Below are 55,274 nucleotides of genomic sequence, written 5' to 3'. Positions count from 1 at the left end.
GACTGCCTCGTGGATCGCCTTGCGCCGGTCGCCGATCTCGATGGCGCCCGGTGCAGCGGCAAGGATCGCGGCACGGATCGTTTCGGGCACTTCCGAGCGCGGATTGTCGTCGGTGACGATGACGACATCGGCCAGCCGAGTGGCGATCTCGCCCATGATCGGACGCTTGCCGCGGTCGCGGTCGCCGCCGCAGCCGAACACGACGATGACGCGGCCGGTGGTGAACGGCCGCACCGAGGCCAACACGTTTTCCAGCGCGTCCGGCTTGTGCGCGTAATCGACATAGACCGGCGCACCGTTGGCAGTGGTGCCAACAAGGTCCAGCCGACCCGGGGCGCCCTTCAATTTCTCCAACGCCATCAGGGCTTTGGCGGCAGGTGTTCCAGTGGAGATGGCGAGGCCCGCCGAAACCAGGGCATTGGCGATCTGGAAATCGCCGGCCAGCGGCAGGTCGACCTCGTGGAGAACGCCATCGACTTCCACCTCCGCACGCTGGCGGTGGCGCTCGTGCTCGACCCGCTTCAGTGTCAGGAACTCGCCGTGGCGGCCGACCGTCAGCACATCCAGTCCCGCGGCCCTTGCCGCCTGGATCGTCGGCTCCGACCAGGGATCGTCGGCAAAGATGACGGCCGGCGCGCCCTTCGGCAGCAGCGCGTCGAACAGGCGGAGCTTGGCGCGATGATAGTGCTCGACCGTCGGATGATAGTCCATGTGATCGCGGCCGAGATTGGTGAACCCGCCGGCTGAGAGCTTCACGCCGTCGAGCCGGCGCTGATCGAGACCATGGCTGGAGGCCTCCATCGATGCGTGGGTGACGCCGGCATCCGCCAGTTCGCGCAGCAGCCTGTGCAGGTCGACCGGGTCGGGGGTGGTCAGCGAGCCGTACTCGTTGCGGCTCGGCGCCACCACGCCGGTTGTGCCGATCGAAGCAGCGGCAAAACCTGACTGCTCCCAGATCTGCCTGGTGAAAGCCGCAACCGATGTCTTGCCGCTGGTGCCGGTCACCGCGACCATAGTTTGCGGCTGCCTGCCGAAGTAGCGGGCCGCACTCAGCGCCAGCGCCAAGCGTGGATCTTCGACAGCGAAAACGGGCAGCGGCAGTCCGGCGACGGCGCTGCCCTTGCCGGCCACGATCGCTGCGGCGCCGCGCTTGGCGGCATCGGCGGCATAGGCCGCGCCATCGGTCTTGGTGCCAGCGAGCGCGAAGAAGACCACGCCTGGTCCTACCTGGCGGGAATCCGAAGAAATCCCGGTAACCTCCGTATCGAAGGAAGCTGTCCCCTCGACAGGCAGGATACCGGCTAGGTCTTTCAGCTTCATCGAACCCCGTTCATAGCAACAAAATAGCGCGCAGTTGCCGGCGCGCCCTAAGAATCACTGATAGGAAACCAGCGTTGCGCCATTTTCATGGCTGAAATCTGGCTTCACGCCAAGCATGGAAGCCGAACGTCGGATAATGTTTGCAGCCATGACGCCAGCATTCGAGGCGGCCGTCGCACCCATGCCGGGTTTTTCCGGCTTCGGTTCGTCGGCGATCGTAAGCACGATGTATTGCGGATCGTCCATCGGGAAAGCCGCGACGAAGGCATTGAAGTTCTTGTCCTTTGAGTAGCGGCCGTTGACGACCTTCTCGGCCGTTCCCGTCTTGCCGCCGACGCGATAACCTGGAACCCTGGCGTTCCTGCCTGAGCCTTTCTCGGCATTGAGTGCGTAGAGATAGCGCATGCTCTCGGAGGTCTTGTCGCTGACAACTCTCTTGGCCACCGACATCGCCTGTTCCTGCGCGCGTCTCAGGAATGTCGGCTGGATCAGGTAGCCGCCGTTCACCAGCGCGGCACAGCCGACCGCCGTCTGCAGCGGCGTCGTCGACACACCGTGACCAAAGGCGATGGTGATCGAATGGACCTGTTTCCAGACTTTGGGCTCGGTCGGGCGGGCGACCTCAGGCAGTTCCGTCTGCATTCTCTCGAGGATGCCCAGGCGATGCAGGAATTCGCGGTGCCCCTCGATGCCAACCGCTTCGGCTTCCTTGGCCGAACCGATGTTGGACGAATAGATGAACACTTCGGGCACCGACAGCACCCGGGCCTTGCCATGAAAATCATGGATGGTCTGGCGGCCGATCCTGATCGGGCGCGTAGCGTCAAAACGGCTTTCCAGCGTCACTTTGCCGGAATCGAGCGCCATGGCGGTGGTAAAGCTCTTCAAAGTCGAGCCCATCTCGTAGAGCCCGGCCGACATGCGGTTCAAGCGGTCCTTGTCGTGCGCATTATAGGGGTTGTTCGGATCGAAATCCGGAACCGAGGCCATCGCCAGCACTTCGCCGGTCTTGACATTGAGAACGACGGCGCCCGCCGCGATTGCGCGGTATTTTTCCATGCCGGTGGCGACCTCGTCACGCACGATATGCTGGACGCGCAGGTCGATCGAGAGCTGCACCGGCTTCAGATCCTTGGCCACCGCCAAGCCGGACGCCTGAAGATCGCTCAGCCCCTGTTCGTCGATGTATTTCTCCATCCCGGAGATGCCCTGATTGTCGATGTTGGTGAGGCCGACAATGTAGGACGAGGTTTCGCCGGCCGGGTAGAAGCGGCGCTTTTCGGTGCGGAAGCCGATGCCGGGAATGCCGAGCTGCAGGATGTCAGATTGTTGCTTGGGCGTCAGTTGCCGCTGCAGCCAGACGAAGCCGGCGCCGCTCTTCAGCTTATGATAGGTCTGCTCGTAGTCGATTTCGGGAAGCACCGTCGCCAGTTTTTCGATCGCCTCGTCGGCGTCGACAATGCGGCGCGGTTCGGCAAATAGCGACGCCGTCTTGATGTCGGTCGCCAGAACTTCGCCGTTGCGGTCGACGATGTCGGGCCGCGACGCTGTCACCCGGCTCTGCGGACCGCCGGACAGGTCGGGGTTCTGGAAACCGAGATAGACCAGCCGCCCGGTGATGGTCAGATAGATGCCGAAAAACACCGCCATCGTCATCACTACGCGGGTCCTGCCCTTGCCGCCGTTCGCCTTGCGGGCGCCTTCGACGACAATCGATCCGTCGTCGCCGGACTTGGCGCGGCGCGTCAGCAGACTGGCGATCACTGGAACCCGGGCCATCACTGGAAGTCTGGCGATCATTGGACGATGCCTCCGGTGACCACGGGGTCCTTGCCCATCGGTTCCTTGCCGGAACTGTCGGCCATGCCGCCCAGCCGCTGCGAAGAAAGGTCCTCGATGGTAAGGGGTTTTGCCGGCAGATCGTCCAGCCCGATGATCTGGCGGGCGCTGACCGGCTCGAGTTCGAGCTGCGATTTATAGATCTCGGCCAGCTTTTGCAGGCGCGACGGCTGGGTAAGCAGGCTCCAGTCCGCCTTGAGGAGATCGATTGTATCCTCCTCGTAGCGGATCTGCGCCTGGATTTTGTGCACCGCCGCCAATTGTTCCTCGGCCTCGCGCTTGGTCTTGAAGGTCAAGGCCGCGGCCGAAACCATGACGGCGATAAGGACTATGTCGCTGGTACGGAACACGTGCTCACCTCTCTCCCGGCCGTTCGCCGCCGGGAAGTTTTGGGTCAGGAAGTTTTGGAAGCCCGAAAATCGAAAAATCGCCGGCGCGCGCCGGTGCGCCGGTGCGGATCGCAGCACGCAGCCTTGCCGAGCGCGCCCGCGGATTGGCCGATATCTCGGCCTCACCGGGCGTCACGCCGCTACCGATCTTTTTGAATGTGGCGCTGCGCGCCTGCGCCTCGGGCAGGTGCCGCGATCCGGTCGCCGCATCGGCGCGATCGGCAATGAAGCGCTTGACGATGCGGTCTTCCAGGGAATGGAACGTCACCACGGCCATCCGTCCGCCCGGTTTCAGCACGCGTTCAGCCGCAAACAGCGCCTTGGCCAGTTCGCCGAGTTCGTCATTGACGAAAATGCGCAGCGCCTGAAAGACGCGGGTCGCCGGATGGATCTTGTCCTTCGGCGCGCGGCCGATATGCGTCTCGATGGCGTCTGCAAGGTCGAGCGTGCGCTCGAACGGATGTTTTTCGCGACGGCTTTCAATCATGCGGGCGATGCGGCCGGCATGGCGCTCTTCGCCAAGAAACCCGAAGATGCGGGCAAGATCGCCCACCTTGAAAGAGTTGACGACATCGGCGGCGCTCAAGCCAGCTTGCGCCATGCGCATATCCAGCGGTCCGTCGGCACGGAACGAAAAACCGCGCTCCGCCTGATCGATCTGCATGGAGGAGATGCCGATGTCGAGCACGACGCCGTCAGCGCTTTCGACATGCTCGTCCAATGTCGAGAACGGCGCCTGGACGAGCCGGAGCCTGCCGCCCGATTGTTGCTCGAGAACCAGACCGGCAGCAATCGCATCCGGATCGCGGTCGAGCGCGACAACCGAGGCGCCGCTCGCCAGAATGGCTTTGGTGTAGCCGCCGGCGCCGAATGTGCCGTCGACGACCACCTCGCCCGTTTTGGGCGAAAGCGCCTCCAGCACTTCGGCAAGGAGGACCGGAATGTGACGGGCCGGTCCGCCAATGGCGTGAGGGTCATCGCCGTAGCCCGCCATCATTCCGGCCGCTCCCCAGGCTTCGTCCCCTGCCGAAGCTGCAAAAGCCGGGCGCGTGCTTCCGCCCCATAGGAGGTGAGCCGTCCAGGCTCCCAGATCTGAAAGAAATTGCCGCGGCCGACAAAAGCCACTTCCGCGGAAATGCCGGTGTGCTCGCGGATGAAATCGGTCATCGAGATGCGGCCGTCCTGATCGAGCTTGAGAAAGGTTCCATCGCCATGGCAGAAGAACGACATGTCGTCCGAGGTCTGCAGGAAGGGGTCTTCCTGCGCGATGCGCTGCTCGTAGCGGTCGAGCAGGTCGAGCCCGCCGACATCCATCGCCGGACGGTCCAGGCAGCGCAGCGCATAGAGTTCCGAATAACCGCGCTTCTGCACAACCGCACGGAAATGCGCTGGAACGGACACCCGCCCCTTCGCATCGATCCTGTTCACCGCGCTCGACAGAAACCGGTCCATTACGCGTTACGGCCGCTTGCGCCGCCGCACCCCTCTGCATCTTCCCGCCCGCGCCGCCCCGGCGCAGTCCCTGCCCAAAACCCACTTCGTTCCAGGCGAAAACAAGCAAACGCGCAGCCGCCGCGGCTGCCCGATTGGCGTACGCTTCACCCTGACGCGGAACGAAGGCTTGAATGTCCAAATGGGATATCATGGGGCACTATGGGCGTCAACGGGAATAGGCTTCACAAACGCGCGCCACAACCGATGAGGGCAGCTTTGACGGCACTCCCGTGTTTATGCTCCATTAAGCCTAACGAAGCGTTTAGAGCGGTTTTCCGGCGCGGTTCGGCGCTTGCCTGCCGGTGTCACCCGGCATAGCGTCTGCGCATCCTTCTCCTCAAAGTCAGGGTTCGAACAACGATGTCCGAAACAGCGAAGTCGCGCGCCGCCACCCTCGCCCATTTGCGTGGCGTCAAGCTCGCCAAGGGCGATCCGGTTTCGCTGCCGCTGACAATGACGACCACTTTCCATCTGCCCGGCAACCCGGCCGGCGTCAGCCAGTACGGGCGCTACGACAATCCGACATGGGAGGCGGTGGAAGACATGCTCGGCCACCTCGAGGACGCGCCGTCCGTAGCGTTCCCGTCGGGCATGGCCGCGATCGCGGCGGTCTTCTTCGCGCTGCTCAAGGCAGGCGATCGCATCCTGTTGCCATCCGATGGTTACTACACGCCGCGCATGCTTGCCGAGCGCTTCCTCAAACCTTTCGACGTCCCGTTCGACACACGACCGACCAAGTCCTTTGTGGACGGCGGTTTTTCCGGCTACCGGCTGGTGTTCGTCGAGACCCCATCCAATCCCGGGCTGGACATTTGCGACATGGCTGGCGTGGCGCGCCTTGCGCACGAGGCCGGCGCGCTTGTCGTCGCCGATAACACCACGATGACGCCTTACGGTCAGCGCCCGCTCGACCTCGGCGCCGATATCGTCGTTGCCGCCGACACAAAGGCGCCCAATGGCCATTCCGACGCGCTGTTCGGCCATGTCGCCAGCCGCGACGCCGGGATCATCACCGCCATCCGCGAGTGGCGCAAACTGTCGGGCTCCATCCCCGGACCATTCGAAGCCTGGCTGGTCCATCGGGGCCTCGAGACGCTGGAAGTCCGCTTCGAGCGCATGTGCAAATCGGCCGAACTGATCGCCCGACGTCTGACAAATCATCGGGTCGTGAAATCCGTCCGCTTTCCTGGACTGGAGGATGACCCTTCGCACAATCTGGCGACCACCCAGATGGAACGTTTCGGCTTCCTTATCGGCCTCGACCTGGGGAGTGAAGCCAGGGCCGAAGCGTTCATCGGCGCCTGCGCCCTGATCCAGCCGGCGACCTCCTTCGGCGGCGTCCACTCTTCGGCCGAGCGGCGCGCCCGTTGGGGTGATGCGGTGCCGCCCGGCTTTGTTCGCCTGTCGGTCGGCTGCGAGCCGGTGGAAGCGCTTTGGCAGGCGATCGAGGCGTCGCTGGACGGCGCCGGCGGTTGAACGAACCGATCACCAAGCCAGATCGTCGGCTTCGATATTGCGCCGGCCATGCAGCACGCGCAGGATCTCGACTGCATCCTCGCCGACACGGTACAAGGTGAGGTATTCGCCGACGACCAGATGGCGGATGCCGGGCGCAATGTCTTCGCGCAGTGCGCCCGAGAAAGGATAAGTCGTCAGTTGCTGCCAGCGCGCTTCGATCCGGTCGAGCAGCCGGTCCGCTGCAGCCTCGTCGCCTCGCGCGATATGAAGCCAGATCGCGATCAAATCCTCTTCTGCATTTGCAGTTCGGACAATGGGCAGCAAATTCATGCCGCGTTATCGGATTTCAATCGTCTACGCGCCTCGGCCTTGATTTCATCGATCGACGCAAATCGTCCCGGTCCGCTGTCGATCCCCTCCTGCACCAGCTTGCGCAACTCCTCGACCGTGTAGCCGTGTAGGTCGCGGCGGTCCTTCCATTGCCTGAGTGCGTCGCGGATCACCTCGCTCGCCGAAGCATATTCGCCGGCGGCGACCACATCGTCGACCGCCGCCGCCAGTTCCGGCGAAAGCGTGATGCTGCGTTTGTCGACCTGACCCATGGTGCGCTTCCTATATCGCCCGTACTGGAAGGTACGATCAAATCGCACCTGTTTCAAGCAACGCTTGTTCCATGCACAAGCTGATTCAGCTAACAAAGCGTCTGAACCAGCAGGCGCGCCCGAAGACGCAACCTGCTGATATCAGGGAATTTCCTTGTAGAAATCTGGACGAAAATTGCCAGCTGGCCTGTAAGCCGGGTTCTGTATGGCCCTCGCCCCTTGCGGCGCGAGAACGTGGCGGCCATTCATCTTGGACGCATGTTGCCATGCGCCTCACGCAACCTACCCGGACGGTGAGCCGGAAACAGCCCTCGAGGGTTTCCCCTCGCACCGCCCCTATTCGGTCTTGCTCCCGGTGGGGTTTACCGTGCCGCTCCTGTTGCCAGTCGCGCGGTGGGCTCTTACCCCACCCTTTCACCCTTACCCACGACGGATCGTGGCGGTTTGCTTTCTGTGGCACTTTCCCTAGGGTCGCCCCCGCCGGCCATTAACCGGCACCGTGTCTCCATGGAGCCCGGACTTTCCTCACCCGCAGCCTTTCGGCTTCGCGGGTGCGGCCGCCCGGCCAGCTGGCAAGGCGTATAAAGGGATTCACGTTCGAAAACGCAAACAAAAAAGCAGGTCCCGGCTTATTACGCCGGCGCTCCAAGCGCGGCCAACTGCACTTTGACCTTGCCGCAATAGGCCGCGGAAATCGGGTTCATCCGCTTGGCGCCATGGCCGGCATTGTACTTCAGGATCGTGCCGCAGGTCGTGCCGCCGCCGAGATTGCGCGCCATGGCGAGGTATTTCATGCCGTATTTGATGTTGGTCTCGGGGTCGTGGAGACCCTTGATCGAGCCGCTGTAACCCATCATGCGCGCCGTCGACGGCTTGATCTGCATCAGGCCGATCTCACCGGCGCTGCCGACCTGGTTCGGCTGAAACCTGCTCTCGATCATGATGACGGCCTTGGCGAGCGAGACCGGCACACCATTGCTGGCTGCATGACGCTCGATGATCGTCGAATACTTGCCGCTATCGCCAGCGGCGGCCGGCTTCGGCGCCGCCGCCCGGCTTTTCCGGCCGATCGACGCCGTCGTCGCCTGGTCGATGCGGGTCCTGTTGCGCTTCACATGCCGCTTGGAGACTGCCTTCGTTGCAAGGACTGGCTTCTTTGCAGAGACTGCCTTTGCAGAGACCTTTTCCGCCTTTGCGGATGCTGGCTTTTTCGCCTTCACCGCAGCAGCTTTTTTCACCTTTGCGGAGGCTGTCCTTTTTTCCCCGGCGTCTTGCCCGACTTTCGGCGTGGCAGTCTTATCGGACGTGGTCATGAAACCCTGGTCGGCTCGCTGGCTCAAAGGCGCGCCATTGGCAGCACCGATGGCAAAAGTCATTACGCCGGCAGCAACAGCTACCGTTAAAACGGTCAATTTCTGCATGGGATCCTGTTCTGTTTGAACCGCGCGAAGAACTTCACGCAGCTACGCCAATCAACGTCGGAACATTTGGGAGGCTGTAGGTCCGACAACTTGCACGGATCGCCTTTGACGGCCGAATTGGCGGCAAAAAAGGCGAGGCAAGTCACTTTAAGTGACAAGCTGTAACTTACAGCCAGGAAAAGACTACTTGGACGGAACTGCCCCCACCGAGCCAAGCAGCCGTTCCAGCGTGCGAATTGTCGATCCGTCGGCCACGCCATCCACTTTGCGTTGCCGGAAATGCCTCTGGAAAGCCTCGACCACGATTTCGGTTTGCCGGTCGAAAGCGCCTGATATCTCCACGCCATAACCGTAGAGCGCCAGCATCGACTGCAACGCCTCGACCTCGACAGACGCGTCGCCGGCCTTCAGCACCGCGCCGCGCGTGAGCGGTGCCGCTTCGACGAGATGGCCGACACCGGCCTCGAACAGCGCCTTCCAGGGGAATCTCTCGCCCGGGTCGATCTTGCGTGCCGGCGCCACGTCGGAATGGGCGAGCACCCGTTGAGCTGGGATGGAATGGCGCTGAACAACCCCCTTGCACAGTCCGATCACGGCATCGATCTGCCGTTTCGGAAAATTCCGATAGCCCAGCGAATGCCCCGGATTGACGATCTCGATGCCGACTGAACAGGAGTTGATGTCGCTGCGTCCGAACCAGGAACTCTTGCCGGCATGCCAGGCACGGTTGCTTTCCCTGACCATTTGGACGATGCGGCCGTCCTCATGGACGAGGTAGTGCGACGAAACCTCGCTGGCCGGATCGCACAGCCATGCTTCGGCGCCGGCGCCGGTCTCCATGCCCGTGTAGTGCAGCACGATCATGTCGGCCGTGTCGCGTCGTGGACCGAAATTCGGCGATACCCTTACCTCGGCGCTCGGCTCGTCGGGCAGGAAGCCGCTCATGCGTGCCGCAAGCCCCGTTCGATCATCTCATAGGCCGCGTTGATCGCCGCTATCCTGCTGGTTGCGATCTTGATGAATTCCTGCGGCAGGCCGCGTGCGATCAGCCGGTCGGGATGGTTGTCCGAAACCAGCTTGCGGTAACGCTTCCGGACCTCCTCGAAGGTTTTTCCCCGCTCGATGCCGAGCACGACATAGGGATCGGCCGCACCCAGGTCGACGTGCCGGGCCAGAATGCTCTGGTAATGCGCCTCCTCGATCCGGAAGATCTCGGCGATGCGATGCAGGAACTGGCCTTCACGCTCGTGAACCAACCCGTCGGCCTTGGCGATGTGGAACAGCCCGTCGAGGATATCCTCCAGCATCGCGCAGTTCGAATGCCCGGAGCCGCAAAGCTGCGCCATCCGCGCGGCATAGGTCTCGAAGCCGGCGATGTCGCGCTTGGCCAGATCGTAGAGACGCGCCACATTGCGCGTCTGCTCCTTCGGCACTTCGAATATCTGCTGGAAGGCGCGCACCTCGTCCTGGGTGACGATGCCGTCGGCCTTGGCCATCTTGGCCGACAGCGCGATCATCGCCACCGAGAAGGCAACGCGTCGGCGCAGATCAGGATCGCCGGAGAAAACCGTGCGCACGGCCTCGACCACGTCGGCGACGCCGGACGAGGTTGAGGACGAGACGCGCGTGATGAATTCGCCGAGGCGATCCCAAATCGACATGGGCACCTATTAGGGCTAACCGGCCAGCGCTATCAAGCCCACCGCCATCAAGCGAAGACAATGCCGCAGGGCCGGCCCAGCCGATTTCGCGGCCGCCTGAGCAGCTGGCGCAACCGTCGATCATGGAACTTAGCAGGCAGCAGTGGCCATAGCGCGCGAAACTGCAAACCTTCGTTACCTCGCCATTTCGGCCCATTCTGCTGGGCCAAAACTGAATCGGCGCTTGCGGCGGCGGCCGCAAGCAGCATGTCCTGAAGTCAGAAGGCCGGCACGATGCCGGCCTTCTGTTCATCACATAAGAACTACTGCGCCGGCGCAGGCTGTGCCGGAGCCGGCTCGGCCGGCTTGGTCGCGTCAGGAGCCGGCTGCATCGGCTGTTCGTTCGCCGGCGGATTGGTGCTCTGCGTGGTGGTGGCGTCCCCGCCCGTGCCGCTGTCACTGCAAGCCGCAACGCCAAGCAGGGCAAGCGCCGAAACCGACGCAAGAATGAGTTTCTTCATGACATCTCTCCTCTAATCACGCCCCCGCTACCGGTGACGATCGAGGGCACAATGCACCAAGTGCCCATGGGTTTCATAACGTTGCGTTTCCGTATGTAACATCATCTGCTTTTGCGTTGCCGGCGAAGCCATGGCGAATTAACACCAAACCATGGCGAATTAGCACATGTGAATCAATAAAATGCCCGGGAGAGCTGCCGTGACCGCCAAATGGGATTTCTGGATCGACCGCGGCGGCACCTTCACCGATGTCATCGGCCGGGACCCGCAAGGCGGGCTGCACCCGCGCAAGCTGCTCTCCGAGAATCCTGAAGCCTATGCCGACGCCGCCATCCAGGGCATTCGCGATCTGCTCGGGCTAAAACCCGGCGCGCCGATCCCATCCGGCTTGATCGGCGACATCAAGATGGGCACCACCGTTGCCACCAACGCGCTTCTGGAGCGCAAGGGCGACCGTGTGCTGCTGCTCATCACCAGGGGATTTCGCGACGCGCTGAGGATCGCCTATCAGGCGCGGCCCGATATCTTCGCCAAGGAGATCATCCTTCCCGAACAGCTCAACGAGCGCGTCATCGAGGTCGACGAGCGCGTGCGCGCCGACGGCCGCGTCGAAAGGCTGCTCGACATCGCCGCCATGCGCCCGGCCATCGAACAGGCCAGGGTCGACGGCATCGACGCGGTGGCGATCGTGTTCATGCATGCCTGGAAATATCCCGACCACGAAAAGGCGGTTGCAAAAGTCTGCAGGAAACTGGGGTTTTCGCAGATCTCGGTCAGTCACGAGGTTTCGCCGCTCATCAAGCTGGTCGGCCGCGGCGACACGACCGTGGTCGACGCTTATTTGTCGCCGATTCTGTCGCGCTATGTGCAGAGGGTGGCAGGTGAACTTGGCGTCCTCTCCCCCCTTGAGGGGGAGATGGCCGCCCAGCGGCCAGAGGGGGTCGCCCGAGGCAGCGTGAGGCCTGAAGGAACGTCGAGCACTGCCGCATCGACCCCACCCGGCGGCTTCGCCGCCACCCTCCCCTCAAGCGGGAGGGAATCCCCTCGCCTCATGTTCATGATGTCGTCCGGCGGCCTTACCGCCGCCGATATGTTCCAGGGCAAGGACGCGTTGCTGTCCGGTCCGGCCGGCGGCGTCGTCGGCATGGTCGAGACAGCAAAGCTCGCCGGTTTCGACAAGGTCATCGGCTTCGACATGGGCGGCACCTCGACCGACGTCGCCCATTATGACGGCGGCTATGAGCGCGCCTTCGACACCGAGGTTGCCGGCGTGCGCATCCGCGCGCCGATGATGCGCATTCACACCGTCGCCGCCGGCGGCGGCTCGATCCTGCACTACGAGGCCGGGCGCTTCCGCGCCGGGCCGGATTCGGCCGGCGCCAATCCAGGCCCGGCCGCCTACCGGCGCGGCGGCCCGCTGGCCGTCACCGACGCCAATGTCATGCTGGGCAAGCTGCAGCCCGACTTCTTCCCGGCCATTTTTGGACCCGGCCAGAACGAGCCGCTCGACGTGCAAACCGTGCGCGAGAAATTCGCAGCACTCGCCGCCGAAATCGGCGACGGCCGCACGCCGGAGGCGGTGGCCGAAGGGTTCGTCACCATCGCCGTCGAAAACATGGCCAACGCCATCAAAAAGATTTCCGTGCAGCGCGGCTACGACGTCACCGAATATCTCTTGAACTGTTTTGGCGGCGCCGGCGGCCAGCACGCCTGCCTCGTTGCCGACGCACTCGGCATGGAGGCGGTGCTGATCCATCCCTTCTCCGGCCTGCTGTCGGCCTATGGCATTGGATTGTCCTCGATTTTTTCGTCGCGCCAGCAGGCGCTGCTGAAACCGCTCGCGGAAGTGTCCAGCCCGGCAATCGACGAACTCATCGCGACATTGCGAAAAGCCGTCATCGACGAGCTTGCCGCACAAGGTATCGCCGCGGACACCGTCGCCTCGAAACCGGTGTTGCAGGTCCGCTACGACGGCACCGACACCGCGCTGCCGGTGAATTTCGAGCACGGTTCGATCGCACGCGCCAAGACGGATTTCGAAGTCGCCCACAAGGCGCAGTTCGGCTTCGTCTATGACGACAAGCCGATGATCGTGGAATCAGTCGGCGTCGAAGGCATCGACAGCGGCGGCGCCGGCCGCGAGGAAAGTGATTCAATCCTTGAGGACATCGCCGCAAGCCCTTCGGAAAATCGGCAAATCTTCGTCGACGGCACCTGGCGCGACGCCGGCATTTTCCGCCGCGAGGCGCTCAAACCGGGGCACAAGGTTGCCGGCCCTGCCCTGGTCATCGAGCCAAACCAGACCATCATCGTCGAGCCGGGCTGGCAGGCCGAAATCACCGCCAAGAACCACGTGCTCCTGCGTCGCATCGAGAAAAAGCGCCGACTGGCGGCGCTCGGCACCGAGGCCGATCCGGTCATGCTGGAGGTGTTCAACAATTTGTTCATGTCGATCGCCGAACAGATGGGCGTGACGCTGCAAAACACCGCCTATTCGGTCAACATCAAGGAACGGCTCGATTTCTCCTGTGCCGTCTTCGACCGGAATGGTGCGCTGGTCGCCAACGCGCCGCACATGCCGGTGCATCTCGGCTCCATGGACCGTTCGGTGGAAACCATCATCCGGCTCAACTCCGGCGACATCCACCCCGGCGACGTCTTTGCACTGAATGCGCCTTATAATGGCGGCACGCATCTGCCTGACATCACCGTGGTGACGCCGGTCTTTTCCTTCCCTCTTGAGGGGAGGGTGGCGGCGAAGCCGCCGGGTGGGGTCGGCTCGACTGGGTTCGACGTCCCGGCGGTGCCTTCTGAGGAGACCCCCACCGCCGCCTTCGGCGGCACCTCCCCCTCAAGGGGGGAGGAGATCCTCTTCTACGTCGCTTCGCGCGGCCATCATGCCGATATCGGCGGCACGGCGCCCGGCTCGATGACGCCGCTCGCCACCACCGTCGACGAGGAAGGCGTGCTGTTCGACAATTTCCGCATCGTCGATCGCGGCCGGTTCCGCGAGAGGGAACTGGAGACGCTGCTCACCGACCACCCCTACCCGGCACGCAATCCGCACCAGAACATCGCCGACCTCAAGGCGCAGATTGCCGCCAATGAAAAGGGCGTTGCCGAGCTGCGCGAGATGGTCGCGCATTTCGGCCTTGGCGTGGTCGAAGCCTATATGGGGCATGTCCAGGACAATGCCGCCGAAAGCGTGCGCCGCGTGCTGGAGCGGTTGCCCGACAGCTCGGTGTACGAGTATCCGACCGACACCGGCCAGGTCATCAAGGTGAAGATATCGGTCGACCGGCAAAAGCGCGAGGCGACCGTCGACTTCACTGGCACATCGCCGGTCACGAAGAATAACTTCAACGCCCCCGAGCCGGTCGCCCGCGCAGCCGTGCTCTATGTCTTCCGCGTCATGGTCGAGGACATGATCCCGATGAATGCCGGGTGTCTGAGACCGATCAACATCATCATTCCCGAGGGTTGCATGCTGAAGCCGACCTACCCGGCCGCGGTCGTCGCCGGCAATGTCGAGACCTCGCAGCATGTCACCAATGCGCTGTTCGGCGCCATGGGCGCGATGGCCAATGCGCAAGGCACGATGAACAACCTTACCTTCGGTAACAAGCAGTACCAGTATTACGAGACGATCTGCTCCGGCTCGCCGGCAGGCCGGATGAACAACGGTCGCGGCTTTGCCGGCACCTCCGGCGTCCACACCCACATGACCAATTCGCGCCTGACCGACCCGGAAGTGCTGGAATTGCGCTTCCCCGTCCTGCTCGAGGATTTCCACATCCGCGAAGGCTCCGGCGGCAAAGGCAAATGGAGGGCCGGCGACGGCACCGAGCGCACCATCCGTTTCCTCGAAAAGATGGAATGCGCGATCCTGTCCTCACATCGCAACCGCCCGCCGCAGGGCCTGGACGGCGGCGGCGATGGCGAGGTCGGCTCGACCAAGGTCCGCCGCAAGGATGGCCGCATCGAAGTCCTGGAGGCTTGCGACCAGACGGTGCTCGAGGCCGGCGAAGCCGTCATCGTGACGACGCCGACGCCGGGCGGATTTGGCCGCTCCTAAAGGAGGCATCCAGAATTCGCTCCGCCGGAGTAGAATTATCGATGCCTCCGACTGTCACCGGCCTGTCATCCACCTGCGCTACCCGCTTGCGCCAGAGCAAACGGGGAATCGCCTTGTCATGACGGATGTTTCCGGAGAACTGGTTTTTCGCCGCGGCAAGGAAGTTGGCAAGGCCGTCTACCAGAACCGCCCGCTGTCTAAGGCCGGCCTCTCAGAGCGGCTCTTCGCCTTGCTGTTTTCCGGCCTCGTCTATCCGCAGATCTGGGAAGACCCCGACGTCGACATGGAGGCGATGCAGCTTGGCCACGGCCACCGCGTCGTCACCATCGCCTCGGGCGGCTGCAACATCCTTGCCTATCTCACCCGCTCACCGGAACGGATCGACGCCGTCGATCTCAACGCCGCCCATATCGCGCTCAACCGCATGAAGCTCGAAGCGGTGCGCCATCTGCCGTCGCAGGGTGACCTGTTTCGTTTCTTCGGCGCTGCCGAGACCCGTCACAATTCGCAAGCCTACGACCGTTTCATCGCGCCGCATCTCGACCCGATCAGCCGCCATTACTGGGAACATCGCAACTGGCGCCGGCGCCGGCGCATCGCCGTCTTCGATCGCAACTTCTACCAGACCGGCCTGCTCGGCCTGTTCATTGCCATGGGCCACCGCACCGCCAAATTCTTCGGCGTCGATCCGGCCGGCATCATGGAAGCCAAAAGCCTGGCCGACCAGCGCCGCTTCTTCGACGAGGAGCTGGCGCCGGTCTTCGAAAAACCGCTGCTGAAATGGGCAACATCGCGAAAAGCCTCGCTGTTCGGCCTCGGCATTCCGCCGGCGCAGTACGATTCGCTGATCACCTCGGGCGACGGCACCATGGCCAGCGTGCTGAAGGCCCGGCTGGAAAAGCTCGCCTGCGATTTTCCGCTAGAGAACAACTATTTCGCCTGGCAGGCTTTTGCCCGCCGCTACCCCAATCCCGGCGAGGCGGCGTTGCCTGCCTATCTCGAAAAACGCAACTACCAGGCGATCCGCAACAATGTCGACCGTGTCGCCATCCACCATGCCAATCTGATCCAATTCCTTGCCGACAAGGATGCCGGTTCCGTCGACCGCTTCGTCCTGCTCGACGCGCAGGACTGGATGACCGACGACCAGCTCAATGCGCTGTGGGCCGAGATCACCCGCACCGCGTCGACCGATGCCCGCGTCATCTTCCGCACCGCGGCCGAACCCAGCCTGTTGCCCGGCCGGGTCTCGAAGTCGCTGCTCGACCAGTGGAGCTATGCGGACGGGGCCTCGCGCGAATTCTCCGCCCGCGACCGTTCGGCCATCTATGGCGGCTTCCACCTCTATGTGAAGCAGTCCGCATGAGCGCGACCGAACTGCCGGCCGGGCACGGCGAACTGATGGACGGCGTCTACCGCTGGCAGCGCCACATCTACGACCTGACCCGCAAATATTACCTGCTCGGCCGCGACCGGCTGATATCAGGGCTGGATGTGCCGGCCGGCGGCACCGTGCTCGAGCTTGGCTGCGGCACCGGCCGCAACATCGTCCTTGCCGCCCGCCGCCATCCCGACGCCCGCTTCTTCGGTCTCGATATTTCGGCCGAAATGCTGGAAACGGCCACTGCTGCCATTGCCCGCGAAGGCCTGTCCGGCCGCGTCAAGCTGGCGCGCGGCGACGCCACCGATTTCGACGCGAAAGCGTTATTCTCCGTCGAAAGTTTCGATCGTATTTTTGTCTCCTATTCGCTGTCGATGATCCCCGGCTGGGAGAAGACGGTTTCCGCGGCACTTGCGGCCTTGTCACCCGGCGGCTCGCTGCACGTCGTCGATTTCGGCCAGCAGGAAGCCCTGCCCCGCTGGTTCCGCACGTTGCTGCGCGGCTGGCTAAGAAAATTCCATGTCGAGCCGCGTCAATCCCTGCGGGACGTCCTGCAATCCGAATCTGCAAGAGTCGGCGCAACCCTTCGGTTTAGAACGCTCTATCGCGGTTACACCTGGCTGGCCGTCACCAAGATCGCCGTCTAGTAGCATGCTCTGATTTCTGGCGCAGGAAGGCTGCTCCAACTCCTCAGTGAGGCGGGTTGAACTCGGCTAAATCACATTGCCATATGACCCAAGGAGTGGTACATCAGCTCATCGCTGGAAGCATGGGATGATCATAGGCTTTAGAGACCTATGGCTGCGGGCCTTCTTCGTGGACGAGACTCACTCCCGCAACATTCCGTCCGATCTCGAAAGCCGCTTATTCCGCAAGCTCCAGTTGATTGACGACGCAGCGATCGATCAGGATTTGCGTGTGCCGCCCAGCAACCATTTCGTGAAATTTCGCGGCAATCTCGAAGTCTTCCATTCGATCCGTGTCAACAAACAATGGCGGCTGGTCTTCCGCTGGGATGGTGGCCGGGGTGAGGCGTCGGACATATATCTCGACGACCACGGTTATAAGTGAGGTGAGACATGTTGATGACGGCACGCAAACCAGCAACGGTTGGCGAAATTCTTACCGAAGAATTCATGCAGCCACTCGGCCTGACACAGGCGACTTTGGCCGAAGCCATGGGCGTCCAGCGCAAGCATGTGAACGAATTGTGCAACGATCGCCGCAATGTGACGGCGGCAACCGCGCTCATTCTGGCGCGGGTGTTTGGTAACAGCCCGGATTTCTGGTTGAACGTCCAACGCCGCAGCGATCTTTGGGCGGTTATGAATTCGCCCGACGAGCGGGCGCGGGTTGATCGTGCAAGGCCTTTGGCGACAGCTGCATAGGCTCTGCGGCGAGCGACCGCCGCACTCCTCTAATTCTAATGCAGCGCCTTCACCAGCGCTGCCAGCATGATCTGCGGCCGGTAGCCGAGCTTGGCCGGCGTCAGGCCGAGCCGCACCACCACAAGCTGCTCCGAGGGGATGACGGCGATCGCCTGCCCGTCATGGCCTTCCATCCAATAGGTATCCCTTGGCAGGCCCGCAGCGATGCCGGCGCCGGGGCTCTCCTCGTCGCCCGGCCCCTCGATCCAGACCTGGCCCCTGCCGTAGACTTTCGAGGCCGGTGCTGCTTCCCGCATCCAGGCGACGAAGCCGGCAGGCAGGATCTGCTGGCCGTTCCAGACACCGTCCTGCAGCAGGAATTGGCCGAAGCGCGCCCAGTCGCGGGCGGTGGCGTAGAGGTAGGACGAGCCGACGAAGGTGCCATGCTCGTCGGCCTCCAGTACCGCGCTCTGCATGCCGAGCGGGTCGAACAATGCGACCCGTGGCCACGCCAGCGCCTCGTCCTTGTCGCCGATCGCGTCCTGCCAGAGCCGCGACAGCATCACCGCCGTGCCGCTCGAATAGGAAAAAACCTTGCCCACCTCGCCGGTCAGCAACTTGGATCCGGCGAAGCCCGCCATATCAGGCTCGAGATAGAGCATCCGCGTCACGTCGGTGACATCGCCATAATCCTCGTCGAACTCCAGCCCGCTCGACATCGCCATCATATCGGCGACACTGATGGCGGCGCGGCCGTCCGCCTTCCAGGGTCCGAACAGGCCCTGGTTCGTCATCACCATCTTGCTTTCCTTCACCACCGTGCCGACGATTACGGCATTTACCGTCTTGGTCATCGACCAGCCAAGCAGTGGCGTCTTCTCGGAAAAGCCGTCGGCATAACGCTCGACGACGATGCGGCCGTTCTTGACCACCACCACCGCCCGCATACCGGCGCCGGTCATTGCAGGATCGTCGAGGATTTTCGCGATTTCGGGGTTCTGCGAGGCGTCGACCCTGTCGCCGTCCGGCCAGAGCGCGTCGAGCGGTGGTGCCGGTGTCAGCGCCGGCCCGGTGACCGCCTTTGCCGCGGCGATATTGCCGTCCGGAACCGCCGTACAGCCGAGCCCGTCACGAACGACCGCGACGCTCTTGCCGAACACGCCGAATAGACCTGCCGAGACCGTGCCCTGCTCCTTGTCGACGGAGACCCTCATCAGCCTGAGCAGTGGATGGCCCGGCGCCTGCACGTCGACGGCGAGCACCTGATCGGCATCGCGTCCGGCGATGAAGACGTTCGAGCAGACGATCTTGGCCGTATAGCCCGAGCCGACGCGGATCAGTTCCGGCGGCGCGATGTAAAGCCAGGCGGCGAGTGCTGCGACCGCCAATACGGCCAGCCCGAGCAGCCACTTCACCAGCCTCAGAGCAATCTGCATTTTCCGACTCCCCCCGGACGCTCATCTATGTCATCGATTTGCCGTCATTGCTTCGGCAAAATCGCGGTTCTGGTCGAGCGCTGTCAACGGAATATCAACTATGATCAGCGATCACTGATGCATGTCGCCCAAAAGTGCGCAGCCGTTTTGGGACAAACGACATGCATAAAAACAACGATTAAGGCGCGCCGTTGCGGCGCGTCTTAAGATAGGAGAGCGGTCCTGTGGGGCGATCGCTTGGGGGCACGGTCGAGGGACCACCTGCAGCAACAACCCATCAGCGGCCGGCTGAAACCGGTTCAGGAGTAGCGATGCGCCGTTTCGCGGCTTTCATCATGCTGACGCTGCTGGGCGCCTGCTCGACCGTCGACGATCTTGCGCCTCCCTCATCGAGCACCCCGACCGTTGCGGTGCGCGCACCCCGTTTTGACGACTCCGACCCGCATGAGTGGGACAGCGGCGCGCCGTGGAGCTATGCCGTTCATGGCACCGACGTCTCCAAATACCAGACCTCGGTCGATTGGCCAGCGGCCAGGGCCAGCGGCATTTCCTTCGTTTTCATCAAGGCGACGGAAGGTGGCGATCGCTTCGACGCGTATTTCAACGAGCATTGGAGCCGCACGAAAGCCGCCGGAATTCCGCGCGCGGCCTATCATTTCTACTATTTTTGCACACCGGCCGCGACGCAGGCGCGCTGGTTCATCCAGAACGTGCCCAGAGACCGGTCGGCAATGCCGCCCGTTCTCGACATGGAATGGAACCCGCAATCGCCGACCTGCAAGCTGCGCCCCAATGCGGCCACGGTGCGCAGCGAAATGAGCACTTTCCTCGAAATCGTCGAAAAGCACTATGGCAAGAAGCCGATCATCTACACCTCGATCGATTTCTTCGACGACAACGGCCTGTCGGCCTTCCGCGGCTATCCCTACTGGCTGCGTTCGGTGGCCGGCCACCCGCGCAAGAGATACGGCAGCCACCCGTTCACCTTCTGGCAGTACACCGGAACCGGTATTGTGCCGGGCATCTCCGGGAAGGCCGATATCAACGTGTTCAACGGCACGGAAGCCACCTGGAACAAATGGCTGCGGCAGAACACCCGTTGACAGCGGGCCTGCAGCCTGCTTTTCGACACAGCCAATGAAGGACGCCTGCAACCGCCGGTAATCTTCTCGGGAGGATGGCGATGCGATTGCGCTTGGAAATTCTCGCGGCGCTGTTTCTGGCCGCCACGGCGGCGCCGGCGGTGGCACAGCAATGCGGCGGCGATTTCGCGGCGTGGAAGCAGGGCGTTGCGGCCGATGCGAAGAACGCCGGCGTCGGCACTGCCGGACTTGAGGCGCTGGAAACCGCCGCACTCGATGGAAAGGTGCTGGCGCGCGATCGCGCCCAAGGCGTGTTTACCCAGACCTTCATCGAGTTTTCGAACCGCATGATATCGGCCTATCGGCTGAAGCAAGGCGCCGTCATCTTAAAGAAATATGCCGACGTGTTTGCCCGCGCCGATCGCGAATTCGGCATCCAGGCCCCGGTCATTGCCGCCTTCTGGGCGCTGGAAACCGATTTCGGCGCCGTGCAGGGCGATTTCCACACGCTGAACGCATTGGTCACGCTCTCCCATGACTGTCGTCGCCCGCAGCTCTTCCGGCCCCAGATCGTGCCATTGTTGACGCTGATCGACCGCGGCGTGGTCCCGGCCGACGTCACCGGCGCCTGGGCGGGCGAAATCGGCCAGACGCAGATGCTGCCTTCCGACTATCTCGGCCGAGGCGTCGACGGCGACGGCGACGAAGTGATCGACCTGCGCGGCAGCGCGCCTGATGTGATCATGACCACGGCCAACAAGATCATGTCGCGCGGCTGGAAACGCGACCAGCCTTGGATCGAGGAAGTCCGCGTGCCCGACGACTTGCCATGGGACCAGACAGGCCGCACCAACAAGCTGCCGCTGACGCAATGGGCTCAGTGGGGTGTCACCAACCCGAACGGCACGCCGCTTGTCGACAACGGCCTGAAGGCAGGCGTCGCACTGCCTATGGGTCGCAACGGGCCGGCCTTCCTGGTCTACGACAATTTCGACGTCTACCTCGAATGGAACCAGTCCTTCACCTATGCGCTGACCGCGGCAAATCTCGCCGCGCGGCTGGCGGGTGCGCCGCAATTCGACCCGCGCAATCCCGAACCCGGCCTCAACGGCGACCAGATGAGGGCATTGCAGACAAAGCTCGAGGCCAGAGGCTATGACGTGGGAACAGTCGACGGCATCCTGGGCACCAACACCCGCGAGGCGATCCGCAAGGAGCAGATGCGGCTAGGCCTGCCGGTCGACGGCTGGCCGACACCGGAGCTTTTGGGGAAGCTGCAGGATAGTGAATAGTGAATAGTGAATGGTGAATGGTGAATGGTGAATGGAATTAGATATTCACTACTGAATACTGACTACTGACTACTGACTATTCACTATTCACTATTCACTATTCACTATTCACTATTCACTATTCACTATTCACTATTCACTATTCATCACTATTCACCATTCCCACTTCACCGCCTGGCAAGCAGGAAGTCGATAAACACACGCAAGGCCGGCGGAACCTGCCGGGAGCTCGTATGATATAGATAAAAGCCCGGAAATCTGGGCGACCAGGCTTCGAGAAAACGGATGAGCTTGCCGGTTTCGATCCACGGCCGAACCTGGTAATCCAGCATGTAAGCCACGCCGATCCCATCCAGGGCCGCCCTGATCATCAGTTCCGTGTCGTTAACAGTCAGACCGCCGTTCACGGCTATTTCGAAAGCGCGCTGGCCTCGCGCGAACTCCCATCGATAGATGTTGCCGCCACCGGGCCACTGGAAATTGATGCATTGGTGATGATGCAGGTCGGCGGGATGACGGGGTATGGGGTGATCCTCGAGATAGCTGGGCGCCGCCACCGCAGCCATCTCCAGCTCCCCGCTGAGTTTCACCGCCACCATGTCCTTATGCAGCCGCTCACCAAGCCGGATTCCGGCATCGAATCGTCCCTCGACAATATCGGTCAGCGTGTCGTCGACGATAATGGTGAGGGCAATGTCGGGATAGGCGCGGCGGAAATCGCCGAGCATGGGCACGATGAAGCGCATGGCGGCGATGAGCGGAACATTGATGCGCAGCGAGCCTGCCGGTCGATCGCGTGATGCATGCGCGTCGGCGACAGCCCCTTCGAGTTCATTGAATGCCGGTGCGAGGCGGGCAAACAGCGTTTCGCCTGCTGCGGTCGGCGACACGCTGCGGGTCGTGCGGTTGAGCAGCCGGACACCGACACGTTCTTCCAGCACGCGTATCGTCTGGCTAAGTGCCGGCGGCGAAACCCTGAGCCTGGCCGCGGCGCGGACAAAGCTGCCTTCCTCGACGATCGTCGCGAACGCCTTCAGCTCGGAAAACTCGGCCCCGCGCAATATGTACCCCAGATTTAACAAGCCTGTTCGATCATAGGCTATTATCTGAGCAATAGCATGCCCCTAACTTCGACATGGAACCGCCGGCTGATTTGGAACGGCCGTAGCCAGACGAGAAAGGGACAGCAATGTATCATTCGCTTGAAGGCAAAATCGCGCTCGTGACCGGCAGTTCGCGCGGCATCGGACGCGCCATCGCCGAGGGGCTCGCGACACACGGGGCGGCCGTGGTCGTCAACTATCTCGGCAACGAGAAAGCCGCCCAGGAAGCTGTTGCTGCCATCCGCGAGAATGGCGGCAAGGCCGTCGCCATTCAGGCCGATATCTCCAGCGTTTCCGACATTCGCCGGCTGTTCGATGAAACCGAGAAGCAGATTGGGACGATTGACATCGTTGTCGCCAATGTCGGCGTCGCCGTCATAAAGCCGCTGGTCGAGGCTACCGAAGCCGACTTCGACCACGTCTTCGGCGCCAATGCCAAAGGCACCTTCTTCACGCTTCAGGAAGCGGCGCGCCGCGTGCGCGACGGTGGCCGCATCATCGCGGTTTCCACCGGTGGAACCAGGATGTTCTTCACCCAGACCGCCCTTATCTCGGCAGCAAAGGAGCTGTCGAGCAGTTCGTCCGCGTCCTCTCGCGCGAGCTCGGGCCGCGCTCCGTCACCGTGAATGCGCTTTCCCCGGGCTTTACCGACACCGACTTGCTTCCGGAGCGGGACCGGGCTGTGGCTGCCGGCATGTCGCCCTTCGGCAGGATCGGAGCGCCGCGCGACGTCGCCGATGTCGCGGTTTTCCTCGCCTCCGACGAGGCCCGCTGGGTGACCGGCGAGAACATCCAGGCCGGCGGCGGCGTGGCCTGACCGACCGCAGCCTATGCCCCAAACCCACAAACGTCGTTGAGTGCGACGGCAAAAGCCGAGATCGAGATCGATCTCTGGTTACGGCAACCCGAGAACTATGTCGCCGCACTCAAACTCGTCGCAAAGCCCCGAACCAACGAGAATGACCCCAGAGCGGACGTCCGCCCGATTTCGACCGGGAGAATGATCGCGCTATGTTTGCGAATCCCCAGAGACAGCACTTCGGAACTGGTGCCGCAGCGTAGGCTTATGCACTTTGCCGACCGCGCTGCGGGGCAGAGCTTCCACGAACATCGCCGTGCGCGGAACCTTGTAGCGCGCCAAGGCGGTGGCGCAGTGTGCCAGCAGCTCGGCCTCTGTGACCGCCGCGCCATTCTTTCTCACTACGATGGCGCAGCCCACCTCGCCCCAGCGCGAATCGGGCACACCTATCACTGCCGCCTCGGCCACCTCAGGATGGCTGTAGAGAACATTTTCGACTTCGGCTGGATAGACGTTCTCGCCACCGGAGACGTACATGTCTTTCCAGCGATCGACGATCGTGACAAAACCCTCCTCGTCGACCCGCACGGCATCGCCGGTGCGCAACCAGCCGCCCTCGGCGAAGGCGGCGCGCGTCGCTTCCGGCTGGTTCCAATAGCCCGGCGTGACGGCGGGACCACGGACCCAGAGCTCGCCGACCTCGCCCAGGGCTGCATCGCGCGCCGCATCGGCCACCACGCGCACTTCGACGTGCATGACGGGCTTGCCGGCCGAGTCCACCTTGCGCGCAGCATCCGCCGCCTCGAGATTGAGGATCAGCGGACCTGTCTCGGTCATGCCGTAGTTCTGTCTGAGTACTACACCTTTGCGCCGCCAGGTATCGAGGAGCGGGACGGGAACGGGCGCCGCGCCGACGAAGGCACCCACGACGTTGGAGAGGTCAGCCGCGGCGAAATCCGCGTGCGCCGCCATGGCCTGGTAATGCGCCGGCACGCCGTGCAGATGCGTCACGCCAAGCATCGGATCGGCCAGCTGCCGCAGCGCCTCGCCGGCATCGAAGCGCCGTGTCACCGCGACAGTGCCGCCGGCATAGAAGGTGGGATTTGCGTAGATGTTGAGGCCAGCCGCGTGAAATAATGGCAGGACGCAGAGCAGCACGGTCTGCGGCGACAGCACGGCCACGCCAATGCAGTTCATTGCGTTCCAGAAGTTCATGCCGTGGGTCGCGATGGATCCCTTGGCCACGCCTGTCGTGCCTGAGGTGTAGAGTATCGTGCAGACGGCGTCATGCGTGAGCCGGTGTGGCGCTGCGAGCGGCTGCGCCGCGGCGATGGCGCGCTCGTAGGGGCTCTTCTCTGGACCGCGCAGCAGGCGATGCACGATGCCGTGACGGCGCGTCAGCTCATCGGCGACATCGGCAAACTCGGGGTCGTAGATGAGCACAGCGGGGGTGCAATCGCCGATGATGGCGTCCAGTTCCGGAAGCGCCAGCCGCCAGTTGAGCGGGACAAAAATGGCGCCGAGACGGAAGCAGGCGAATTGTAGCTCAAACGTGTCTGTCGAATTGTGCGCCAGCAGCGCTACGCGCACGCCGGGCGAGACGGCGCAGGCCTCCTGCAGGTGCCGCGCCAGGGTCGCGATTCGCCGATCAAACATGCGGTAGGTGAGGCGGCGGCCGTTTTCCAGATTTACCGCCGCGAGCGCCTCCGGCCGACGGGCGGCATGATGGGCGATCCAGTCATGGTGGCATGTGGACATTCTGGTCTATGTTGCACATGGGCTTAGGTTCGACAACGTGTCTGCATTTAGCACTTCTGCGACGTAGAGACAGTCGTGAAGAAGCACCTTCAAATCGAAAGCAGACGTCCGTACGCGGCCGCCCGGTAACGGTTTATGAGTTCACGCCTCAATCCGCCATCGTCTCCAGGCTGGCGAACCCCTGCGGCGCATCGCCCTCGTCGAACGGCGTCGTCACCTCGACGAAGGTGTCGGGATAGAAGCCGTTGAACCGTGTCCTCAGCGACAGCGAATAGGCGCCGATATGGCCGATCTCGATCCAGTCGCCGGTATCGACCGTTTCCGGCAGCCAGAACGGCCGCGACAGGATGTCGACGGAATCGCAGGTTGCGCCGCACACCTTGAACGGCACGATGGTCTTCTCCTCGCCGTTGCGCGAGCGGATCGCCGGGTCTGGAATGAAGCGCGCCGGCAGCGTGATCTTGCCGGTCCATGAATCCGACAGCGACGCCCAGATGCCGTCATTGATGTAGAGCCGCTTGCCCTTGCGCAGCAACACGCGCACGATCAGCGACAAGCAGCGCGCCACGATCACCCTGCCCGGCTCCGCCACCAGCGGCATCTGGTCGAACTGGTATTCCTTCAGATCGCCCGACAGCCGCGACATGATCTGGCCGAGCGACGGCATCTCGATCTGCTTGCGGTTGGGATCATGGCCGTATTCGGCGGGAAAACCGCCACCAACGTCGAGCCCGGCAATGTCGAAGCTGACGCGGTTGCGCACCCAGTCGGCCGAGGCCAGCGCCCGCTCATAGGTGTCGGGATCTTCGATCTGGCTGCCGACATGGAAGCACAAGCCGACCTTGTAGCCCGTCCGGTTCAGCCGTTCGGCCAGTTCGACCGCATTGGCCGGTCCGGCGCCGAATTTCTTCGACAGTTCGTAGGCGGCCGATCCTTTGGTCTGGATGCGCACGAACACGGTGATCGCACCCGGATCGATATCGAGCGCCCGCACCACGCGGGTCAGCTTGGTGATCTCGTCCTCATGGTCAAGCGAGATGACGCGTATGCCATATTTCTCCAGCGCCAGCTTGATGTCCGACTGGGCCTTGACCGGATGCATGTAGAGCATCTCGGCGTCCGGCGCGACCGCGCGCACGGCGGCGAATTCGCCGGGCGAGGCCACGTCGAAAGCGCCGACGCCGGCCTCAACCAGCGCCTTCAGGACGATCTGCTCGCCGTTGGTCTTGACCGCATAGGCGGTCCTGCCGGGAAACATCCCCATGAACTGCCTGGCGTCTGCCTTCAGCACCTGCGGGCGAAAGCAATAGATCGGATCGTCCGGGCGAAGCGCCAGCGCCGCTTCGCGCGCATTTTCGAATCGCTGCATGGACGAATCCCTTGACCTAGACTGCGCACAATTAATCCAACCTATGCGTGAATGAAAACAATTCTGTGTCTCGCACCCTTGACGCTGCGGCGCTACGGCAGATGAGGGAATGCTAGCCCACCGATCTGGTTTCGGGTGGCCCTTGCCATCGAACAGGCTATGGCCTGAACAGACACCTGATTGGCTTGGCATTCAGAGCCATCTGGGAGGAAATCCATGGCGATCACAACGACGACGGCAATGCGCGGACCCATGGCCCTGAAAGACTGGGCACAGCTTCTGCTGCTCGGTGCGATCTGGGGTGGCTCGTTCTTCTTTGCCCGCATTGCGGTTGCCGAGATTCCGCCGCTGGTGCTGGTGCTGTTTCGCGTCGCCATCGCCGCGCTGGCGCTGCAGCTCTATCTCGGCCTGCGCGGTCCGTCCTTCCGCCTCGCCTTGCCGCATGCCGGCCTGTTCTTCCTGCTGGCGCTCGTCAACAACGTCATTCCGTTCTCGCTGATCTTCGCCGGCCAGACCGAGCTTGGCGCGGGTGTCGCCTCGGTCCTCAATTCGACGACGCCGTTCTGGACATTGATCCTCGCCAACGCGCTGACATCAGACGAAAAACTCTCCTGGAACAAGCTTGCCGGGATCGCGCTCGGCATCGTCGGCACGGCGGTGATGATCGGTCCCGGCCTGCTTGCCGGGCTGGGCGGGCCGGTCTGGGCGAAATTCGCGCTGGTCGGCGCCTCGCTGTCCTATGCGCTGGCCCTGATGATCGCCCGCCGCTTCAAGGGCGTGCCGTCACCGGTCATCGCCACTGGACAATTGACCGCCTCGACCATCATCATGATCCCGATCGTGCTGCTTGGCCACGGCACTGCCAATCTGTTTTCGGCCTCGCCGCCGGTCTGGGCCGCGGTGTTGGCGCTGGCCCTTTTGTCCACCGCCTTCGCCTACATCCTCTATTTCAACCTTGTCGCCTCGGCCGGCGCCACCAACGCCTCGCTGGTCACGCTCATCGTGCCGGCCAGTGCGATCCTGCTCGGCTTTCTGTTCCTGGGCGAACGGCTCGAATTGTTCGAACTCGGCGGCATGGCGCTGATCGCGCTCGGCCTCGTCACCATCGACGGTCGCCTGTTCGGCCGACGCTGATGCATGTCGCCCAAAGCACACCTCGGGCTTGAACCGAGGGTGCGTAACGGCTTTTGAATAACGACATGCATCTGAACAACAACCCCAGGCGCGTCGCTTCCCAGGTGCGACACGCTTGAGAGCTTCGCATCCAATCAGACGCGCAAACGACGCTCCAACGCGTCCGAATCTTCGCATCGACCCGAAATCGATTCCGACTTTCGGCGACGGTAGCGCTGCCATATCCATCCTTGCCCCAGCTTCGTCACATTTTTTGCACAGGGCCGAAGCGGGATTTTGCCGAAGAGTTTCAATGCCTAACGGCAAATAGCCTGTCGTAAATTCCACAATATCGTCGCATTGCAGCATAGTTTCCGCTTGCCTGTGGCAAAAATGCCCCTAGACTCTGGCCATAGCTCTTTAAGAGGAGGCTATGACATGGGACTCACGAGGCCAATCAACGCATTGATGATTTGTGCTGCGTTTGCATTCATCGGGGCGCTGACTATGGGCTTTCTTCCATAGACCCGCCAAAGCGACGGAAGATCAGCACTGAATAGTCCAAGTCATTGAAAAGGCCGGGTTTTTACCCGGCCTTTTTTGCATCCCCAGATTTGACAGGACTTACGCCGCGGCGGAACCCGCCGCTTCAGCCTCATGCGAGCGGATGCCGATCATATGGCAGACGGCGAAGACCAGATCGGCCCGGTTCATGGTGTAGAAATGAAAATCGCCGACGCCGCGCTCGACAAGGTCCAGCACCTGCTCGGCCGCCACCGCGGACGCCACCAGTGCATGCGTCTGCGGGTCCGTCTGCAGCCCGTCGAAGCGCTCGGCCATCCACGCCGGCACCAGCGCACCGCAACGCGCCGAGAAATTGGCGACCTGGGTAAAATTGTGGACCGGCAATATGCCCGGCACGATCGGTATGTAGATGCCCGCCCGCCGCGCCCGCTCGACATAGCGCTCGTAGAGGTCATTGTCGAAGAAGAACTGGGTGATCGCCCGCGTCGCGCCATTGTCGACCTTGCGCTTCAGCATATCGATATCGGTGGCGAAATCCGGGCTCTCCGGATGTTTTTCCGGATAGGCGGAGACCGAGACGTCGAAATCGCCGACACCTTTCAGCGCCCCAACCAGTTCGGCGCCATTGGCATAGCCGTCCGGATGCGGACGATAGGCGGCGCCCACGCCCTCGGCCGGATCGCCGCGCAGGGCGACGAAGCGGGTGACACCCATGTCGGCGAATTCCTGAATGACTTCATCGACCTCGTGACGCGCCGCATCGACGCACGTCATGTGCGCCGCCGGCGTCAGCGCCGTTTCGTTGAGGATGCGCTTGACCGTGCGCGCCGTGCGCTCGCGGGTCGAGCCGCCGGCTCCATAGGTGACGGAGACGAATTTCGGCTTGAGCGGCTGCAGCCGGGTAACTGTGTCCCACAGCCTTGCTTCCATCTCGTCGCTCTTCGGTGGGAAGAACTCGAACGAAACCCTGATCTTGTCGCCAATGTCAGGGCGGCGGGAAAAGCGGAACTGGTTCATCAGGCGGTTTCCCCTATCGGATAGGCACTGGCCGGTTGTGCGTGGTTGGAAGGATCGGCGATCAGCATGCGCTGGTCACGGCCGAGCCACAGTTTTACGGTGAGCCTGGGCTCATTGCCGGCGCGCGGCTCGAATTCCTGGCTCTCCTCGAGGTCAAGCCCGGCCTCGGAAAACCATTCGGTGATCTGCCGGTCGGAAAAGCCGAGCCGCACATGCGCGTGGACGTCGCGCAGGAATTCCAGCGAATGCGGAGCGAAATCCACGATCACCAGCCGGCCTGCCGGACGCAGCAGCCTTGCTGCCTCGCGGATGGCGCGGGCAGGATCGTCGAGATAGTGCAGCACCTGGTGGATGGTGACGAGGTCGAAGGCGTCGCGCTCGACCGGCGGCGCAAAAATGTCGCCCTGGCGCACCTGCGCATTCGAAATGCCGGCCTTGTCGAGATTGGCGCGCGCCACCGTCAGCATCTCGCGCGACATGTCGATGCCGATGCCGCGCCGGTAGAGCGGCGAAAAGATCTCGAGCAGCCGCCCGGTGCCGGTGCCAAGGTCGAGCATCGACTGGAACGGCCGCTTGCCGACGAGCTTGAGCAGCGCTGCCTCCACGGCGCGGTCCGGCACATGCAGCGAGCGGATGTGGTCCCAGCTTGCGGCATTTACGGAGAAATATTCGGCGGCGCGATCCTGCCGCTTGCGCTTGACCGCCGCCAACCGCTCGAGGTCACGCTCGACCTGCGGATCGGCGCCCCGGATGCCGGCGACCAGCCTGAGCACGAAGTCCCGCGCCGCATCCGAATCCGACAGCCGGAAGAAGGCCCATGAGCCCTCCTGATAGCGGCCGATCAGTCCCGCCTCCAGCAAAAGCTTCAGGTGTCGCGAGACACGCGGCTGCGACTGGCCGAGGATTTCGGTGAGATCGGAAACGGTGAGGTCGCCGCGCGACAGCAACGCCAGGATGCGCAACCGGCTGGATTCGGCCGCCGCCTTCAATGTATCTACCATGGTGTCGAGCGCGACATGCATGCGAGCATTCTCTTTGAAAAGATATAAACATATGTTTATGTCGATTTTGATAGGCTTGCAAGCGCTATGTCGCTCCCGGACAAGAAAATGACGCATGCGTGGCGGTTCGCGCACTGCCGGAAGCAGGATCGGGGCGAAAACCATGTTCGAAAAGCGCAGCGGCGAAAAGCTTCTGGAAACTGATCCAGCCGATATGCCGCCGGACGGCCATGTCGTCTTCATCGGCCGCATCGCCTCGCCCTGGACCACGCGGGAAACTTGCCCCAAGAATATGAAAGCCGCGCGGGAAACGGGACAGCCGGCGGTTCTCACGATCGACCAGCCTTATCGCGAGGGCCTGCTCGGGCTTGAACGCGCCAGCCACGTCATCGTCCTGTCCTGGCTGCACCACGCGCCGCGGACCCTGATTGTTAAGAAACCCCGTCATGCGCCTGAACCGAAGGGCGTTTTTTCGCTGCGCTCCCCGGCCCGGCCGAACCCGGTCGGGTTGCATATCGCCAGGCTCGTCGCCCTCGACAGGGACACGGGCCGTATCGATCTCGATGCCATCGACGTGCTCGACGGCACGCCGGTGATCGACATCAAGCCTTATTTCGCCTCGACCGATGCCTTTGCCGACGCGACCATTGCCGGACGGGACGAGCCCGGACAGGTCATGCCAGGACGGGAGGGGCAATGAGCGCGCCGACCGGCCGCCGCCGCGCCATCGCCAAGGCGCTGACAGCGCTTTTGCCGCTGGCGCCCTATGCCGACATGGAGAAGATCCGCGCCGACGCCGGCGCAGTGCATATGAAGAGCTTGCCGCCGAGCATTGCCGTATGGCTGGCGACAATAGCCCACATCCGTCATGTGCACACCGACTACGAAAAACTGCTGGCCGAAGGCTATGACCGCGACTCGGCGCGCTTCTTCGTCATGGAACAGACAAACATCGTGCTGACCCGCTGGCGCGCCACACGTCTGCTCGAGGATGACGGTGAGGAATAACCAGATACCCCGATGGCGGGTCCGGAACCTTCGCCTGTGTCTTGTGCCAACCGCCGCAGCGCTCTATCGCGTCTCGACGAAGACGACCTGACGGAGGACGTGATGAGCAACTTGATCGATCCGCACGCCAAACCACTGCCCTCGCTCTCCGCCCGTCACATAGACCCGCACTCCTACCCCGATGGTGTTGCCTTCCTCGACGGGCAGTATCTGTCGATGTCGCAAGCCAAGATCTCGGTGTTGGATTGGGGCTTCCTGCATTCCGACGCCACCTACGACACGGTGCATGTCTGGGACGGTCGTTTCTTCCGCCTCGATCTACATCTCGATCGCTTCTTCGGCGGGCTGGAAAAGCTGCACATGACGATCCCATTCGACCGCGATGGCGTGGCCGAAATCCTCCACAACTGTGTGGCGCTGTCGGGTCATCGCGCCGCTTATGTCGAGATGCTGTGCACGCGCGGCGCCTCGCCAACCTTCAGCCGCGACCCGCGCGACGCGGTCAACCGCTTCATGGCGTTCGCCGTTCCCTTCGGCTCGGTCGCCAATGCCGAGCAATTGCAGCGCGGCCTGCATGTGGCGATCAGCGACAAGGTGCGCATCCCACCAGCCTCGGTCGACCCGACAATCAAGAACTACCAGTGGCTCGACCTGGTGCGAGGCCTCTACGACGCCTATGACCGCGGCGCCGAGACCGCGCTGCTCCTCGATTTCAACGGCAATGTCGCGGAAGGCCCCGGCTTCAACGTCTTTTGCGTGGATGACGGCAAACTGTCGACGCCGGCTGTCGGCGTGCTGCCAGGCATCACCCGCCGCACTGTCTTCGATCTCTGCGCGGAGGCAGGGCTTGCGGTCGCAGCGGCCGATGTCAGCGTCGCTGCGCTGCGTCAGTCCGATGAGGTCTTCATCGCCTCGACCGCCGGCGGCATCATGCCGGTGACGATGATCGACGGTGTTCCGGTCGCGGACCGCAAGGTCGGCGCGATTACCAGGCGCCTCATGGCGATCTATTGGCAAAAGCACGAAGACCCGGCCTGGTGCAGCCCGGTGCGCCATCCCTGACCATCCCTGGCCTCAGGTCCGATAAATCCACTGCTCGGGCACACGCACCGAAATCTCCTCGCCGGTGGTGATGCGGCCTGGTTTTTCCACCCAGGCGACAAGGCCGCGCAACCGTTTTGCCGCCTTCGGGAACAACAGCGCGCCGGCTTCGTGGTCGGCCATTCCGGCATTTTCGGCGACCGATCGCCCAGCGATGCGGCATGGTCCGTTCTGCGCGTCGACCTTGACGGTGACGCCTCCTTTGAAGAACAGCTGCGTGCCGGACGGCAGCATCGAGAGATGCGGGAGACCTTCAATCAACAGATTGGCACCGATCCACTGCGGCTTGATCTCGGCGATGGCCATCCGCCGGGCGACGGTCGCCAGCTCGTCCGCGGCCACGATCGACAGCTGCCGCTCGTTGCGCATCTCGGTGCCGCGTGGATACCAGGGCTCGCGCCCGCCGGAGCGCCGCGTCGCGCCGGCGTGGAAATCGCCATCGATGCCGTCGAAGCCAAGCCGCAATTCATCCACCGCGCGTGTCTCGAAATGATCTGATGGCGCGACGAAAAGCGCGGCCACCCGCGCGGCAAGTTTCCGCGCCGGGATGATTTCGACAGGGTTTACCGTCTCGGGGAAGAGGTCCAGCATAGGCTTCGCTCCGTGCGTGATGCAAAGCAATTAGCCGCAGCGAGCTCATCAGGTCCAGTCGAAAGCACTGATGCTCCAATCAAGCAGACTGATGCGATTGCACCGGCGCCCACCAATGGAGTGCCGTTCGCGCCAATCAGAGCATGCGCAACAACGCCCCGCCGATGGAATAGCCGGCGCCGAAGGCGCAGAGCAGGCCATAGTCGCCGGCGTTCATGTCGGCGTGGTTTTCCGACAAGGCGACGACCGCACCGGCGCCGGCGGTGTTGCCGAGGCGCTCCAGCACCATCGGCGCGCGATCATGGCCGACCTCGTGGCCGAACGACAGCTTCAGGATCATGGCATTCATCCGGGCATTGGCCTGATGCAGCCAGAAGCGCCGGATCGCTTGCGGCGTCAGCCCATGCTCGGCCAGGAACTCGACGATGAACTTGTGCCCGGCGACGGTGACTTCCTTGAACACCTTGTTGCCGACCTGCTTGATCAGGTTGCCTTCCAGGTTGATCATATACGGATCGTCCTGGGCGGTGCGCGTGTAATAGCCGAGATTGGTGCGGATGTTGTTGGACATCTGCGTCCAGGTCCGGGTGTCGAGCACCTCGAAACGTCCCGGCCGCTTGTCGCCCTGGGCAAGCCCCTCGACGACCATCGAGACCGAGGCATCGCCGAAGATGAAATGCGTCTGCCGGTCGCGGAAATTGAGATGGCCGGTGATGATCTCGGGCGTCGTCACCAGCACGCGCCTGTGTGCGCCCGCCCGCACCAGATTGACCGCAATATGCAACGCCGCTGCCGCCGACGAGCAGCCAAGGCCCATGTCGAAACCGGCGCCCGTCGTGCCCATCGCCTGCTGCATCTCGATGGCGATCGCCGGATACGGCCGCTGGTGATGCGAGGCCGAGCAGATCACCAGGTCGATATCAGATGGCTCCAGGCCGGCATGGTCGAGCGCTTTCCTGGCCGATGCGATGCCGAACTCGGCTTCCAGCGACAGCGCATCGTCCGGCCGCGCCGGAATGCGCGGCGCCATGCGGGTCGGGTCGAGAATGCCTTCCCGCTCGATCACATGGCGCGTCTGCACGCCCGAAGCATGGACGATGAAGGCGCTGTCCGATTTCTGCAGCAGCGTCTCGCCCGAAGCCTGGCGGCGGACATTTTCCATCTCGACCCAGGCATTGAAGCTGTCGACCAATTCCTCATTGGTGATCGAAGGCTTGGGGATTTCAACGCCGATGCCGCTGATGATGACGCGATGCATTTTCAGTTCGTCCCCATGCGCAGGCGCTACGGCTTGATGTGGGCGCCGCGAGAGTTCGGCGCAATATTATTCGCATCAAGCTAGTTTATGCCGGCTTAAATCAAGGGCCTGAGGCAAAAGACCATAACCTTTGCCGGAGGCAAAAGACCACAACCTTGCGTGGCTGAAATGCGCATTGTGGCGAAACCGAATTAAGCCCAGCCCAGCCACTGCCTCTCGTGTGGCAAACACGTGCTAAGCAGCGCGCCGCGCGAGGATGAACAGGCGGGGAAAGCGCAGCAGCACCTTGCCGTTCGCCGTCTTCGGATAGGCTTCGGTTATCCCCGCGGTGTAGCGCGTGAGAAAAAACCGTCGCTCGTCCTCGTCGAGCGGATCGAGGAACGGCTTCAGCCCCGTCGACTTCAGCCACTCGACGATTGCCCCGGCATCGGCCAGCGGATGATTGTAGGCGGTGTGCCAGATGTCGAGCCGGTCGGAGAACGGCGACAAAAGATCGTAATAGAACGCCACCGGCGGCAGCGGCCCGCGCGCAACACCCCTAAGCTTTTCGGCAAACGGCATTTCGGCCGCCGTCTCGCGCATCAGCCGGTGCGAGGGCTCGCCCATATTGTCGGGCATCTGCACAGCAAGCGCGCCGCCGGGCGCCAAAAATCCCATCAGCCGCTGGAAGATCGCCGGATGCCCCGGCAGCCACTGGAATACCGCATTGGCGAAAATCACGTCGACCGGTTTTTGGGGCCGCCACGCCGCCGCATCCGCCAGTTCGAAGGTCACTTCCGGCAGACGCGCCCTGGCCTTCTCGATCATGTCAGGCGAGGTGTCCAAACCGCTGACCTGCGCGCTCGGCCAGCGCTCGACCAGCAATTCGGTCGAGTTGCCCGGCCCGCAGCCGATATCGACCACCCGGCGCGGCGCCGCCACCGGCACCTGCGCGACGAGATCGCGCGCCGGCCGCGTGCGCTCGTCCTCGAATTTGAGATATTGGGCGGCGGACCAGTCGGGTTTTGCTTTTGCGGCAGTGCTGTTCATCGATAGACCTCGCGCCGGTAGCCGACCTCCACAACCAGCACCACAAGCCGGCTATCCTCGAATTGGGCAATGATTCTGTAGTCGCCGACGCGAAAACGCCAGGCCTCTTGCTTGGTCGCGGTCAGGCGCTTGGCAAGTGCCCTTGGATTGGGGTGCTCCGAAACTCTTTGATGCAGGAATTCGAGGATGCGCCGCTGGTCTTTCGTTGAAAGCCGTTCGATGTCTTTTTCGGCTTGCCGCGTGAACTCGACGCGCCAATTCATTCAGCGGCAGGTTTCTTACGCCGTTCCGCTGCTTCGCGAAGCTCAAGCTTCCGGATCACCTCTTCCAACGGAATGCGCGCACCGTCGTCATCCCTAAAGCGTTCCTCCGCAATTCTGGCGTCCTGCCAATCCTCGATTGTCTCGAGGATCGCTTCAACTGCAACCTGATCGATCGTACGGCCGCTGGCCCTCGCCATATCGGCCAGCAGCTTCTCGGCTTTTTGCGGCAATTTGACCGTGATCATGGCAACTCCATTCGATCAATTTAGGTCAAACGACGATCGTCTGCAACGGATCGAGGCTACCTTGTCAGCCGCTTATACGTCATGCGGTGCGGGTTGACGGCGTCGGGGCCGAGACGGCGGATCTTGTCCTGCTCGTAATCCTCGAAATTGCCCTCGAACCATTCGACATGGCTGTCGCCCTCGAAGGCAAGGATGTGCGTCGCCAGCCGGTCAAGGAACATGCGGTCGTGCGAGATGATGACGGCGCAGCCGGCGAAGTTTTCCAGCGCGTCTTCGAGCGCCGCCAGCGTTTCGGTATCGAGATCGTTGGTCGGTTCGTCGAGCAGCAGCACATTGCCGCCGGTCTTCAGCATCTTGGCGAGATGGACGCGGTTGCGCTGGCCGCCGGATAGATTGCCGACCTTCTGCTGCTGATCGCCGCCGCGGAAATTGAACGAGGCGCAATAGGCGCGGGTGTTGGCCTCGAACTTGCCGAGCTTGACCACTTCGGCGCCGCCCGAGATTTCTTCCCAGACGGTCTTGGTCGGGTCGAGTGCATCGCGGCTCTGGTCGACGTAGCCGAGCTTGACCGTCTCGCCGACGCGGATCGTGCCGGCATCCGGCTTTTCCTGGCCAGTGATCATGCGGAACAGCGTCGTCTTGCCGGCGCCATTCGGGCCGATGACGCCGACGATGCCGCCGGGCGGCAGCTTGAATTCGAGATCGTCGATCAGCAGCGTGTCGCCAAAACCCTTCGACAGGCCGTCGACCTCGATCACCACATTGCCGAGCCGCTCGCCATGCGGAATGACGATCTGGGTGTCGCTCGGACGCCGCTTGTCGGCCGCATCCAGCAGATCCTGGAACGCCTGGATGCGCGCTTTCGACTTGGTCTGCCGGGCCTTGGGGCTGGACTGGATCCACTCGCGCTCGCGGCCGATCGCCCGCTGGCGCGCGTCGTCCTCGCGGCCCTCCTGCTTGAGCCGCTTGGCCTTGGCTTCGAGATATTTGGTGTAGTTGCCCTCATAGGGAATACCGCGGCCGCGGTCGAGCTCGAGGATCCAGCCGGTGACATTGTCGAGGAAGTAGCGATCGTGGGTGATGATCATCACCGCGCCGGGATAGGCGCGCAGATGCTTTTCCAGCCACGCCGTCGTCTCGGCGTCGAGATGGTTGGTCGGCTCGTCGAGCAGCAGGAGGTCGGGCTGGCGCAGCAGCAGTTGGCACAGTGCCACGCGGCGGCGCTCGCCGCCCGACAGCTTGGTGACGTCGGCTTCCTTGGGCGGGCAGCCCAGCGCTTCCATCGCCATCTCGACCTGCTGTTCGAGATCCCACAGGTTGAGCCGGTCCATCTCGTCCTGGAGCTTGGCCGACTCGTCGGCCGTCTCGTCGGAATAGTTCATCATCAATTCGTTGTAGCGTTCGATGATCGCGGTCTTCGCGGCGACGCCTTCCATGACGTTCTCGAACACGGTCTTGCTCGCATCGAGCGCCGGCTCCTGCGCCAGGTAACCGACGGTGGCGCCTTCGGCCAGCCACGCCTCGCCGCTCCACTCCTTGTCGATGCCGGCCATGATCTTGAGGATGGTCGACTTGCCGGCGCCGTTCGGCCCGAGGATGCCGATCTTGGCGTCCGGGTAGAAAGAGAGATGGATGTTCTCGAGCACCTTCTTGGTGCCATAGGCCTTGTTGAGGCCGGCCATGTGATAGATGAACTGGCGTGCCACGCGCGCTTTCCCTGAAAAGTCGACTGGAATGTCGGATTGAATGGAAGTTGCGCGCTATGTAGGCGATGCCGCGCCGAACGGCAAACTGTTTTGGCATTTCGGATTTGTCTTCGGGCCGAGACGGCGCGACCGCGCCGTCGGCGAACCCGGCGGCTATGTGGCCGACAGCCTCACCGCGCGAACTAAGGTGTGGTGAGATTCGGGCCCGGCCGCGCCGAGAATGGTGGATTGCGAGAACCGGAGCGAAGCGTACTTTCGGGTACGCTGAGCACCGGAAGCGCAGGGACCGCGCCGGCATCCCCTGAATATCAACATACCTGGGTCGGCGCGCGGCATCGGCGCATAGGCTCCCGCCGGCTCGGCGTGTTACTGGAACTCCACCGGATCGACGATGCCTTTCGGACAGCCGGCATTATTCGTCGGCACTGATGCCAGCAACAGTTCACTGAGCGAAAAGTTCGGGCCGATCGGGCCGGTCAGGCCGAGCGTCAGCTCGTCGATCAGCCGCCGACCGCTCGAAGGATCTTTCACGCAGGAGACGCGAACCCGCTCGCCGGCGCCGGGACCAAAGGCACTGTCGAAGGCGGCACGGATCTGGTCGGAGGTTAGATCCCGGCCAATTTTTTGCGTGAAAAGATCACGCACGGATGACGCATTCACCGCGCGCGTCAGGTTCAGCGCATCGGAAAAATACGCCTGCTGGCTCTTACCGTAACAGGTGCCATGCTTGATCCACTCATGTCTGTCGAGAGCCGATGCGGTGCCTGGCATCACCCGATCGAGCTCCAACCGCGTGTTCGGCTCAAGCTCGACCGGCGGCAGATCCTGCCAGTGCGCCGGATTGTCGTTCGCCTTGTCGGCCGCTGCCACCTGGCAATAGAAATTTCCGTTCGGCTGCGGCCACAGCCCATGCAAGGTGAAATGCGTCGCCTCAAAACCGGCCGCGGTCTGCGCCTTGCATTCGGTCTTGCCGGGCTTGGTTTCGCAAAAAGCCGGCTGCCAACTCAGAGCGAGGACATATTCGGGCTTTCCCGAAGCCGGCGCAGCAGACGTCTCCCGGTCGGCCGGCACGGGTGCTGCCGGTTCGGTGGACGCGCTGCCACCTGAAACATGGCCGCAATCGACCTTCACCCAGCGGCGCTCCGGATCGGCCCCCGGCACGCGGATCAGATAGTGCGTGGGGGCATCCTTGTTGCCAGCCAGCAGCTCGTAGCTCTGTCCCGCATCGGTCGAGACATCACCGGGATTCTTGCCGCTCTTGATGGCCTGCGTCGCCGGGCAGGTGGCGTCGGCGACGAAAGAGCCGCTCATCTTGACCTCGGCCCGCGCACCACCCGTAAGCACGGCGGCAAGCGCCAATCCGAAAACAAGGCCTGTCAGCGTACGCATGGGTACTCCCCGGTTGCAAAGTGCTGCGGCAACAGACCGCCGCCCTCTCGTGGTAGCAAATTCTCGATGTCAGAATTGCGATGCTCCGCGTTGCGGCGCAAGAACAGCGCTGCGAAACACCGCCAACGGATTGACGCAAAACCGGCGTCGGCGCACACAAATGTTCGCAGGCGCAAATACGCGTTGGAGACGAAGCGACAATGTCATTCAGCCAAAAGCGCGTGCTGCGATCGCCGACCGGCGCCGAGCTCAACCTTTATGTGAAACGCGCCGAGGGCCGCCCGCGCGCAGTCGTCCAGATCAATCACGGACTGGCCGAACACGCGGCGCGTTATGTCCGCTTCGCTACATTTCTGGGCGAGTGCGGCTTCCATGTCTATGCCCATGACCATCGCGGCCATGGCGCAACCAAGGCGCCAGAGGCTCCGCTCGGCACATTCGCCAAAGTGGATGGCGGCGCCAAGGTCATCGCCGATGTCGCCGCCGTGCATGACCTGATCGCCGGCGACCATCCAGGCCTGCCCGTCATCGTCTTCGGCCATTCCATGGGCGGCCTCGTCGCGCTGAATTATATGCTTCATCATTCGAACCGGCTGCACGCCGCCGCCATCTGGAACGCCAATTTTTCCGCCGGACTGGCCAGTCGTGCCGCGCAAATCATCCTGGCCTGGGAAAAATTCCGGCTCGGCTCCGACATGCCGTCGCGCATGCTGCCGAGACTGACCTTCCAGGCCTGGGGCAAGGCCGTCCCCGATCACCGGACGCCGTTCGACTGGCTGTCGCGCGACGCGGCCGAAGTCGACAAATACATCGCCGATCCGCTGTGCGGCTGGGATGCCTCGGTGTCGATGTGGCGCGATCTGTTCGGCTTTGTCTTCGACGGCGCCGACGACACCAAATTTTCCGGCATCCGCAAGACCCTGCCGATCTGCCTGGTCGGCGGCGAAAAGGATCCCGCCACCGACGGCGGCAAGGCGGTCAGCCATCTCGCTGGGCGCCTGCACAGGATGGGCTTTTCGAATCTCGTTTCAAAGGTTTACGCCGAGACCCGCCACGAAAGCCTGAACGAGGTGAATCGAAATATCATCATGGACGATTTCGCCGCATGGGCCGACAGCGTGCTGAAACAAGCGTGATCGAGATTGGCACGGTCGACATTGGCATAATCGGGTTTGGGGCATAATCGGGTTTGGCCCATTGCAAGAGCCGTGACAGCAGCACGCGGGATTGATAGTGCATGTTGCCCAAACGGCCTCGGTCTAGAGCCTAGGGTGCGCAGCGGTTTGGGATAACGACATGCATAACAAAGAGGACTAGAGCCTGCGTTTCCGATCAACACGGTAATCCATGACTGAGCCTCCGCTGAAAGGCGTCCGCGTAATCGAGCTCGCCCGCATCCTGGCCGGACCGTGGGCCGGGCAACTGCTTGCCGATCTCGGCGCCGACGTGATCAAGGTCGAGAGCCCGGATGGCGGCGACGACACCCGCAAATGGGGTCCGCCGTTCGTCATGAGCCATGACGGCGAAAACCTCTCGGCCGCCTACTACCATTCCTGCAATCGCGGCAAGCGCTCCATCGCCATCGATTTCTCGACGCCCGAAGGCGCCAAGACCGTGCGCCGGCTGGCCGCGACATCGGACGTGCTGATCGAGAACTTCAAGCTCGGCGGGCTGAAGAAACACGGCCTCGACTATAAGAGCCTCAGGGAAATAAACCCGCGGCTGGTCTATTGCTCGATCACCGGCTTCGGCCAGGACGGGCCCTATGCGCCGCGTGCCGGCTATGACTTCATCATCCAGGGCATGGCCGGCATGATGTCGATCACCGGCGAGGCTGGCCGCGAGCCGCAAAAAGCCGGTGTCGCCATATCCGACATTTTCACCGGCCTCTATTCGGTAATCGCCATTCAGGCCGCACTTCGCCACGCCGAGAAGACCGGCGAAGGCCAGCATATCGACATGGCACTCTACGACAGCCAGATCTCGGCGCTCGGCAACCAGAACCTCAACTATCTGGTCTCGGGAAAATCGCCGGTGCAGATGGGCAATGCGCATATGAACATCGCGCCCTACGAAGTGGTGCCGGTGAGGGACGGCCATATCATCCTGGCCATCGGCAATGACGGCCAGTTCGCCAAATTCTGCGCAGCCGTCGGCTTGGGCGACCTGACATCCGACCCTGATTTCGCCACCAACCCCGCCCGGGTCGCCAACCGGGCGAAGCTGCGCGAGCATATAATCGAGGCGCTGAAAACCTTCGATCGCGATCCGCTGCTGGCCAAACTGGAGGCGGCTGGCGTGCCTGCCAGCCCGATCAACACGATCGGCGAGATGTTCGCCGACCCGCAGACCATCGCGCGCGGCATGCGGCTCGACCTCGACGACGGCCACGGCAATCTGTTGCCCTCGGTGCGCGCGCCGATGGTCATGTCGGCCACGCCGCTGGTCTATGAGCGGTCCTCGCCGCGCCTCGGCGAACACACCGAAGAAATCCTTGCCGAACTGGAGAGGTCAGGAAAATGAAGACCGGCGGACAATTGATCGTCGATGCGCTCGAAGCCAACGGAACGGAGCGTATCTATTGCGTGCCCGGCGAATCCTACCTTGCGGTGCTCGACGCGCTGCACGATTCGCCGATCCGCACCATCGTCTGCCGCCAGGAAGGCGGTGCCGCGATGATGGCCGATTGCCATGGCCGCCTGACCGGCAAGCCTGGCATCTGCTTCGTCACCCGCGGCCCCGGCGCCACCAACGCCTCGGCCGGCATCCACATCGCCATGCAGGATTCGGTGCCCGTCATCCTGTTCATCGGCCAAGTCGCCAGCCACGCCAAGCAGCGCGAGGCGTTCCAGGAGGTCGACTACGCCAGGTTCTTCGGCGACATCGCCAAATGGGTGGTCGAGATCGACGACGCCGCGCGCATTCCCGAATTCGTCACCCGCGCCTTCGCGGTGGCGACCTCCGGCCGTCCCGGCCCGGTCGTCATCTCGCTGCCTGAAGACATGCTGACCAGCCTGGCGGAAGCGCCGGAAGCCCTGCCCCACACGCCGGTCGAAACGCGGCCGGGCGAGGCCGAGCTTGATGCGCTGGAAAAGCTTCTCAACAAGGCAAAGCGCCCCTTCGTCATCCTCGGCGGCACGCGCTGGGATGCGGAGGCCGTGGCGCGGATGCGGACGATCGCCGAAGCCTGGGCGCTGCCGGTCGGCTGCTCCTTTCGCCGCCAGATGCTGTTCGATCATCTCCACCCGAACTATGCCGGCGATGTCGGCATCGGCATCAACCCGAAGCTGGCGACCGCCATCAAGCAGGCCGACCTCGTGCTGCTGATCGGCGGCCGCATGGGCGAGATGCCGTCCTCCGACTATACGCTGCTCAAGAGCCCCTACCCCGACCAGACGCTGGTCCATGTCCACGCCGACGCCGGCGAGCTCGGCCGCGTCTACCGGCCGACGCTGGCGATCAACGCGTCGCCGTCCGCCTTCGTCGAAGCCTTTGCCGGGCGCAAGCCGGCCGCCACGCCTGCATGGGCGGATGAAACAGCGAAGCTGCACGCCGCCTATCTCGACTGGTCGACACCGCCCGAAAGCGGTCCCGGCGCCGTCCAGATGGGGCCGATCATGGACTATCTCGAAAAAATGCTGCCCGACGACGCCATCCTCACCAACGGCGCCGGCAATTACGCCACCTGGGTGCACCGTTTCCACCGTTCCCGCCGCTTTGCCACGCAGGCGGCACCGACCGCCGGCTCGATGGGCTACGGCACGCCAGCGGCGGTCGCTGCCAAGGAATTGTTCCCCGAGCGCGACGTGATCGCCTTCGCCGGCGACGGCTGCTTCCTGATGAACGGCCAAGAGTTCGCCACCGCCGTGCAGTACGATCTGCCGATCATCGTCGTTGTCGTCAACAATGGCATCTATGGCACCATCCGCATGCACCAGGAGCGCGAGTATCCGGGCCGCGTCGTCGCCACCGACCTGAAGAATCCCGACTTCGCGGCGCTCGCCCGCGCCTATGGCGGCCATGGCGAAACGGTCGAGAAGACGGCCGACTTCGCGCCGGCCTTCGAACGCGCGCGCTCCAGCGGCAAGCCGTCGATCGTCGAAATCAAGCTCGACCCCGAGGCGATCACGCCGACCCGGACGATGACCCAGATACGGGACAGGTCGTAAGCGCCAGAGGCATAGCTAGTCAGGCCGAGTTCCTTCGCGCCCCCCTCTGCCCTGCCGGGCATCTCCCCCACTTGGGGGGAGATCGGCGGCTTCATTGCCCTGCCTTTCCTCTTACGTTGAAAATTGGCGAAAGCAATTGTGACATCCGATCTCCCCCCAAGTGGGGGAGATGTCCGGCAGGACAGAGGGGGGCGCTGTCCCGCAGACTTTGACAGCTTAACGCAGCGCCCTCTCCGGCGACGTTCCGCTACATCGTTGCCGCCTTCTCGATCTGCCCGCGGATCTCGCCGTCCTTGTGGGCCGCCGTATGGATGTTGATGTAGTATTTGCCGGCCATCAGGTCGGCAGCCTGCGCGTCGGTCAGGACCGCCGCCCCCTTGAACGGGCTTTTCGGAGCGCCCTTGAACGGGACGACGACGCCGGCATTTTCACCCTTTGCTGCCGGACCGTGAATATGTCCGGCCGTCGCCGGTCCACTGAGACCTGAATATGTCACGTTCCAGGTCAGCTGTTTCGTGTCGGTGTCGAAGCCGAGAGTGGCCTCGCCTTTGCCCTCAGTGGTGACGGGTGGATTCTGCTGAGCGCCATCGAGCGTCGCCTTCATCTTCATCTTATCGGCCAAGGCCGGTGACGCGCACAGGATGGAAGCCGAAACAGCCAGCGCCGAAAGCACCGGCGAGAAAGATTGCATGCGCATGGAAATCTCCGTTGTGGCGATGACATCCGCTGAGGATGCACCGCAACAACGGTTGTGGCGAGCGGATGTTTCCACCAGTAACGGCTATTTTACATCCCTAGCAAAAAGGGCGGTCGCCCGCCCCTTTTCGAATTGCAGCCCCGAGGCCCCGTTGATCGCCTACTTGATCGCCTACTTGATGGCCGTTACTTGATGGCTTTGTCGGTGATGGCGGTCGTGTAGGCGCCGGTCGGCTCCTTGGTGATGATCTTCTGGTCGAGCAGCGCCTTGGCGGTGCGCGCGTAGGTCGCCGGGTCGAGCTTGCCGTCGGCATTGTCGATCAGCTTGGCGACTTCGCCCATCATGCGCTTCTGGTGGTTCTCGTCCTGGCCGCCATTGTCCATGACGATTTCGGCCGCCTCGTCGGAATTGTCGACGGCGTATTTCCAAGCCTTCATCGAGGCGCGCACGAAACGCACCATCTTGTCCTCGAAGGCCGGATCCTTGAGCTTGTCCTCCAAGGCATAGAGCCCGTCCTCAAGCAGGTCGTTGCCCATGGCCGAGTAGTTGAACACGATCAGCTCTTCCGGCTTGTAGCCGGCATCGATGAGCTGCCAGTATTCGTTGTAGGTCATGACCGAAATGCAATCCGCCTGCTTCTGGATCAGCGGCTGCACGTCGAAACTCTGCTTCAGCACGGTGACGCCGTCCGGGCCGCCGTCGGTCTTCAGGCCGAGCTTGTTCATCCAGGCGTAGAACGGATACTCGTTGCCGAAGAACCAGACGCCGAGCGTATGGCCTTTGAAGTCGGCTTCGGTCTTGACCGGGCCGTCCTTCGGGCAGACCAGCTGCATGCCGGCCTTCTTGAACGGTTGGGCGATATTGACCAGCGGCACGCCCTTTTCGCGTGCGGCCAGCGCGCCGCCCATCCAGTCGACGATGACGTCGGCGCCGCCACCGGCGATCACCTGCTCGGGCGCGATATCGGGGCCGCCCGGCTTGATCTCGACGTCGAGACCTTCGGCCTCATAGAAGCCCTTGTCCTTGGCGACGTAGTAGCCGGCAAACTGGGCCTGCGTGACCCATTTCAGCTGCAGCGTCACCTTGTCTGCGGCCATCGCCTGAAACGCGGCAAGCGACATCGCGCCGGCCAGCATCGAAACAACAAGTCTTTTCATGCTTTTACCCTCTGGAGTTAAGTGTTCACCCTTTTAGGATCAGGACCTTCAATTGCGCCCTGATGCCAAACCCGCCCCTATCCACCACGGACGGAGGGATGCCAAAACGTGACGGCTCTCTCGAAAAGAGCGACCACGCCATAAAAGACCGAACCCGCAAGTGCTGCAACTGCGATTTCGGCCCAGACCATGTCGATGTTCATCCGTCCGACCTCGGTCGAAATCCGGAATCCCATGCCGACCACCGGCGTGCCGAAGAACTCCGCGACGATGGCGCCGATCAGAGCCAGCGTCGAATTGATCTTCAGCGCGTTGAAGATGAAGGGTGCCGCCGCCGGCAGCCGCAGCTTGAACAGCGTCTGCCAGTAGCTCGACGCATAGGTGCGCATCAGGTCGCGTTCCATATGGCCGGAGGCGGCAAGCCCGGCGACCGTGTTCACCAGCATCGGGAAAAAGGTCATGATGATGACGACGGCGGCCTTCGACTGCCAGTCGAAGCCGAACCACATGACCATGATCGGCGCCACGCCGATGATCGGCAGCGCAGACACCATATTGCCAATCGGCAGCAAGCCGCGGCGCAGGAACGGCACGCGGTCGGCCGCGATGGCGGCGATGAAGCCGGCGCCGCTACCGACGATGTAGCCGAAGATCACCGCCTTGAAGATGGTCTGCCGCACGTCGGCGGCCAGCACCGGCAGCGAATTGGCGATGCGCACGCCGATGGCGCTTGGCGGCGGCAGCAGGATGAAAGGGATGCCGGCGCCGCGCGTCACCGCCTCCCAGATGATCAGGATCCAGGCGCCGAAGATCGCCGGGATGATCAGCCGTAAAGCGGTCGCCGCCCAGCGCGAGGCCGGGCGAAGCGCGGACAGCACCGTCACGCAGCGCCAGGCCAGAAGCCATGCCGCAGCAAGCAGCAGATAGAACGATGCGCGAGCGGTGCCTTCATTGCCATTTATGCCGGCGAGCAGCAGCCACGCCGCGCCATGCGCGCCGAGGAAGAGCAACACCAGCCCAATTGCCGGCGGGAAATTATCGGCCTCGATTGCCAGGAGCAGCAGGAAAAAAATCAAAGCCGCGGTACCGACACCATAGCCCGGCGCCGCATCGACAAGCGGCCAAAGAAGCAGCGCCACAGCAAGAAGGACAAGCGCGGCATACCCTTGCCACGAGCGCGGCGTGATCGACGAAAGGCTCAGGAGATCGCTCATGCCGGCCTCCCGCCCATGGCACGGTCGACCAGGCGCCCGGCAATGCCGACCACCATCACCAGCAAGGCCGCCACCACCGAGCCGGCCACCAGCGCCGACCAGATATCGATGGTCTGGCTGTAATAGGCGCCGGCAAGCAGCTTGGCGCCGATGCCGGCGACGGCACCGGTCGGCAACTCACCGACGATGGCGCCGACCAGGCTGGCGGCCACCGCCACCTTCATCGAGGTGAACAGGAACGGCACCGATGCCGGCACGCGCAATTTCCAGAAGGTCTGCGAGGGGCTGGCATTGTAAGTGTGCATCAGGTCGAGATGGGTGAGTTCGGGCGAGCGCAGGCCCTTGACCATGCCGACCGCCACCGGGAAGAACGACAGATAGGTCGAGATCAGCGCCTTCGGGATCAGGCCGGTGACGCCGATCGCCGCCAGCACGACGATGATCATCGGCGCCACTGCCAGGATCGGAATGGTCTGCGAGGCGATGATCCACGGCATCAGGCTGCGGTCGAGCGTCGCCACATGCACGATGCCGACCGCAATCAGGATGCCGAGCGCCGTGCCGAAAGCGAAGCCGAGCAGAGTCGAGGACAGCGTCACCCAGGCATTGTAGACAAGGCTGCGATTGCTGGTGACCTTGCGCAGAAACGTGTTCTCGAAGAAATTAACCGCCACCTGATGCGGTGCCGGCAATGTCGGCTTCGGCTGCGCCATCGTCTTGCCGATGAACTCCACAACATCAGGCGTCTCGCCGGCACGGCGGTCGAGATCGCGCTGGAACGGCGCGTTGAGGATGACGGCGAAAACGTACCAGGCGACCACCACGCCTGCGAGGATCGAGATCACCGGGATGAGCTTGTCGCGAAAACTATCCACCTAGCGGTCCTCGCCAGACTGGCACACGCTCTGCGTAACGCGCTTTCGTCATCCTAGGGCGGAGCCGCCGCGAAGCGGCGGGCGTAGACCCTAGGATCCATTCCGTGACTTCGGCCGAATGGCGCAAGCGGTCCAGACTATCCGCCAGCCAAGCCACGGCAGTCGACGTTCCCTCAAGACGGGGAGCGATGTTCCGCACCGTTGCGGAGCGCGAAGTTAACGGCATGGATCCTAGGGTCTGCGCCGCGTCGCTTCGCTCCTTGCTTCGCCCTAGGATGACGAAGGCGTGGTTGGCCGCGCTCTCAATGAACGCCGCTTCGCGGCTGCTCCGCCCTAGGATGACAAAGGCACGGGTGACCGCCCCCTCACCCGACCTCCGCTTCGCTCCGGCCACCCTCTCCCCGTCGGGGAGAGGAGGGAGCCCATCCTGCTCAATCCTCATAGCTGTGCCCTGCCCTGAGGCCGTCGCGCACGCGTGCCGCTATCGCCAAAAACTCCGGCGTCTCGCGGATGTCGAGCGGCCGCTTTTTCGGCAATGTCGATTCGATGACGTCGCTGACGCGGCCCGGGCGCGGCGACATGACGATGATCCGCGTCGATAGGTAGACCGCCTCGGGAATGGAATGGGTGACGAAACAGATGGTCTTGTTGGTCCGCTCCCATAGCTCCAGAAGCTGTTCGTTGAGATGGTCGCGAACGATCTCGTCCAGCGCGCCGAACGGCTCGTCCATCAACAGAAGATCGGCATCGAAGGCCAGCGCCCGCGCGATCGAGGCACGCTGCTGCATGCCGCCGGAAAGCTGCCACGGGTATTTCTGCTCGAAGCCGGACAGGTTGACGAGATCGAGCGTGCGCTTGATACGCGCCGCCTGCTCTGTCTTCGAGAGGCCCATGATCTCCAGCGGCAGCGCCACATTGCGCTCGATGGTTCGCCACGGATAAAGTGCGGCCGCCTGGAAGACATAGCCATAGGCGCGGCTTTGGCGCGCCTGCTCGGGCGTTATGCCGTTGACCGAGATGCTTCCCGATGTCGGCTTTTCCAGATCGGCGATCACCCGCAGCAAGGTCGTCTTGCCGCAGCCGGACGGCCCGATGAAGGAGACGAATTCGCCCTTGCCGATGGTCAGGTCGACATTCGACAGCGCCTGCACCGGACCGTCACTGGTCTGGAAGGTCAGGCCGAGCTTGCTTGCCGAAACGACGGCTGGCGACTGTCCGGTCATCGGCGGCAGCCTGGCTTTTCGCGTCGCCGCCGCGCCGGCCGGGCCTCCGTTGCTTTTGCCAAAATGCTGCTTTCCACTTACCTTGTCTCACTCGATCGACGCCCGGAGTTTTCCCGATGCCGCCCAAACCCACCTGCCATCTTATCCGCCCCGAAAGCTCTTATGAAGGCAAGCAGGGACTGAGTTATTTCACCGGCATCGCCGCCGAGACGGTCGGCTCTACCGGCATCTGCATGCACCTGCTCACCATGCCGCCCGGTGCCCGCGCCAAGGCGCATATGCACGAGAGCCATGAGACGGCGATCTATGTGCTCTCCGGCGAGGTCCACACCTGGTACGGCGACAGGCTCGAGCAGCAGACCGTGGCCAAGGCCGGCGACCTCTTCTACATTCCCGCCGGTGTCCCGCATCTGCCGGCCAATCTGAGCGACAGTCCGGCCTCGGCGGTCATCGCCCGCACCGATCCCAACGAACAGGAGAGCGTCGTGCTGCTGCCGGAACTTGATGGGCTGGTCGCCTGAGGCCGGCTTCAGGGCAATCGCTTCAGGTTCGCGCTGCCCCTCAGGGGCGGCGCCGACTTCGACAAACCCGCGCAAGCTCACACCCCGGTCGCCGGAATACCTGACCGTTCCACCTTGCGCGGCGCGGAAATTTCCTTCCAGGTCGACAGCGCCCGGTTGACCGCGGCATTCGGCTCACGGCCGACGAACTCGCCATGGCCGGGCTTCGCCTTGACCTCGTTCTCCTGGATCGACAGTTCGCCGCGCGAGAAGACGAAACGCGGCAGGCCGATCACCTCAAAACCTTCGAAGACGTTGTAATCGATCACCGACTGCTGCTTCTTGGAAGTGATCGTCTTCTTGCGCTTCGGGTCCCAGACGAGGATGTCGGCGTCGGCGCCTTCGACGATGGCGCCCTTCTTCGGATACATGTTGAGGATTTTGGCGATGTTCGTCGAGGTCACCGCGACGAATTCGTTCATCGTCAGCCGTCCGGTGTTGACCCCGGTGGTCCACAGCACCGGCAAGCGGTCCTCGAGCCCGCCGGTGCCGTTCGGGATCTTGGTGAAATCGCCGACGCCGTTGCGCTTCTGGCTGGTGGTGAAGGCGCAATGGTCGGTCGCCACCACTTGCAGCGATCCGGCCTGCAGGCCGGCCCACAGTGAATCCTGGTGCAATTTGTTACGGAACGGCGGGCTCATCACCCGGCGCGCCGCATGGTCCCAGTCCTTGTTGAAATATTCGCTCTCGTCGAGCGTCAGATGCTGGATCAGCGGCTCGCCGAACACCCGCATGCCTTTTTGGCGCGCCCGGCGAATGGCTTCATGGGCCTGCTCGCAGGAGACATGCACGACATAGAGCGGCACGCCGGCCATGTCGGCGATCATGATGGCGCGGTTGGTCGCCTCGCCTTCCACTTCAGGCGGCCGCGAATAAGCGTGCCCCTCGGGGCCGTTATTGCCGGCGGCCAGCAGCTTCTGCGACAGGGCGGCAACCACGTCGCCATTCTCGGCATGCACCAGCGGCAGCGCGCCAAGGTCGGCGCAGCGCTGGAACGACGAATACATCTCGTCGTCGTCGACCATCAGCGCGCCCTTGTAGGCCATGAAATGCTTGAACGAAGTGATGCCCTTGTCGACGACGGTGGCCATCTCGTCGAACACCTGCTTGCCCCACCAGGTGATCGCCATGTGGAAGGAATAGTCGCAGGACGCCTTCGAGGTCTTGTTGTCCCACATCTGCAGGGCCTCGAGCAGCGACTGCTGCGGCGCCGGCAGACAGAAATCGACGACCATCGTAGTGCCGCCGGCAAGCGCGGCGCGGGTGCCGCTTTCAAAATCGTCGGCCGAATAGGTGCCCATGAACGGCATTTCGAGATGGGTGTGCGGATCGATGCCGCCCGGCATCACGTAGCAGCCGGTGGCGTCGAACTCGTGGTCGCCATGCAGGTCCGGCCCGATGGCGATGATCTTGCCGTGCTTGAACAGCACGTCGGCCTTCCATGTACGGTCGGCGGTGACGATGGTACCGTTCTTGATGACTTTGGACATTTTCTTGTTCCCTCTCTTCGCGCTTCTTGGGGAGCGGCGTTCGGAATCTTGGTTTCTAGCTCATCCCACGATCTCCGCTGTCTCCACCACCGCGTGGAACAGCACGTCGGCGCCGGCCGCCGCCCATTCCTTGGTGATTTCCTCGGCCTCGTTGTGGCTGAGCCCATCGACGCAGGGGCACATCACCATTGCCGTCGGCGCGACGCGGTTGATCCAGCAGGCGTCGTGGCCGGCGCCGGAGACGATGTTGCGGTGCGTGTAACCCAGGCGCTCGGCCGCATCCCGCACAGCCTTGACGCAGCCCGGATCGAAGGTCACCGGATCGAAATGGCCGACCTGCTCGATCGCGTATTGTATGTCGAGCGCATCGCAGATCGTGTCGATGCCTTCGCGGATGCGCCCGTCCAGGGCGTCGAGCACCTCCTTTTCCGGCGAGCGGATGTCGATGGTGAACATGGTGCGGCCGGCGATGATGTTGCGCGAATTCGGATAGACCTCCATATGACCGACCGCGCCGACGGCGTCGGGCTGGTAGTCCATGGCGATCTCGTGCACCAGCTCGATCACCCGCGCCATGCCGAGCCCGGCATTGCGGCGCTTCGGCATCGGCGTCGAGCCGGTATGCGCCTCCTTGCCGGTCAGCGTCACCTGCAGCCATTTCAGCCCCTGGCCATGGGTGACGACGCCGATGTCGATGCCCTCGTCCTCGAGGATCGGGCCTTGCTCGATATGCAGCTCGAAGAAGGCGTGGATCTTGCGCTCACCGACTTTCTCGCTGCCTTTCCAGCCGATGCGTTCGAGCTCCTCGCCGAATTTCTTGCCGTCCTTGTCGACATGCTCGTAGACGTCGGCCTGGTCGAGGACGCCGGCGAACACGCCGGATGCCATCATCGCCGGCGCAAAGCGCGCGCCTTCCTCGTTCGTCCAGTTGGTGACGACGATCGGATGTTTTGTCTTGATGTCGAGCTCGTTCAGCGAGCGCACGATCTCCAAGCCGCCGAGCACGCCGAGCACGCCGTCATATTTGCCGCCGGTCGGCTGGGTGTCGAGATGACTGCCGACATAGACCGGCGGCAGATCGGGCTCGGTGCCCTCGCGGCGGGCAAACATCGTGCCCATCTCGTCGAGGCCCATTTCAAGTCCCGCCGCCTCGCACCAGCGCTTGAACAGCTGCCGCCCCTCGCCGTCCGCGTCGGTCAACGTCTGGCGATTGTTGCCGCCGGCAATGCCGGGGCCGATCTTCGCCATCTCCATTATCGAATCCCACAAACGGTCTGAATTGATTCGCAGATTCTCGCCGGGAGCGGCCATTTTTCTAGAACCTCATCGATTGCGCGGCGTCCCCCAGGGAAAGCTGCGCCGCGTTTCTCAATCCACCGCCCTCAGCACTTCACGCACATGGTCGATCAATTCGTTGATCTGGCCCTTGGTGATGATCAGCGGCGGCGACAGCGCGATGATGTCGCCGGTGGTGCGGATCAGCGCGCCGCGCTCGAACGCTTTCACAAAAGCCGAGAAGGCACGCTTGGTCGGACTGCCGGGGATCGGCGCCAGCTCGATCGCGCCGATCAGGCCGATGTTTCTGATGTCGATCACGTTCGGCTCGCCCTTCAGAGAATGCAGCGCGTCTTCCCAATACGGCGCCAGTTCCTGGCCGCGGGTCAGCAGGCCCTCTTCCTTATAGGTGTCGAGCGTGCCGAGTGCTGCCGCACAGGCGATCGGATTGCCCGAATAGGTGTAGCCGTGGAAGAACTCGATCATATTCTCGGGGCCGGTCATGAAGGCGTCGTGGATTTCCTTCTTGACGAACACCGCGCCCATCGGGATGACGCCGTTGGAGACGCCCTTGGCGGTGGTCATGATATCGGGGGTGACGCCGAAATAGTCGGCGGCAAACGGCGTGCCGAGACGGCCGAAACCGGTGATGACCTCGTCGAAAATTAAAAGTATGCCGTGCTTGGTGCAGATCTCGCGCAGCCTCTCGAGATAGCCCTTCGGCGGCAGGATGACGCCGGTGGAGCCGGCCACCGGCTCAACGATGACCGCCGCGATGGTCGAGGCGTCATGCAGCGCGACGATGCGCTCCAACTCGTTGGCCAATTCCGCGCCATGCTCGGGCACGCCCTTGGTGAACGAATTCTTCTCGGGCAGGTGCGTGTGCGGCATGTGGTCGACGCCGCCGAGCAGCGTACCGAACATCTTGCGGTTGGTGACGATGCCGCCGACCGAGATGCCGCCGAAATTGACACCGTGATAGCCGCGCTCGCGGCCGATCAGGCGGGTGCGCGAGCCCTCGCCTTTGGCGCGGTGATAGGCGATCGCCATCTTCAGCGCGGTCTCGACCGATTCCGATCCGGAATTGGTGAAGAACACGTGGTCCATGCCCTCCGGCGCCAGGTCGACCAAACGGTTGGCCAGTTCGAAGACGATCGGGTGACCCATCTGGAACGCCGGCGCATAGTCGAGTTCGGCGGCCTGGCTCTGGATCGCCTCGGTGATCTTCGGCCGGCAGTGGCCGGCATTGACGCACCACAGGCCGGCAGTGCCGTCTAAAACCTTGCGCCCGTCGCTCGTCGTGTAATGCATGTCCTTGGCGGACACCATCATGCGCGGCGCCTGCTTGAACTGGCGGTTTGCCGTGAACGGCATCCAGAATGCGCTGAGATCGTTCGGCGTGACTTTCAGCCGGTTGGACATGACCAAGACTTCCCCTTGTAACCTGTTTCGGTGCGGCTAACGCTTGGTCTTCCCGACACTTGGTCTCTGCTGCGTTTTCGTGCTACGCAAATTTTTGACCGGTTGGACAAACGTTAGCACCGCCCTGTCGGCGGTCAAGGGATTACTAGCGGAAATGCGGCAGCTGAGGCGCGCTCCACAGGCCGGAGAAAAACTGGTCCAGAGAATTGGTCCAGACGACCCTCCAACCCAAGGTATGCCGCGGTGACGGCCGACATGGAAATTCCCGCTCCTCGCCGCACCCGCATCCAGCAGGAAAAACGCGAGCTCATCCTGGAGGCGGCGCTCGAGGTGTTCTCGACCAACGGCTTTCGCGGCTCGACCATCGACCAGATTGCCGAAGCCGCGGGCATGTCGAAGCCGAACCTGCTCTACTATTTCCGCCGCAAGGAGGATATCCACGAGACGCTGATGCAGCGGCTTCTGGATACTTGGCTGGCGCCGCTGCGCGAACTCGACGACATCGGCGACCCGCTGACCGAATTGCGCAGCTATATCAGGCGCAAGCTCGAAATGGCGCGCGATTTCCCTAGGGAAAGCCGGCTGTTCGCCAACGAGATCCTGCAGGGCGCGCCGCGCATCATGCCGATGCTGGAAGGTGAGCTGAAGACGCTGGTCGACGAGAAGGCCGCCGTCATCAAGGGCTGGATGCGCGCCGGCAAGATCGCGCCCACCGACCCCTGGCACCTGATCTTCTCGATCTGGGCGACGACGCAGCACTATGCCGATTTCGACGTTCAGGTCCGCGCCGTGCTCGGCCCCGACCGCGGCGGCGACGGCCGCTTCGAGGATGCGGCAAGGTTTCTCGAGCAGTTGTTCATCGACGGGCTGAAGCCGAAGACCTGACGCTACGCCAATATGGTTTGACAGATTGAGTCCGTTTGCCAGAGGCTACGGCGGCTGCCTACGCGAGGCGGCCACCGAGCCGTCAAAGCGGCTGCGCCGCCAGCGCCAGGAAACCTCCAGTCAGCGCCACGTTGCCGACAAAGCCGTTGATGCGCGACGCGCGCTCGGACCCCTGATGGTCCCAAAAATTGTGGAACATCGGCGTGGCCACGATCAGGAACAGCACCAGGCACAGAGCCGCGGCAGCGGTCCAGACACCTGATATCACCAGGGCTCCGGAAACGATTTGCAGGACGATCCCCAGCCACAGCATCAGCCGCGCCTGGGGCACGCCTCGCGTCGTCATCAGCTGGGTCAGGAAGCCTGCATTCTGGATGTTGCGCAGGCCGGCAAAGACAAAGGCGCCGCCAAGCAGCAGGCGTGCGGCAACCAGAATCTCATTCTCAAAATTCAACAACATGGTCTTGATCCTGAAGCAAAAAGAGACGCGCGGCGTTAAGGCCGCGCATCCAGTTTCGTCCGCTCAGGCGGCCTTGGCCGCCGCTACCGGATGAATGGCGTGGAAGGGAACGCAGAGCCGGTTCCAGGTGTTGATCATGCCGATCGCGACGGACAGCTTGACCAATTCCTCTTCCGAGAAGTGTTCAAGCGTGCGAGCGTAAAGATCGTCCGGCACGCCGCTGTCCGCGATCTTCGTCACCACGTCGGTCCAGGCCAAGGCAGCGCGTTCGCGCTCGGAAAACAGCGGCGATTCCTTCCATGCGGAGACGAGATAGAGCCGCTGCTCGGTCTCGCCATCGCGGCGCGCCTCGCGGCTGTGCATGTCGACGCAGTACGAACAGCCGTTGATCTGCGACGCCCGCAGCTTGACCAGATGCAGCAGGCCTTCCTCGAGCCCGCACTCGTCGACCGCCTTGTTGAGCGCCGACACCGCCTTCATGATTTCCGGCGCCGCGCCGAAGAATTGCAGCCTCTGTTTCATTCTCTTATCCTTTATCCTTCACACTTGCTTGGTTGAACTCGATTTCTGCGGTCGTCGATGGCGCTCGACAAAGGCGCAGTTGGCGGCGACTGAACGGGGATCGGCGTCGCTCATATAGTCCGCAACGATGTCGGACAGCCGGGCCTCGGCGAGTGCGGCACGGTAGGCGCGCTCGGCCCTCAGCATCGCGACGCTGATGCCGCAGGGTTTGACATAGGCCGAGGCATCGAGCCTGGCCGGCCCGCGCTGACGGATTTCGCCGCAGCGGAAGGCCGGTTCGCGTCCTTCCACGGCGAGCACGATGTCGAGCAGCGTTATGCGCTCGGCCGGCCGCGCCAGCCGGTAACCGCCCGATGGCCCGGGCACCGATTCCAGGATGCCCGACGCCGTCAGCGCGTTGAGATGCTTGAGCAGATAGCTTGGCGACAGGCCGAACGCTTCCGCCATGGCCGCACCCGGCATGGTCGCCACGCCTTCCACGCCGGCAAGCATGGCAGCGCAGTGGATGGCCGCTTCAACGCCCTCGCCCAGCTTCATTTTTCTGAGTCACAATTCATGGATATCATTTATCATGGATAATTCTTATCCGCAATTAAAAAATGTCCCACTTTGGCGGGTGCGCCGCCCTTTATTGCCCCGCAGGCGCTACTTTGCAGGACTTGGGTTCATCGCCCCCACGAAGTGGGGAGAGGAACCCCTAGTTCGCCGGGACGGAGAGGGGGACGACCTATTC

The 55,274-nt window shown here is 63.0% G+C and carries 53 protein-coding genes, 1 other RNA gene and 1 pseudogene (1 of these 55 cut by a window edge); 19 read left to right on the top strand and 36 right to left on the bottom strand.

The genetic code is table 11. The features are described 5' to 3' along the window. The 5 genes in view from NMG80_RS31600 to mraZ are tightly spaced (at most 54 nt apart) and all read right to left on the bottom strand, a layout consistent with a single transcriptional unit that may run on beyond the window. A protein-coding gene (locus NMG80_RS31600) for a UDP-N-acetylmuramoyl-L-alanyl-D-glutamate--2,6-diaminopimelate ligase (protein ID WP_254021754.1) crosses the window boundary here: on the bottom strand, positions 1-1,320 show its 5' portion. 135 nt of this gene lie to the left of the window's left edge; only the first 1,320 of its 1,455 coding nucleotides appear in the window; the start codon lies at positions 1,318-1,320; its stop codon lies off the left edge, out of view. 54 nt (positions 1,321-1,374) lie between these two features. Further along, complete coding sequence (locus tag NMG80_RS31595) at positions 1,375-3,120, bottom strand: peptidoglycan D,D-transpeptidase FtsI family protein (RefSeq protein ID WP_254021753.1); 1,746 nt, start codon at positions 3,118-3,120, stop codon at positions 1,375-1,377. After that, positions 3,117-3,509: a cell division protein FtsL gene (gene ftsL, locus NMG80_RS31590; protein ID WP_254021752.1), complete on the bottom strand. Its 393-nt coding sequence runs from the start codon at positions 3,507-3,509 to the stop codon at positions 3,117-3,119. Before ftsL ends, NMG80_RS31595 begins: the two co-directional genes overlap by 4 nt. A gap of 4 nt (positions 3,510-3,513) precedes the next feature. Next, entirely contained in the window at positions 3,514-4,545 is a 1,032-nt protein-coding gene (rsmH, locus tag NMG80_RS31585; protein ID WP_254021751.1) for a 16S rRNA (cytosine(1402)-N(4))-methyltransferase RsmH, read from the bottom strand. Beyond that, positions 4,542-5,000 (bottom strand): division/cell wall cluster transcriptional repressor MraZ, encoded by a 459-nt coding sequence (gene mraZ, locus NMG80_RS31580; protein WP_254021750.1) that lies wholly within the window; start codon positions 4,998-5,000, stop codon positions 4,542-4,544. Before mraZ ends, rsmH begins: the two co-directional genes overlap by 4 nt. A 402-nt stretch (positions 5,001-5,402) precedes the next feature. On the opposite strand from mraZ, the gene NMG80_RS31575 reads away from it, so the two are divergent. Beyond that, on the top strand, positions 5,403-6,518 hold the full coding sequence (locus NMG80_RS31575) for a cystathionine gamma-lyase (RefSeq protein ID WP_254021749.1): 1,116 nt from the start codon (positions 5,403-5,405) through the stop codon (positions 6,516-6,518). 9 nt (positions 6,519-6,527) lie between these two features. Here the strand turns inward: NMG80_RS31575 and NMG80_RS31570 are convergent, their stop codons facing one another. The 7 genes from NMG80_RS31570 to NMG80_RS31535 all read right to left on the bottom strand — a co-directional run bounded on the left by NMG80_RS31570 (position 6,528) and on the right by NMG80_RS31535 (position 10,684). After that, on the bottom strand, positions 6,528-6,830 hold the full coding sequence (locus NMG80_RS31570) for a type II toxin-antitoxin system RelE/ParE family toxin (protein ID WP_254021748.1): 303 nt from the start codon (positions 6,828-6,830) through the stop codon (positions 6,528-6,530). Then, on the bottom strand, positions 6,827-7,102 hold the full coding sequence (locus tag NMG80_RS31565) for a type II toxin-antitoxin system ParD family antitoxin (RefSeq protein WP_123151966.1): 276 nt from the start codon (positions 7,100-7,102) through the stop codon (positions 6,827-6,829). Before NMG80_RS31565 ends, NMG80_RS31570 begins: the two co-directional genes overlap by 4 nt. Before the next feature lie 174 nt (positions 7,103-7,276). Continuing rightward, positions 7,277-7,675: RNase P RNA component class A (rnpB, locus tag NMG80_RS31560), an RNA gene on the bottom strand. A 59-nt stretch (positions 7,676-7,734) separates the two neighbouring features. Next, positions 7,735-8,523, bottom strand: coding sequence for a lytic transglycosylase domain-containing protein (locus NMG80_RS38070; RefSeq protein ID WP_436798731.1), 789 nt, complete (start codon positions 8,521-8,523; stop codon positions 7,735-7,737). A 183-nt stretch (positions 8,524-8,706) separates the two neighbouring features. Next, positions 8,707-9,468: an N-acetylmuramoyl-L-alanine amidase gene (locus NMG80_RS31545; RefSeq protein WP_254021747.1), complete on the bottom strand. Its 762-nt coding sequence runs from the start codon at positions 9,466-9,468 to the stop codon at positions 8,707-8,709. Next, positions 9,465-10,184, bottom strand: a complete 720-nt coding sequence (locus NMG80_RS31540; RefSeq protein ID WP_254021746.1) for a J domain-containing protein — start codon at positions 10,182-10,184, stop codon at positions 9,465-9,467. Before NMG80_RS31540 ends, NMG80_RS31545 begins: the two co-directional genes overlap by 4 nt. A 302-nt stretch (positions 10,185-10,486) precedes the next feature. Then, complete coding sequence (locus NMG80_RS31535; protein WP_202366999.1) at positions 10,487-10,684, bottom strand: hypothetical protein; 198 nt, start codon at positions 10,682-10,684, stop codon at positions 10,487-10,489. 199 nt (positions 10,685-10,883) lie between these two features. Here NMG80_RS31535 and NMG80_RS31530 point away from each other — a divergent pair, with 199 nt between their 5' ends. The 5 genes from NMG80_RS31530 to NMG80_RS31510 all read left to right on the top strand — a co-directional run bounded on the left by NMG80_RS31530 (position 10,884) and on the right by NMG80_RS31510 (position 17,528). Continuing rightward, a complete protein-coding gene (locus tag NMG80_RS31530; RefSeq protein WP_254021745.1) occupies positions 10,884-14,759 on the top strand; it encodes a hydantoinase B/oxoprolinase family protein in 3,876 nt (1,291 codons plus the stop codon). A gap of 118 nt (positions 14,760-14,877) precedes the next feature. Beyond that, positions 14,878-16,125 (top strand): BtaA family protein, encoded by a 1,248-nt coding sequence (locus tag NMG80_RS31525; RefSeq protein WP_254021744.1) that lies wholly within the window; start codon positions 14,878-14,880, stop codon positions 16,123-16,125. Beyond that, entirely contained in the window at positions 16,122-16,787 is a 666-nt protein-coding gene (locus NMG80_RS31520; RefSeq protein WP_254021743.1) for a class I SAM-dependent methyltransferase, read from the top strand. Before NMG80_RS31525 ends, NMG80_RS31520 begins: the two co-directional genes overlap by 4 nt. A gap of 127 nt (positions 16,788-16,914) precedes the next feature. Continuing rightward, positions 16,915-17,211, top strand: coding sequence for a type II toxin-antitoxin system RelE/ParE family toxin (locus tag NMG80_RS31515; protein WP_254021742.1), 297 nt, complete (start codon positions 16,915-16,917; stop codon positions 17,209-17,211). 8 nt (positions 17,212-17,219) lie between these two features. Continuing rightward, the gene (locus NMG80_RS31510; RefSeq protein ID WP_254021741.1) at positions 17,220-17,528 is read left to right on the top strand and encodes a HigA family addiction module antitoxin; all 309 of its coding nucleotides are present in this window, start codon (positions 17,220-17,222) and stop codon (positions 17,526-17,528) included. A gap of 35 nt (positions 17,529-17,563) precedes the next feature. Here NMG80_RS31510 and NMG80_RS31505 read toward each other — a convergent pair whose 3' ends face one another. Beyond that, positions 17,564-18,943, bottom strand: a complete 1,380-nt coding sequence (locus NMG80_RS31505; protein WP_254021740.1) for a serine hydrolase domain-containing protein — start codon at positions 18,941-18,943, stop codon at positions 17,564-17,566. A 311-nt stretch (positions 18,944-19,254) separates the two neighbouring features. On the opposite strand from NMG80_RS31505, the gene NMG80_RS31500 reads away from it, so the two are divergent. Both NMG80_RS31500 and NMG80_RS31495 read left to right on the top strand, forming a co-directional pair. Further along, positions 19,255-20,046, top strand: coding sequence for a glycoside hydrolase family 25 protein (locus NMG80_RS31500; RefSeq protein ID WP_254021739.1), 792 nt, complete (start codon positions 19,255-19,257; stop codon positions 20,044-20,046). Positions 20,047-20,126: 80 nt separating this feature from the next. Next, on the top strand, positions 20,127-21,317 hold the full coding sequence (locus NMG80_RS31495; RefSeq protein WP_254021738.1) for a lytic murein transglycosylase: 1,191 nt from the start codon (positions 20,127-20,129) through the stop codon (positions 21,315-21,317). Positions 21,318-21,484: 167 nt separating this feature from the next. Here NMG80_RS31495 and NMG80_RS31490 read toward each other — a convergent pair whose 3' ends face one another. Beyond that, entirely contained in the window at positions 21,485-22,378 is an 894-nt protein-coding gene (locus NMG80_RS31490; protein WP_254021737.1) for a LysR family transcriptional regulator, read from the bottom strand. Between the two features lie 128 nt (positions 22,379-22,506). Here NMG80_RS31490 and NMG80_RS31485 point away from each other — a divergent pair. Then, positions 22,507-23,237: pseudogene (locus NMG80_RS31485) on the top strand (SDR family oxidoreductase). Positions 23,238-23,429: 192 nt separating this feature from the next. Here the strand turns inward: NMG80_RS31485 and NMG80_RS31475 are convergent. Both NMG80_RS31475 and NMG80_RS31470 read right to left on the bottom strand, forming a co-directional pair. Then, positions 23,430-24,977, bottom strand: a complete 1,548-nt coding sequence (locus NMG80_RS31475; RefSeq protein ID WP_254021735.1) for an acyl-CoA synthetase — start codon at positions 24,975-24,977, stop codon at positions 23,430-23,432. Positions 24,978-25,125: 148 nt separating this feature from the next. Further along, positions 25,126-26,346, bottom strand: coding sequence for an alanine racemase (locus NMG80_RS31470; RefSeq protein WP_254021734.1), 1,221 nt, complete (start codon positions 26,344-26,346; stop codon positions 25,126-25,128). A 216-nt stretch (positions 26,347-26,562) separates the two neighbouring features. Here NMG80_RS31470 and NMG80_RS31465 point away from each other — a divergent pair, with 216 nt between their 5' ends. Further along, the gene (locus NMG80_RS31465) at positions 26,563-27,480 is read left to right on the top strand and encodes a DMT family transporter (RefSeq protein ID WP_254021733.1); all 918 of its coding nucleotides are present in this window, start codon (positions 26,563-26,565) and stop codon (positions 27,478-27,480) included. 603 nt (positions 27,481-28,083) lie between these two features. Here NMG80_RS31465 and metF read toward each other — a convergent pair. Together metF and NMG80_RS31455 are read right to left on the bottom strand one after the other, a co-directional pair. After that, positions 28,084-29,001 carry a methylenetetrahydrofolate reductase [NAD(P)H] gene (metF, locus tag NMG80_RS31460; RefSeq protein WP_254021732.1) on the bottom strand — a complete coding sequence of 306 codons (918 nt, stop codon included), beginning with the start codon at positions 28,999-29,001 and terminating at the stop codon, positions 28,084-28,086. Further along, on the bottom strand, positions 29,001-30,023 hold the full coding sequence (locus tag NMG80_RS31455) for an ArsR/SmtB family transcription factor (protein ID WP_254021731.1): 1,023 nt from the start codon (positions 30,021-30,023) through the stop codon (positions 29,001-29,003). Before NMG80_RS31455 ends, metF begins: the two co-directional genes overlap by 1 nt. Before the next feature lie 142 nt (positions 30,024-30,165). Between NMG80_RS31455 and tsaA the strand changes: the two genes are divergently transcribed. From tsaA to NMG80_RS31440, 3 genes are all read left to right on the top strand, one after another. Next, positions 30,166-30,702: a tRNA (N6-threonylcarbamoyladenosine(37)-N6)-methyltransferase TrmO gene (gene tsaA, locus NMG80_RS31450; RefSeq protein WP_254021730.1), complete on the top strand. Its 537-nt coding sequence runs from the start codon at positions 30,166-30,168 to the stop codon at positions 30,700-30,702. After that, the gene (locus tag NMG80_RS31445; protein WP_254021729.1) at positions 30,699-31,010 is read left to right on the top strand and encodes a DUF2293 domain-containing protein; all 312 of its coding nucleotides are present in this window, start codon (positions 30,699-30,701) and stop codon (positions 31,008-31,010) included. Before tsaA ends, NMG80_RS31445 begins: the two co-directional genes overlap by 4 nt. 102 nt (positions 31,011-31,112) lie before the next feature. Further along, entirely contained in the window at positions 31,113-32,072 is a 960-nt protein-coding gene (locus NMG80_RS31440; RefSeq protein ID WP_254021728.1) for an aminotransferase class IV, read from the top strand. Positions 32,073-32,084: 12 nt separating this feature from the next. Here the strand turns inward: NMG80_RS31440 and NMG80_RS31435 are convergent, their stop codons facing one another. The 6 genes from NMG80_RS31435 to ettA form a co-directional block, all read right to left on the bottom strand. Further along, positions 32,085-32,702, bottom strand: coding sequence for an MOSC domain-containing protein (locus tag NMG80_RS31435; protein ID WP_254021727.1), 618 nt, complete (start codon positions 32,700-32,702; stop codon positions 32,085-32,087). A gap of 136 nt (positions 32,703-32,838) precedes the next feature. Then, positions 32,839-33,960, bottom strand: a complete 1,122-nt coding sequence (locus NMG80_RS31430) for a beta-ketoacyl-ACP synthase III (protein ID WP_254021726.1) — start codon at positions 33,958-33,960, stop codon at positions 32,839-32,841. A gap of 234 nt (positions 33,961-34,194) precedes the next feature. Continuing rightward, on the bottom strand, positions 34,195-34,989 hold the full coding sequence (gene tam, locus NMG80_RS31425) for a trans-aconitate 2-methyltransferase (protein ID WP_254021725.1): 795 nt from the start codon (positions 34,987-34,989) through the stop codon (positions 34,195-34,197). Next, a complete protein-coding gene (locus tag NMG80_RS31420; RefSeq protein WP_254021724.1) occupies positions 34,986-35,252 on the bottom strand; it encodes a type II toxin-antitoxin system RelE family toxin in 267 nt (88 codons plus the stop codon). The genes tam and NMG80_RS31420 overlap by 4 nt, the downstream gene beginning before the upstream one ends. Further along, positions 35,249-35,497, bottom strand: a complete 249-nt coding sequence (locus NMG80_RS31415) for a DUF6290 family protein (RefSeq protein ID WP_254021723.1) — start codon at positions 35,495-35,497, stop codon at positions 35,249-35,251. The genes NMG80_RS31420 and NMG80_RS31415 overlap by 4 nt, the downstream gene beginning before the upstream one ends. A 56-nt stretch (positions 35,498-35,553) precedes the next feature. Next, positions 35,554-37,203: an energy-dependent translational throttle protein EttA gene (gene ettA / locus NMG80_RS31410; RefSeq protein WP_254021722.1), complete on the bottom strand. Its 1,650-nt coding sequence runs from the start codon at positions 37,201-37,203 to the stop codon at positions 35,554-35,556. 40 nt (positions 37,204-37,243) lie between these two features. On the opposite strand from ettA, the gene NMG80_RS31405 reads away from it, so the two are divergent. Further along, complete coding sequence (locus tag NMG80_RS31405; protein WP_254021721.1) at positions 37,244-37,399, top strand: hypothetical protein; 156 nt, start codon at positions 37,244-37,246, stop codon at positions 37,397-37,399. Between the two features lie 170 nt (positions 37,400-37,569). Here NMG80_RS31405 and NMG80_RS31400 read toward each other — a convergent pair whose 3' ends face one another. Then, complete coding sequence (locus tag NMG80_RS31400) at positions 37,570-38,592, bottom strand: ribonuclease T2 family protein (protein ID WP_254021720.1); 1,023 nt, start codon at positions 38,590-38,592, stop codon at positions 37,570-37,572. Between the two features lie 200 nt (positions 38,593-38,792). Between NMG80_RS31400 and NMG80_RS31395 the strand changes: the two genes are divergently transcribed. From NMG80_RS31395 to NMG80_RS31385, 3 genes are all read left to right on the top strand, one after another. Beyond that, positions 38,793-39,728 carry an alpha/beta fold hydrolase gene (locus NMG80_RS31395; protein ID WP_254021719.1) on the top strand — a complete coding sequence of 312 codons (936 nt, stop codon included), beginning with the start codon at positions 38,793-38,795 and terminating at the stop codon, positions 39,726-39,728. Between the two features lie 211 nt (positions 39,729-39,939). Continuing rightward, a complete protein-coding gene (locus NMG80_RS31390) occupies positions 39,940-41,115 on the top strand; it encodes a CaiB/BaiF CoA transferase family protein (protein WP_254021718.1) in 1,176 nt (391 codons plus the stop codon). After that, positions 41,112-42,761 carry a thiamine pyrophosphate-binding protein gene (locus tag NMG80_RS31385; RefSeq protein ID WP_254021717.1) on the top strand — a complete coding sequence of 550 codons (1,650 nt, stop codon included), beginning with the start codon at positions 41,112-41,114 and terminating at the stop codon, positions 42,759-42,761. Before NMG80_RS31390 ends, NMG80_RS31385 begins: the two co-directional genes overlap by 4 nt. A gap of 247 nt (positions 42,762-43,008) precedes the next feature. Here NMG80_RS31385 and NMG80_RS31380 read toward each other — a convergent pair whose 3' ends face one another. From NMG80_RS31380 to NMG80_RS31360, 5 genes are all read right to left on the bottom strand, one after another. Then, positions 43,009-43,458: a CHRD domain-containing protein gene (locus NMG80_RS31380; RefSeq protein ID WP_254021716.1), complete on the bottom strand. Its 450-nt coding sequence runs from the start codon at positions 43,456-43,458 to the stop codon at positions 43,009-43,011. Between the two features lie 185 nt (positions 43,459-43,643). Next, a complete protein-coding gene (locus NMG80_RS31375) occupies positions 43,644-44,615 on the bottom strand; it encodes an ABC transporter substrate-binding protein (protein ID WP_254021715.1) in 972 nt (323 codons plus the stop codon). Positions 44,616-44,692: 77 nt separating this feature from the next. Next, positions 44,693-45,829 (bottom strand): ABC transporter permease, encoded by a 1,137-nt coding sequence (locus tag NMG80_RS31370; protein ID WP_254021714.1) that lies wholly within the window; start codon positions 45,827-45,829, stop codon positions 44,693-44,695. Then, a complete protein-coding gene (locus NMG80_RS31365) occupies positions 45,826-46,704 on the bottom strand; it encodes an ABC transporter permease (RefSeq protein WP_254021713.1) in 879 nt (292 codons plus the stop codon). Before NMG80_RS31365 ends, NMG80_RS31370 begins: the two co-directional genes overlap by 4 nt. Positions 46,705-47,135: 431 nt before the next feature. Next, complete coding sequence (locus tag NMG80_RS31360) at positions 47,136-47,927, bottom strand: ABC transporter ATP-binding protein (protein WP_254021712.1); 792 nt, start codon at positions 47,925-47,927, stop codon at positions 47,136-47,138. Positions 47,928-48,043: 116 nt separating this feature from the next. Here NMG80_RS31360 and NMG80_RS31355 point away from each other — a divergent pair, with 116 nt between their 5' ends. Next, positions 48,044-48,448, top strand: a complete 405-nt coding sequence (locus NMG80_RS31355) for a cupin domain-containing protein (RefSeq protein WP_254021711.1) — start codon at positions 48,044-48,046, stop codon at positions 48,446-48,448. Positions 48,449-48,525: 77 nt separating this feature from the next. Here the strand turns inward: NMG80_RS31355 and hydA are convergent, their stop codons facing one another. The 3 genes from hydA to aptA are packed head-to-tail and all read right to left on the bottom strand — an operon-like array spanning position 48,526 to position 52,674. Further along, the gene (gene hydA / locus NMG80_RS31350) at positions 48,526-49,977 is read right to left on the bottom strand and encodes a dihydropyrimidinase (protein ID WP_254021710.1); all 1,452 of its coding nucleotides are present in this window, start codon (positions 49,975-49,977) and stop codon (positions 48,526-48,528) included. A gap of 60 nt (positions 49,978-50,037) precedes the next feature. Continuing rightward, positions 50,038-51,288 carry a Zn-dependent hydrolase gene (locus NMG80_RS31345; RefSeq protein WP_254021709.1) on the bottom strand — a complete coding sequence of 417 codons (1,251 nt, stop codon included), beginning with the start codon at positions 51,286-51,288 and terminating at the stop codon, positions 50,038-50,040. Positions 51,289-51,345: 57 nt separating this feature from the next. Further along, complete coding sequence (aptA, locus tag NMG80_RS31340; protein ID WP_254021708.1) at positions 51,346-52,674, bottom strand: omega-aminotransferase AptA; 1,329 nt, start codon at positions 52,672-52,674, stop codon at positions 51,346-51,348. A 255-nt stretch (positions 52,675-52,929) separates the two neighbouring features. Between aptA and NMG80_RS31335 the strand changes: the two genes are divergently transcribed. After that, positions 52,930-53,559, top strand: a complete 630-nt coding sequence (locus NMG80_RS31335; RefSeq protein ID WP_254021707.1) for a TetR family transcriptional regulator C-terminal domain-containing protein — start codon at positions 52,930-52,932, stop codon at positions 53,557-53,559. An 82-nt stretch (positions 53,560-53,641) separates the two neighbouring features. Here NMG80_RS31335 and NMG80_RS31330 read toward each other — a convergent pair whose 3' ends face one another. The 3 genes from NMG80_RS31330 to NMG80_RS31320 all read right to left on the bottom strand — a co-directional run bounded on the left by NMG80_RS31330 (position 53,642) and on the right by NMG80_RS31320 (position 55,078). Continuing rightward, positions 53,642-54,019, bottom strand: a complete 378-nt coding sequence (locus tag NMG80_RS31330; RefSeq protein WP_254021706.1) for a DoxX family protein — start codon at positions 54,017-54,019, stop codon at positions 53,642-53,644. Between the two features lie 63 nt (positions 54,020-54,082). Then, on the bottom strand, positions 54,083-54,541 hold the full coding sequence (locus NMG80_RS31325; protein ID WP_254021705.1) for a carboxymuconolactone decarboxylase family protein: 459 nt from the start codon (positions 54,539-54,541) through the stop codon (positions 54,083-54,085). Between the two features lie 18 nt (positions 54,542-54,559). Then, positions 54,560-55,078: an RrF2 family transcriptional regulator gene (locus tag NMG80_RS31320; RefSeq protein ID WP_254021704.1), complete on the bottom strand. Its 519-nt coding sequence runs from the start codon at positions 55,076-55,078 to the stop codon at positions 54,560-54,562. Positions 55,079-55,274: the final 196 nt, after the last annotated feature.

The sequence above is a fragment of the Mesorhizobium escarrei genome (genome assembly GCF_935825525.1).
Lineage (GTDB): Bacteria > Pseudomonadota > Alphaproteobacteria > Rhizobiales > Rhizobiaceae > Mesorhizobium > Mesorhizobium escarrei.
Note: the sequence above shows the minus strand (reverse complement) of the source record. Positions and strands in the feature narration are given on the sequence as shown.

Excerpts from the sequence above, each read along its gene's own strand:
- NMG80_RS31575 (WP_254021749.1), top strand. The coding sequence starts at position 5,403 with ATGTCCGAAACAGCGAAGTCGCGCGCCGCCACCCTCGCCCATTTGCGT.
- NMG80_RS31505 (WP_254021740.1), bottom strand. The coding sequence starts at position 18,943 with ATGCAGATTGCTCTGAGGCTGGTGAAGTGGCTGCTCGGGCTGGCCGTA.
- NMG80_RS31495 (WP_254021738.1), top strand. The coding sequence starts at position 20,127 with ATGCGATTGCGCTTGGAAATTCTCGCGGCGCTGTTTCTGGCCGCCACG.
- NMG80_RS31470 (WP_254021734.1), bottom strand. The coding sequence starts at position 26,346 with ATGCAGCGATTCGAAAATGCGCGCGAAGCGGCGCTGGCGCTTCGCCCG.
- NMG80_RS31385 (WP_254021717.1), top strand. The coding sequence starts at position 41,112 with ATGAAGACCGGCGGACAATTGATCGTCGATGCGCTCGAAGCCAACGGA.
- NMG80_RS31320 (WP_254021704.1), bottom strand. The coding sequence starts at position 55,078 with ATGAAGCTGGGCGAGGGCGTTGAAGCGGCCATCCACTGCGCTGCCATG.
- NMG80_RS31540 (WP_254021746.1), bottom strand. The coding sequence starts at position 10,184 with ATGTCGATTTGGGATCGCCTCGGCGAATTCATCACGCGCGTCTCGTCC.
- tsaA (WP_254021730.1), top strand. The coding sequence starts at position 30,166 with ATGTTCGAAAAGCGCAGCGGCGAAAAGCTTCTGGAAACTGATCCAGCC.
- rsmH (WP_254021751.1), bottom strand. The coding sequence starts at position 4,545 with ATGATGGCGGGCTACGGCGATGACCCTCACGCCATTGGCGGACCGGCC.
- NMG80_RS31380 (WP_254021716.1), bottom strand. The coding sequence starts at position 43,458 with ATGCGCATGCAATCTTTCTCGCCGGTGCTTTCGGCGCTGGCTGTTTCG.
- NMG80_RS31370 (WP_254021714.1), bottom strand. The coding sequence starts at position 45,829 with ATGAGCGATCTCCTGAGCCTTTCGTCGATCACGCCGCGCTCGTGGCAA.
- aptA (WP_254021708.1), bottom strand. The coding sequence starts at position 52,674 with ATGTCCAACCGGCTGAAAGTCACGCCGAACGATCTCAGCGCATTCTGG.
- NMG80_RS31440 (WP_254021728.1), top strand. The coding sequence starts at position 31,113 with ATGAGCAACTTGATCGATCCGCACGCCAAACCACTGCCCTCGCTCTCC.
- NMG80_RS31565 (WP_123151966.1), bottom strand. The coding sequence starts at position 7,102 with ATGGGTCAGGTCGACAAACGCAGCATCACGCTTTCGCCGGAACTGGCG.
- NMG80_RS31515 (WP_254021742.1), top strand. The coding sequence starts at position 16,915 with ATGATCATAGGCTTTAGAGACCTATGGCTGCGGGCCTTCTTCGTGGAC.
- NMG80_RS31400 (WP_254021720.1), bottom strand. The coding sequence starts at position 38,592 with ATGCGTACGCTGACAGGCCTTGTTTTCGGATTGGCGCTTGCCGCCGTG.
- NMG80_RS31430 (WP_254021726.1), bottom strand. The coding sequence starts at position 33,960 with ATGCATCGCGTCATCATCAGCGGCATCGGCGTTGAAATCCCCAAGCCT.
- NMG80_RS31545 (WP_254021747.1), bottom strand. The coding sequence starts at position 9,468 with ATGAGCGGCTTCCTGCCCGACGAGCCGAGCGCCGAGGTAAGGGTATCG.
- NMG80_RS31390 (WP_254021718.1), top strand. The coding sequence starts at position 39,940 with ATGACTGAGCCTCCGCTGAAAGGCGTCCGCGTAATCGAGCTCGCCCGC.
- NMG80_RS31405 (WP_254021721.1), top strand. The coding sequence starts at position 37,244 with ATGGAAGTTGCGCGCTATGTAGGCGATGCCGCGCCGAACGGCAAACTG.
- NMG80_RS31395 (WP_254021719.1), top strand. The coding sequence starts at position 38,793 with ATGTCATTCAGCCAAAAGCGCGTGCTGCGATCGCCGACCGGCGCCGAG.
- NMG80_RS31325 (WP_254021705.1), bottom strand. The coding sequence starts at position 54,541 with ATGAAACAGAGGCTGCAATTCTTCGGCGCGGCGCCGGAAATCATGAAG.
- NMG80_RS31595 (WP_254021753.1), bottom strand. The coding sequence starts at position 3,120 with ATGATCGCCAGACTTCCAGTGATGGCCCGGGTTCCAGTGATCGCCAGT.
- NMG80_RS31375 (WP_254021715.1), bottom strand. The coding sequence starts at position 44,615 with ATGAAAAGACTTGTTGTTTCGATGCTGGCCGGCGCGATGTCGCTTGCC.
- NMG80_RS31520 (WP_254021743.1), top strand. The coding sequence starts at position 16,122 with ATGAGCGCGACCGAACTGCCGGCCGGGCACGGCGAACTGATGGACGGC.
- NMG80_RS31420 (WP_254021724.1), bottom strand. The coding sequence starts at position 35,252 with ATGAATTGGCGCGTCGAGTTCACGCGGCAAGCCGAAAAAGACATCGAA.
- NMG80_RS31455 (WP_254021731.1), bottom strand. The coding sequence starts at position 30,023 with ATGCATGTCGCGCTCGACACCATGGTAGATACATTGAAGGCGGCGGCC.
- NMG80_RS31535 (WP_202366999.1), bottom strand. The coding sequence starts at position 10,684 with ATGAAGAAACTCATTCTTGCGTCGGTTTCGGCGCTTGCCCTGCTTGGC.
- NMG80_RS31415 (WP_254021723.1), bottom strand. The coding sequence starts at position 35,497 with ATGATCACGGTCAAATTGCCGCAAAAAGCCGAGAAGCTGCTGGCCGAT.
- NMG80_RS31510 (WP_254021741.1), top strand. The coding sequence starts at position 17,220 with ATGTTGATGACGGCACGCAAACCAGCAACGGTTGGCGAAATTCTTACC.
- NMG80_RS31360 (WP_254021712.1), bottom strand. The coding sequence starts at position 47,927 with ATGACCGGACAGTCGCCAGCCGTCGTTTCGGCAAGCAAGCTCGGCCTG.
- NMG80_RS31525 (WP_254021744.1), top strand. The coding sequence starts at position 14,878 with ATGACGGATGTTTCCGGAGAACTGGTTTTTCGCCGCGGCAAGGAAGTT.
- metF (WP_254021732.1), bottom strand. The coding sequence starts at position 29,001 with ATGAACCAGTTCCGCTTTTCCCGCCGCCCTGACATTGGCGACAAGATC.
- NMG80_RS31335 (WP_254021707.1), top strand. The coding sequence starts at position 52,930 with ATGGAAATTCCCGCTCCTCGCCGCACCCGCATCCAGCAGGAAAAACGC.
- mraZ (WP_254021750.1), bottom strand. The coding sequence starts at position 5,000 with ATGGACCGGTTTCTGTCGAGCGCGGTGAACAGGATCGATGCGAAGGGG.
- NMG80_RS38070 (WP_436798731.1), bottom strand. The coding sequence starts at position 8,523 with ATGCAGAAATTGACCGTTTTAACGGTAGCTGTTGCTGCCGGCGTAATG.
- NMG80_RS31355 (WP_254021711.1), top strand. The coding sequence starts at position 48,044 with ATGCCGCCCAAACCCACCTGCCATCTTATCCGCCCCGAAAGCTCTTAT.
- NMG80_RS31330 (WP_254021706.1), bottom strand. The coding sequence starts at position 54,019 with ATGTTGTTGAATTTTGAGAATGAGATTCTGGTTGCCGCACGCCTGCTG.
- NMG80_RS31465 (WP_254021733.1), top strand. The coding sequence starts at position 26,563 with ATGGCGATCACAACGACGACGGCAATGCGCGGACCCATGGCCCTGAAA.
- NMG80_RS31435 (WP_254021727.1), bottom strand. The coding sequence starts at position 32,702 with ATGCTGGACCTCTTCCCCGAGACGGTAAACCCTGTCGAAATCATCCCG.
- NMG80_RS31345 (WP_254021709.1), bottom strand. The coding sequence starts at position 51,288 with ATGGCCGCTCCCGGCGAGAATCTGCGAATCAATTCAGACCGTTTGTGG.
- NMG80_RS31445 (WP_254021729.1), top strand. The coding sequence starts at position 30,699 with ATGAGCGCGCCGACCGGCCGCCGCCGCGCCATCGCCAAGGCGCTGACA.
- NMG80_RS31475 (WP_254021735.1), bottom strand. The coding sequence starts at position 24,977 with ATGTCCACATGCCACCATGACTGGATCGCCCATCATGCCGCCCGTCGG.
- hydA (WP_254021710.1), bottom strand. The coding sequence starts at position 49,977 with ATGTCCAAAGTCATCAAGAACGGTACCATCGTCACCGCCGACCGTACA.
- tam (WP_254021725.1), bottom strand. The coding sequence starts at position 34,989 with ATGAACAGCACTGCCGCAAAAGCAAAACCCGACTGGTCCGCCGCCCAA.
- NMG80_RS31570 (WP_254021748.1), bottom strand. The coding sequence starts at position 6,830 with ATGAATTTGCTGCCCATTGTCCGAACTGCAAATGCAGAAGAGGATTTG.
- NMG80_RS31500 (WP_254021739.1), top strand. The coding sequence starts at position 19,255 with ATGCGCCGTTTCGCGGCTTTCATCATGCTGACGCTGCTGGGCGCCTGC.